This is a genomic window from Mesorhizobium sp. WSM4307, from assembly GCF_007003945.1.
GTDB lineage: Bacteria > Pseudomonadota > Alphaproteobacteria > Rhizobiales > Rhizobiaceae > Mesorhizobium.
In genome coordinates this window covers 173014-229836 of the sequence record NZ_VFTB01000007.1, presented here as the reverse complement: position 1 = coordinate 229836, position 56823 = coordinate 173014, and the positions used below count along the sequence as shown (strand labels likewise).

At 61.9% G+C, this 56823-nt stretch carries 55 protein-coding genes and 1 pseudogene (1 of these 56 only partly in view); 28 read left to right on the top strand and 28 right to left on the bottom strand.

Annotated elements, in window-relative coordinates:
- The first annotated feature begins 193 nt into the window (after positions 1-193).
- Both iolD and iolE read left to right on the top strand, forming a co-directional pair.
- Positions 194-2035 (top strand): 3D-(3,5/4)-trihydroxycyclohexane-1,2-dione acylhydrolase (decyclizing), encoded by a 1842-nt coding sequence (iolD, locus tag FJV83_RS18625; RefSeq protein WP_095774264.1) that lies wholly within the window; start codon positions 194-196, stop codon positions 2033-2035.
- 102 nt (positions 2036-2137) lie between these two features.
- Entirely contained in the window at positions 2138-3037 is a 900-nt protein-coding gene (iolE, locus tag FJV83_RS18620; RefSeq protein ID WP_095774123.1) for a myo-inosose-2 dehydratase, read from the top strand.
- A gap of 190 nt (positions 3038-3227) precedes the next feature.
- On the opposite strand, the gene FJV83_RS18615 is transcribed toward iolE, so the two are convergent.
- The 12 genes from FJV83_RS18615 to FJV83_RS18560 form a co-directional block, all read right to left on the bottom strand.
- Complete coding sequence (locus tag FJV83_RS18615; protein WP_095774122.1) at positions 3228-3734, bottom strand: flavin reductase family protein; 507 nt, start codon at positions 3732-3734, stop codon at positions 3228-3230.
- Between the two features lie 27 nt (positions 3735-3761).
- Positions 3762-5192 carry an FAD/NAD(P)-binding protein gene (locus FJV83_RS18610; RefSeq protein WP_142886615.1) on the bottom strand — a complete coding sequence of 477 codons (1431 nt, stop codon included), beginning with the start codon at positions 5190-5192 and terminating at the stop codon, positions 3762-3764.
- Positions 5189-6364, bottom strand: coding sequence for an FMNH2-dependent alkanesulfonate monooxygenase (ssuD, locus tag FJV83_RS18605; protein ID WP_095774120.1), 1176 nt, complete (start codon positions 6362-6364; stop codon positions 5189-5191). The genes FJV83_RS18610 and ssuD overlap by 4 nt, the downstream gene beginning before the upstream one ends.
- Positions 6365-6397: 33 nt before the next feature.
- Positions 6398-7645 (bottom strand): SfnB family sulfur acquisition oxidoreductase, encoded by a 1248-nt coding sequence (locus tag FJV83_RS18600; protein ID WP_095774119.1) that lies wholly within the window; start codon positions 7643-7645, stop codon positions 6398-6400.
- On the bottom strand, positions 7642-8433 hold the full coding sequence (locus FJV83_RS18595; RefSeq protein ID WP_095774118.1) for an ABC transporter ATP-binding protein: 792 nt from the start codon (positions 8431-8433) through the stop codon (positions 7642-7644). Before FJV83_RS18595 ends, FJV83_RS18600 begins: the two co-directional genes overlap by 4 nt.
- Before the next feature lie 93 nt (positions 8434-8526).
- A complete protein-coding gene (locus FJV83_RS18590) occupies positions 8527-9858 on the bottom strand; it encodes an ABC transporter substrate-binding protein (protein ID WP_095774117.1) in 1332 nt (443 codons plus the stop codon).
- A 51-nt stretch (positions 9859-9909) separates the two neighbouring features.
- Positions 9910-10959, bottom strand: coding sequence for a branched-chain amino acid ABC transporter permease (locus FJV83_RS18585; protein WP_142887135.1), 1050 nt, complete (start codon positions 10957-10959; stop codon positions 9910-9912).
- Positions 10960-10962: 3 nt separating this feature from the next.
- On the bottom strand, positions 10963-11859 hold the full coding sequence (locus tag FJV83_RS18580) for a branched-chain amino acid ABC transporter permease (protein ID WP_095774115.1): 897 nt from the start codon (positions 11857-11859) through the stop codon (positions 10963-10965).
- Positions 11859-12761, bottom strand: coding sequence for an ABC transporter ATP-binding protein (locus FJV83_RS18575; RefSeq protein ID WP_095774114.1), 903 nt, complete (start codon positions 12759-12761; stop codon positions 11859-11861). The genes FJV83_RS18580 and FJV83_RS18575 overlap by 1 nt, the downstream gene beginning before the upstream one ends.
- A gap of 54 nt (positions 12762-12815) precedes the next feature.
- Positions 12816-13916 carry a dimethylsulfone monooxygenase SfnG gene (sfnG, locus tag FJV83_RS18570; protein WP_095774263.1) on the bottom strand — a complete coding sequence of 367 codons (1101 nt, stop codon included), beginning with the start codon at positions 13914-13916 and terminating at the stop codon, positions 12816-12818.
- A 25-nt stretch (positions 13917-13941) separates the two neighbouring features.
- Positions 13942-14511 (bottom strand): FMN reductase, encoded by a 570-nt coding sequence (msuE, locus tag FJV83_RS18565; protein ID WP_095774113.1) that lies wholly within the window; start codon positions 14509-14511, stop codon positions 13942-13944.
- 227 nt (positions 14512-14738) lie between these two features.
- On the bottom strand, positions 14739-15614 hold the full coding sequence (locus FJV83_RS18560; RefSeq protein ID WP_245318185.1) for a MurR/RpiR family transcriptional regulator: 876 nt from the start codon (positions 15612-15614) through the stop codon (positions 14739-14741).
- A 275-nt stretch (positions 15615-15889) separates the two neighbouring features.
- On the opposite strand from FJV83_RS18560, the gene FJV83_RS18555 reads away from it, so the two are divergent.
- Positions 15890-16474 (top strand): helix-turn-helix transcriptional regulator, encoded by a 585-nt coding sequence (locus FJV83_RS18555; protein WP_095774111.1) that lies wholly within the window; start codon positions 15890-15892, stop codon positions 16472-16474.
- Positions 16467-17699 carry a HipA domain-containing protein gene (locus FJV83_RS18550; protein ID WP_095774110.1) on the top strand — a complete coding sequence of 411 codons (1233 nt, stop codon included), beginning with the start codon at positions 16467-16469 and terminating at the stop codon, positions 17697-17699. Before FJV83_RS18555 ends, FJV83_RS18550 begins: the two co-directional genes overlap by 8 nt.
- A 535-nt stretch (positions 17700-18234) precedes the next feature.
- On the opposite strand, the gene FJV83_RS18545 is transcribed toward FJV83_RS18550, so the two are convergent.
- Genes FJV83_RS18545 through madL form a run of 3 tightly spaced genes read right to left on the bottom strand, consistent with a single transcriptional unit; the run spans position 18235 to position 20141 of the window.
- Positions 18235-18918 carry a GntR family transcriptional regulator gene (locus FJV83_RS18545; protein ID WP_095774109.1) on the bottom strand — a complete coding sequence of 228 codons (684 nt, stop codon included), beginning with the start codon at positions 18916-18918 and terminating at the stop codon, positions 18235-18237.
- A gap of 9 nt (positions 18919-18927) precedes the next feature.
- The gene (gene madM / locus FJV83_RS18540) at positions 18928-19692 is read right to left on the bottom strand and encodes a malonate transporter subunit MadM (protein WP_095774108.1); all 765 of its coding nucleotides are present in this window, start codon (positions 19690-19692) and stop codon (positions 18928-18930) included.
- Positions 19693-19706: 14 nt separating this feature from the next.
- Positions 19707-20141, bottom strand: coding sequence for a malonate transporter subunit MadL (gene madL, locus FJV83_RS18535; protein ID WP_095774107.1), 435 nt, complete (start codon positions 20139-20141; stop codon positions 19707-19709).
- 182 nt (positions 20142-20323) lie between these two features.
- On the opposite strand from madL, the gene mdcA reads away from it, so the two are divergent.
- The 16 genes from mdcA (at position 20324) to FJV83_RS18455 (ending at position 36750) form a co-directional block, all read left to right on the top strand.
- The gene (gene mdcA / locus FJV83_RS18530; RefSeq protein WP_095774262.1) at positions 20324-21970 is read left to right on the top strand and encodes a malonate decarboxylase subunit alpha; all 1647 of its coding nucleotides are present in this window, start codon (positions 20324-20326) and stop codon (positions 21968-21970) included.
- 12 nt (positions 21971-21982) lie between these two features.
- On the top strand, positions 21983-22300 hold the full coding sequence (gene mdcC, locus FJV83_RS18525) for a malonate decarboxylase acyl carrier protein (RefSeq protein ID WP_095774106.1): 318 nt from the start codon (positions 21983-21985) through the stop codon (positions 22298-22300).
- Positions 22297-23244 (top strand): biotin-independent malonate decarboxylase subunit beta, encoded by a 948-nt coding sequence (locus FJV83_RS18520; protein WP_095774105.1) that lies wholly within the window; start codon positions 22297-22299, stop codon positions 23242-23244. The genes mdcC and FJV83_RS18520 overlap by 4 nt, the downstream gene beginning before the upstream one ends.
- Positions 23231-23959, top strand: a complete 729-nt coding sequence (gene mdcE, locus FJV83_RS18515) for a biotin-independent malonate decarboxylase subunit gamma (protein ID WP_095774104.1) — start codon at positions 23231-23233, stop codon at positions 23957-23959. Before FJV83_RS18520 ends, mdcE begins: the two co-directional genes overlap by 14 nt.
- Positions 23934-24614, top strand: coding sequence for a malonate decarboxylase holo-[acyl-carrier-protein] synthase (gene mdcG / locus FJV83_RS18510; RefSeq protein ID WP_095774103.1), 681 nt, complete (start codon positions 23934-23936; stop codon positions 24612-24614). The genes mdcE and mdcG overlap by 26 nt, the downstream gene beginning before the upstream one ends.
- Positions 24615-24634: 20 nt before the next feature.
- On the top strand, positions 24635-25579 hold the full coding sequence (gene mdcB / locus FJV83_RS18505) for a triphosphoribosyl-dephospho-CoA synthase MdcB (RefSeq protein WP_095774261.1): 945 nt from the start codon (positions 24635-24637) through the stop codon (positions 25577-25579).
- Entirely contained in the window at positions 25580-26512 is a 933-nt protein-coding gene (locus FJV83_RS18500; RefSeq protein ID WP_095774102.1) for a malonate decarboxylase subunit epsilon, read from the top strand.
- Between the two features lie 377 nt (positions 26513-26889).
- Positions 26890-27258: a DUF3088 domain-containing protein gene (locus FJV83_RS18495; protein WP_142887136.1), complete on the top strand. Its 369-nt coding sequence runs from the start codon at positions 26890-26892 to the stop codon at positions 27256-27258.
- Between the two features lie 185 nt (positions 27259-27443).
- Positions 27444-28430 carry an MsnO8 family LLM class oxidoreductase gene (locus FJV83_RS18490; protein ID WP_095774101.1) on the top strand — a complete coding sequence of 329 codons (987 nt, stop codon included), beginning with the start codon at positions 27444-27446 and terminating at the stop codon, positions 28428-28430.
- A 26-nt stretch (positions 28431-28456) separates the two neighbouring features.
- Entirely contained in the window at positions 28457-29803 is a 1347-nt protein-coding gene (locus FJV83_RS18485) for an LLM class flavin-dependent oxidoreductase (protein ID WP_095774100.1), read from the top strand.
- A complete protein-coding gene (locus tag FJV83_RS18480; RefSeq protein WP_095774099.1) occupies positions 29803-31032 on the top strand; it encodes a M20 aminoacylase family protein in 1230 nt (409 codons plus the stop codon). The genes FJV83_RS18485 and FJV83_RS18480 overlap by 1 nt, the downstream gene beginning before the upstream one ends.
- On the top strand, positions 31029-31553 hold the full coding sequence (locus FJV83_RS18475; protein ID WP_095774098.1) for a GNAT family N-acetyltransferase: 525 nt from the start codon (positions 31029-31031) through the stop codon (positions 31551-31553). The genes FJV83_RS18480 and FJV83_RS18475 overlap by 4 nt, the downstream gene beginning before the upstream one ends.
- Positions 31554-31738: 185 nt before the next feature.
- Positions 31739-33541 carry an amino acid ABC transporter permease/ATP-binding protein gene (locus FJV83_RS37560; RefSeq protein ID WP_095774097.1) on the top strand — a complete coding sequence of 601 codons (1803 nt, stop codon included), beginning with the start codon at positions 31739-31741 and terminating at the stop codon, positions 33539-33541.
- Positions 33542-33652: 111 nt separating this feature from the next.
- Entirely contained in the window at positions 33653-34594 is a 942-nt protein-coding gene (locus FJV83_RS18465; protein WP_095774096.1) for an ABC transporter substrate-binding protein, read from the top strand.
- 103 nt (positions 34595-34697) lie between these two features.
- The gene (locus FJV83_RS18460; RefSeq protein ID WP_095774095.1) at positions 34698-35636 is read left to right on the top strand and encodes an ABC transporter substrate-binding protein; all 939 of its coding nucleotides are present in this window, start codon (positions 34698-34700) and stop codon (positions 35634-35636) included.
- Positions 35637-35676: 40 nt separating this feature from the next.
- Complete coding sequence (locus tag FJV83_RS18455; RefSeq protein ID WP_095774094.1) at positions 35677-36750, top strand: LLM class flavin-dependent oxidoreductase; 1074 nt, start codon at positions 35677-35679, stop codon at positions 36748-36750.
- A gap of 310 nt (positions 36751-37060) precedes the next feature.
- On the opposite strand, the gene FJV83_RS18450 is transcribed toward FJV83_RS18455, so the two are convergent.
- The 10 genes and pseudogenes from FJV83_RS18450 to FJV83_RS18405 all read right to left on the bottom strand — a co-directional run bounded on the left by FJV83_RS18450 (position 37061) and on the right by FJV83_RS18405 (position 46175).
- The gene (locus tag FJV83_RS18450) at positions 37061-37999 is read right to left on the bottom strand and encodes a homocysteine S-methyltransferase family protein (RefSeq protein ID WP_095774093.1); all 939 of its coding nucleotides are present in this window, start codon (positions 37997-37999) and stop codon (positions 37061-37063) included.
- A 35-nt stretch (positions 38000-38034) separates the two neighbouring features.
- Positions 38035-38883: an amino acid ABC transporter permease gene (locus tag FJV83_RS18445; protein ID WP_095774092.1), complete on the bottom strand. Its 849-nt coding sequence runs from the start codon at positions 38881-38883 to the stop codon at positions 38035-38037.
- Positions 38873-39700: a transporter substrate-binding domain-containing protein gene (locus FJV83_RS18440; protein ID WP_142887134.1), complete on the bottom strand. Its 828-nt coding sequence runs from the start codon at positions 39698-39700 to the stop codon at positions 38873-38875. Before FJV83_RS18440 ends, FJV83_RS18445 begins: the two co-directional genes overlap by 11 nt.
- A 440-nt stretch (positions 39701-40140) precedes the next feature.
- Positions 40141-40347: a LacI family DNA-binding transcriptional regulator gene (locus FJV83_RS18435; protein ID WP_095774090.1), complete on the bottom strand. Its 207-nt coding sequence runs from the start codon at positions 40345-40347 to the stop codon at positions 40141-40143.
- Positions 40348-40416: 69 nt separating this feature from the next.
- Complete coding sequence (locus FJV83_RS18430; protein ID WP_095774089.1) at positions 40417-41445, bottom strand: ABC transporter permease; 1029 nt, start codon at positions 41443-41445, stop codon at positions 40417-40419.
- Between the two features lie 29 nt (positions 41446-41474).
- Positions 41475-43013, bottom strand: a complete 1539-nt coding sequence (locus FJV83_RS18425; protein ID WP_095774088.1) for a sugar ABC transporter ATP-binding protein — start codon at positions 43011-43013, stop codon at positions 41475-41477.
- A gap of 76 nt (positions 43014-43089) precedes the next feature.
- Complete coding sequence (locus tag FJV83_RS18420) at positions 43090-44031, bottom strand: sugar ABC transporter substrate-binding protein (protein ID WP_095774087.1); 942 nt, start codon at positions 44029-44031, stop codon at positions 43090-43092.
- A 158-nt stretch (positions 44032-44189) separates the two neighbouring features.
- Positions 44190-44649: pseudogene (locus FJV83_RS18415) on the bottom strand (hypothetical protein).
- 30 nt (positions 44650-44679) lie between these two features.
- Positions 44680-45480 (bottom strand): 3-methyl-2-oxobutanoate hydroxymethyltransferase, encoded by an 801-nt coding sequence (locus FJV83_RS18410; RefSeq protein ID WP_095774086.1) that lies wholly within the window; start codon positions 45478-45480, stop codon positions 44680-44682.
- A 227-nt stretch (positions 45481-45707) separates the two neighbouring features.
- Positions 45708-46175, bottom strand: coding sequence for a hypothetical protein (locus FJV83_RS18405; protein ID WP_142887133.1), 468 nt, complete (start codon positions 46173-46175; stop codon positions 45708-45710).
- Positions 46176-46214: 39 nt separating this feature from the next.
- Here FJV83_RS18405 and FJV83_RS18400 point away from each other — a divergent pair, with 39 nt between their 5' ends.
- Entirely contained in the window at positions 46215-47246 is a 1032-nt protein-coding gene (locus FJV83_RS18400) for a LacI family DNA-binding transcriptional regulator (protein ID WP_095774085.1), read from the top strand.
- 134 nt (positions 47247-47380) lie between these two features.
- Positions 47381-48202: a TIM barrel protein gene (locus FJV83_RS18395; RefSeq protein ID WP_095774084.1), complete on the top strand. Its 822-nt coding sequence runs from the start codon at positions 47381-47383 to the stop codon at positions 48200-48202.
- A gap of 207 nt (positions 48203-48409) precedes the next feature.
- Here the strand turns inward: FJV83_RS18395 and FJV83_RS18390 are convergent, their stop codons facing one another.
- From FJV83_RS18390 to FJV83_RS18380, 3 genes are all read right to left on the bottom strand, one after another.
- Positions 48410-48919 carry an RES domain-containing protein gene (locus tag FJV83_RS18390; RefSeq protein WP_095774083.1) on the bottom strand — a complete coding sequence of 170 codons (510 nt, stop codon included), beginning with the start codon at positions 48917-48919 and terminating at the stop codon, positions 48410-48412.
- Positions 48916-49401 (bottom strand): antitoxin Xre/MbcA/ParS toxin-binding domain-containing protein, encoded by a 486-nt coding sequence (locus FJV83_RS18385; protein ID WP_095774260.1) that lies wholly within the window; start codon positions 49399-49401, stop codon positions 48916-48918. Before FJV83_RS18385 ends, FJV83_RS18390 begins: the two co-directional genes overlap by 4 nt.
- Before the next feature lie 260 nt (positions 49402-49661).
- Entirely contained in the window at positions 49662-50828 is a 1167-nt protein-coding gene (locus FJV83_RS18380; protein WP_095774082.1) for an ROK family transcriptional regulator, read from the bottom strand.
- Between the two features lie 134 nt (positions 50829-50962).
- Between FJV83_RS18380 and FJV83_RS18375 the strand changes: the two genes are divergently transcribed.
- The 6 genes from FJV83_RS18375 to FJV83_RS18350 all read left to right on the top strand — a co-directional run.
- Positions 50963-51967 (top strand): extracellular solute-binding protein, encoded by a 1005-nt coding sequence (locus tag FJV83_RS18375; RefSeq protein WP_095774259.1) that lies wholly within the window; start codon positions 50963-50965, stop codon positions 51965-51967.
- Between the two features lie 50 nt (positions 51968-52017).
- Positions 52018-53022: an ABC transporter ATP-binding protein gene (locus FJV83_RS18370; RefSeq protein ID WP_095774081.1), complete on the top strand. Its 1005-nt coding sequence runs from the start codon at positions 52018-52020 to the stop codon at positions 53020-53022.
- 74 nt (positions 53023-53096) lie between these two features.
- Complete coding sequence (locus tag FJV83_RS18365; RefSeq protein WP_245318183.1) at positions 53097-54728, top strand: iron ABC transporter permease; 1632 nt, start codon at positions 53097-53099, stop codon at positions 54726-54728.
- A 17-nt stretch (positions 54729-54745) separates the two neighbouring features.
- A complete protein-coding gene (locus tag FJV83_RS18360) occupies positions 54746-55669 on the top strand; it encodes a TIM barrel protein (RefSeq protein ID WP_095774079.1) in 924 nt (307 codons plus the stop codon).
- Positions 55666-56397 carry an inositol monophosphatase family protein gene (locus FJV83_RS18355; RefSeq protein ID WP_095774078.1) on the top strand — a complete coding sequence of 244 codons (732 nt, stop codon included), beginning with the start codon at positions 55666-55668 and terminating at the stop codon, positions 56395-56397. Before FJV83_RS18360 ends, FJV83_RS18355 begins: the two co-directional genes overlap by 4 nt.
- 74 nt (positions 56398-56471) lie before the next feature.
- Positions 56472-56823, top strand: the 5' end (the start) of a protein-coding gene (locus FJV83_RS18350) for a LysR family transcriptional regulator (RefSeq protein WP_179296487.1). Its footprint extends 641 nt past the window's final position; the window shows 352 of its 993 coding nt (coding positions 1-352); the start codon lies at positions 56472-56474; the stop codon falls past the right edge of the window.

Sequence of the window (56823 nt, the reverse complement as noted above, 5' to 3'; positions counted from 1 at the left end):
CATTGGCGGAGAGCACCCCTCCGTCTACCCTCATCGCCTCCACCAGGATCAGCAGCGGCGATCGTCATCGGCAAAACCAAAGACAGCAAAAACTGCTATCTCCCTCAGCCCCGCAATAACCATTGCAGAACGGTTGATTTGTCAATATTCATTCTGTAGAAATGAAAAAGTCATACGAGGGAGGAGTGAGATGATGGCAACAGTCCGTCTGACCGTGGCACAGGCGCTGGTGCGCTACCTGTGCAACCAGTTCGTCGTCATTGACGGCGAGCAGCTGCCGCTCTTTCCGGGCGTATTCGCCATTTTCGGACATGGCAACGTCACCTGCCTTTCCGAGGCGCTCGAAGCGGTGAAGGATGTACTTCCGACCTGGCGGGGGCAAAACGAGCAATCGATGGCGCTCGCCGCGATTGGCTTTGCCAAAGCAAGGCGCCGCAGACAAATCATGGTGGCGGCAACCTCGATCGGCCCAGGGGCGCTGAACATGGTTACGGCTGCTGGCGTGGCCCATTCGAACCGGCTGCCCGTGCTTCTCCTGTCGGGCGACACCTTCGTCAATCGCAGACCCGACCCGGTCATGCAGCAGGTCGAGCATTTCGGGGACCCCACCATCAACGTCAACGATGCCTTCAAGGCGGTGACCCGCTACTGGGACCGCATTGTCCATCCCGAGCAGATCCTGTCTTCCCTGCCACAGGCCCTCGCCGTGCTGCTCGATCCGGCCGATTGCGGTCCGGCCTTCATTGCCTTGCCTCAGGACGTCCAGGAAATCGCCTGGGACTATCCCGCGGCCTTTTTCGAGCGGACCGTCCATTCAATTCCCCGCGCACGCCCCGACCGGGACCGGTTGGCGGAGGCCATTCGCATTCTGCGGAATGCGAAGCGGCTCCTCATTATTTCGGGTGGCGGCGTGCGCTATTCCGACGCCGGCAAGGTGCTCGCTCATATGGCCGAAAAACGCGGGATCCCGCTGGCCGAGACGATCGCCGGAAAGGGCACCGTCTCGCACGACCATCCCGCACATGTGGGCCCGATCGGGATTGTGGGCTCGACCTCGGCAAACGCGTTGGCTGCTCAGGCAGATGTCGTGCTGGCGGTCGGAACCAGGCTGATGGATTTCACCACCGGCTCATGGAGCGCATTCGCACCCGATGCCAAGTTCGTATCGATCAATGCCGCGCGCTGGGACGCGACCAAGCATCGGGCCCTGCCGGTGGTCGGCGATGCGCTGGAAACACTGCGCGAACTCGACGACACGCTTGGCGCCTGGCAGGCAGACCCGGAGTGGACCAGCAAGGGGCGCGCCGAATTCGCCAAGTGGAACGCCATGCTCGATACCTTCCAGAAGCCAACCAACGACCCTGTGCCGACCTACGCGCAAGTCGTCGGGGTGGTGAATGCCAAGGCTGGCGAGCGCGACCTGCTCATTACGGCCGCAGGCGGGCTGCCCGGCGAAGTGATGAAGAACTGGCGCGTCAAGGAGCCCAACACCTTCGATTGCGAATTCGGCTTCTCGTGCATGGGCTACGAGATCGCAGCCGGATGGGGTGCAGCGATGGCCGATCCGACCCGAACCCCGATCGTCATGATCGGCGATGGCACGTATATGATGATGAACTCCGACATCTACTCTTCGGTTCTTGCCGGGCACAAGATGATCATCATCGTCTGCGACAATGGCGGCTATGCCGTCATCAACCGCCTGCAGAACGGCAAGGGCGGCGCCTCGTTCAACAATCTGATCAGGGATTGCCGGGTGAAGGAGCCCTTCGGCGTCGACTTTGCCAAGCACGCCGAAGCGATGGGCGCCTTGACGCGCCATGTCGACAGCCTCGCCGATTTCGGCCAGGCGCTGGAGTGGGCCAAGACCACCGACCGCACCACCGTCATAACCATCGTCACGGACGCCTTCACCTGGACGCCAGGCGACGCGTGGTGGGATGTCGGTGTGCCTGAAATCAGTGAGCGGCAGGAAGTCTTAGAAGCCCGCGCCTCCCAAACGGAAGGCCGCAAAAGGCAACGCGTTGGCACCTGATCACGTTCGGCGCCCCCATTGCGCCCCCAGCCGGAACGATTCGGACCTCCCTTCGAATTGTTCCGGCTTTTTTCCACGGCGAAGCTTCCATGGAGATGAACAATGAAAGCCAAACTCGGCATCGCGCCGATCGCATGGTGGAACGACGACCTTCCCGAACTGAGCGACGACGTATCGTTGGAGGAGTGCCTGCGGCAAGCGCGCGAAGCCGGTTTCACTGGCATGGAGACCGGCCGCCGGTTCCCCATGGAGGCAAAGGTACTCGACCCGATCCTCAAGCAACAAGGCATGAGCGTTTGCGGAGGGTGGTTTTCGGGCCTGCTGCTCGATGGCGACATCGAGACCGAGAAGGATCGTATCGGCAAGCAGATGGCACTTTTCAAGGCGGTGGATGCTCCCTGCATCGTGTACGGCGAAACCGCTGGCTCAATCCAGGGCGACCGCACCGCGCCACTTGCCACAAAGCGTCGCCTGTCCCAGGAGGAGACTAAGACCTACGGCCGGAAGCTGACAGCGTTCGCTGAGTGGTGCGCCGGCGAAGGCATGCCGATTGCCTATCACCATCATATGGGGGCGGCGATCGAGACCGAAGCAGAGGTGGATCAGTTGATGAACCAGTCCGGAAAGGCTCTGCCGCTGCTTTACGATGCCGGGCATATGGCATTCGCCGGCGGCGATGTGCTGCGCGTCATCGACAAGCACCATGGCCGGATTTCGCACGTCCACACCAAGGACGTGCGCCGGCATGTCATCGAGGGCCTCGATCGCACGCGCGAAAGCTTTCTCGACGCTGTGGTCAAGGGCGCCTTCACCGTGCCGGGTGACGGATCTCTGGATTTTGAGGCCATCGTGAAGCGCCTCGCCTTCCACGGCTATGAAGGCTGGTTTGTGGTTGAGGCCGAACAGGATCCCGTGAAGAGCCCACCCCTGAGGATGGCCAGGATCGGCCATCAGGAGTTGCGGCGTGTCATGGCAGCGTCCGGCTACTCAGTAGAGGATTGAACTCAAACTATGTTAATAAAATCAATCATTTACGGCAACATTTGTAACGTTATGGCGGTCGATTAACCTCTAGTATGCGGGACTTTGGGTTGGGCCGAGATCTGCCTGGCCTTTTCTCTTTCTCTTCAAGGCACCAACGCCCTTGTGGCGTCGAACGCTTCGATCACTGCGCCGCCCATCAAACAGGTGTCTACGACGATCCGTATGCGCCGTGGTGATAGATCAATGCCGGGCCAGGCTCTCCACTCACCACATGCCGGACGCTGCCGAGGATCAGCGCATGGCTGTGGCGAACAATCGTATCCTCGACAGTGCAGTCGACCGCGGCAAGCGCACCTTCGAGCGCCAGTGCGCCGGTTGCGAGGCTGGACCAGCGAGCGCCCTCGTAACGCGCCGATCCCTTGAGGCCGCCGCGTCCGGCGAAGCGGTCGGCAATCTCGATCTGGTCGGCGCGCAGCACATTCACGCAGAAGTGGCGATGCCGGCTGATGGCAGCCCATGTCGAGGAACTCAGGTTGATGCTGACGACCATTACCTCCGGTTCGACCGACAAGGAGTGGGCGGTGGTAACCGTTGCGCCCGTGCGTTCGTCGCCGATACCTGCGGTGACCACGGACACGGCGCCGGGCAGGTGTCGCATCGCAAATTTCAGGGGGATCCGGGTTTCATCCAGGAGAATGCGTTCGGTCAGTGTCATCTGGATAGCCTCATCGTGTTTGCAGCGTCACGACGCCTTGCGACGCAACGCCGTTTGATATCCCAACCATTGGTGAATTTCGGCAGCAATGCCCTCGGCATGCTCGGTGACCTCGGGAAGTCCCATCAGCTCGCCGACGCTGCCGCGTGCCAGCGGTCCGCTGATGAAAATATTGTCGACCGGGTGACCTGACGCACCGACCGCGCGACCCTGTCCGTCGGTCTCCAGACCGAGGCCGGTTGGGTCAAGACGGACCAGGCCCAGATGTCCCAGGCTGGCAATCGCGGTGTTGGTGCGAAGAATATCGGCATGCGCCGGCCCGGTCGTCACGATCACGCTGTCGAACGCTTCGACGATGAGGTTGTGGCGGCGCCTTGGCCGCTGCGTGACGCGGATACGCCCGTTGGCCTCTTCGGCCCCGACAATCGATGCGGCGCGAAAAGCGAGCGTGCCCCCGACAAGGCGGCGATCCAGCACGACTGCTACCTGCGGCGCGATGCGGAAGCGATGCACGTCCCAGAGCGCGCGAAGATGGCGCACCACGCGGCGCTGCTCGGCGAGCGGCAAGGCCTGCCAGATCAACTGCCCCTGACGCCGGACAGCGTCGAGAACGGGGTACCAGTCTTCGCCCTGTCGCGTCGCTGCCGCGATCGTGGCTCGGATGCGCCTGAGCAGCGCCGTGGCGCTGCGTAAAGGCGGGCTGGTGAAGTCGCCGATCGGGTCGCCCTGCATCGCGGCCTGCACATGCGAGCGATAGCCATGGCGCGACAGTGCCGTGATGCGGCCGCGATGGCCCTTGCGGTCGAGCGTTGCAATGACATCCGCCGAGGTCAAACCGGTGCCAACGATGAGAACATGGTCATCGCGGCCGATCGCCTGCAGCCGTTCGAGATCGTAGGGATTGGCCACCAACCCGGCGACAGCTGCCACGCCGCGCAGCGGCGCCGGCAGTGCGGGCAATGGATGCGTTGCCGCGATCACCACGGCATCGGCGGCAAGCGTAGCGCCATCGGACAGGACGAGCCGGTAGCCCTCGCCACTGCGCTCGACCGAAACAACCTCGGCCCTGACATGGCGGATCGCTTTGCTTTGCAGGAAAGGCTGCAGGTGGGATGCGACATAGCGGCCGAAGACCCGGCGCTGCGGATAGATCGCACCGCTGGCGGCGACTGCCTCCACGTCGTTCAAAATAGCGCAGGTCTGCTCCAGCCAGTTGGAAAAATGGCCGTCCTCACCTGAGATCAGCGTCATTCTGGATGCGCGCACATTGATGCGGTGCGAGGGATCGTCCGTCGAATAGGCCAGACCATAGCCGAGCGCCTCGCGCGGTTCGACCACGACGATATCGGCCGTGCCGGTCGGCAAGAGCCGCGCCAGGTGAAAGGCGGTTGCGGCACCGGAAAAGCCGCCGCCGATGATGACGACCGCCGGTTTGCCGGCCATGTGGGAAGCGCTCAAGATTGGCTCGCGCGCAGCGCCGATGGTCGGTGATCGCCGGCTACGGTCTCGCCGAACGGCCCCATGTTCACGGCTGTCGGTCGCGTCGAGATTTCGTGATCGAGCGGCAGCAGCGGCAGCACCAGCTCGCCGAAGCGATAGGCTTCCTCCAGATGCGGATAGCCGGACAGGATGAAGGTATCGATGCCGATGCGCCGGTATTCGTCGATCCGTTCCGCCACGGTCGCCGCATCGCCAACCAGTGCGGTGCCGGCGCCGCCGCGCACCAGGCCAACGCCGGCCCACAGGTTCGGGCTGATTTCGAGCTTGTCACGGCTGCCGCCATGCAACCGGCTCATGCGCGACTGGCCGACCGAATCCATGCGCGCGAAAACCTTTTGCGCCTCGGCGATCGTCTTGTCGTCCAGGCGGCTGATCAGGCGGTCTGCGTCCGCCCAGGCCTCGTCATTGGTCTCGCGGACGATGACATGCAATCGGATGCCAAAGCTCACTTCGCGGCCGGCCCTTTCGGCAAGGCCGCGCACATGCTCGACCTTGACGGCGACGTCCGCCGGCGGCTCGCCCCAGGTCAGGTATTTGTCGATCTGCTCGGCGGCAACCGCATTGGCCGCGTCCGACGAGCCGCCGAAATAGAGCGGCGGGTGCGGCGTCTGCACCGGCGGGAACAGCAGCCTTCCGTCCTCGATGCGGAAATGCTTACCCTCGAAGGCGACGGTTTCGCCGCGCAGCACCGCCTTGTAGATGTCGAGGAATTCCCGCGTCACCTCATAACGCTCGTCATGGCTGAGGAAGATGCCGTCGCCCTTGTTCTCGACCGGATCGCCGCCGGTGACGACGTTGATCAGCAAGCGCCCGCCCGAAATGCGGTCGAGCGTCGAGGTCATCCGTGCGGCAAGCGTCGGCGACTGCAGCCCAGGACGAACCGCAACGAGAAAACGCAATCGCTGCGTCAGCGGCGCCAGCGCCGACGCCACCACCCAGCTGTCCTCGCAACTGCGTCCGGTCGGCAGCAGCGCGCCATAGTAGCCGATGGCGTCGGCCGCCTTGGCGACCTGTGTGAGATAGGGCAGATCGACCGCCCTGCCGCCCTCGGAGGTGCCGAGATAGCGGCTGTCGCCATGGGTGGGAAGAAACCACAGGACCTTGATCCTGTCGGGGGTGGCAGTGCTCATGAATAGTCCTTTATGACTTTACGGCGTTCCCGCTCAGCTCCAGGCATGGAGCGGCGGGTTGACCTCGTTCAGGTAATAGTTGCCGAGGATCGCGTATTTCCACCGCACCGGATCGTGCAGCGTATGGGTACGGGCATTGCGCCAGTGGCGGTCGAGGTTGTGCTCGGCCAGCGTCGATCGCGTGCCAGCCAGCTCGAACAGTTTGTTGGTAGCGTTGAGAGCAATCTCGGTGGTGAGGATCTTGGATTCGGCGACCGCGATCTGGGCTTCCGCGACGGTTTTCTCGTTCGGGTCGGCTACGGCGCGATCGACTGCAAGGCCGGCCTTTTCCAGAACCGCCTCGGCCGCATTGGCCCGCAGGCGAAGGTCGCCGATCGCCTGGATCGTATAGGGATCCTGCCAGGCATGATCGACGCCGCTGTCGATCCACGCGCGCGATTTTGTCCGCACGAAGCTGACGGTTTCGTCGATCGCTGCCTTGGCGATGCCGAGGTCGACCGCGGCCTGGATGATCTGGAAGATGGGGCCGTCGGCCGTCGGCTTGTCGTAGCCCTTGTAACCGGGGACGAGATGCGTCTTCGGCACTTTCACATTGTCGAGCAGGACCGTGCCGGAGAGCGTCGTCTTCTGGCCGAAGCTCGACCAGTCGTCGATGACCGTCAGTCCGGGCGCGCCGCGATCGGCGATCGCATACCAGGCGCGGCCCTCGTCATCGAGCGCCACGATCGGCACCAGATGGGCAAGCAGCGCGCCGCTCGAATAGAATTTCTGGCCGTTGACGATCACATGGTCGCCGGCATCGACGAACTTGGTCTCGAAGTCGGCGGCACGCTTGGAGCCGAATTCGGAAAACGCATTGCCGAAGCGCGTGCCCGACAGCACCTCGGCGAAGAGCAGCCGCTTCTGCGCTTCGTCGGAGACGGTGCGAATGGCGGCGACGACGCCGAGATGGTTCTGCGGAATCTGGCCGAGCGACGGATCGGCCGCCGAGATGATGGTGATGACCTTCGACAGCGTCACATAGGAGACCTCCGGCCCGCCATAAGCCTTCGGCACGTTGATCGACCACAGGCCGCTTTGCGAAAACGCATCGAGCTCTTCCTTCGGCCAGATGCGCTCGCGGTCCCGCTTCGAGGCTTCCCTGGCGAAGTCGGCTGCCAGTTTTTCGGCAACAGTGATCGCCTCGGCATCGGTCTTGATGACATGCGCCTTGGCCGACGGGCGCTCGACCGGAGGCACGGCGACGCACGCGTCGGACGGCTGCTTGGATTGGATGGTCATGCTGCTGTCTCCTGGGGAAAGTGTTGCGATGGAAGCGGCGCGCCGCCGAGATAATAGGTCTTGATGTCGTCGCGCTGGCGCAGGTCGGCAGCCGGCCCGGCCAAGACGCTGACGCCGTTTTCGAGCACGGTGGCGCGGTCGGCATATTTCAGCGCCACTGCTGAATTCTGTTCGGCGACAAGGATCGAAAGACCTTCGTCCCGATTGAGCCGCTTCAAGGCGCTGAAGATCTCGTCGACGATCAGCGGCGCCAGCCCCATCGAAGGCTCGTCGAGCACGAAGAGTTTCGGCCGAGACATCAGGCCCCTGCCGATCGCCGTCATCTGCTGCTCGCCGCCGGAGGTGAGACCGGACCGGCTTCGCCGTTTCTCGAGAAGCCTGGGGAAGAGTGCGTAGACGCGCTCAAGGTCGGCCTTGACGCCAGCGTGCGAGGACGAGCGCCCGAGCGCCCCGGTCAGAAGATTCTCCTCGACCGTCAGCGAGCGGAAACAGTGCCGGCCCTCGAGAACCTGGACCAGGCCTTTGCGGACGAGGTGCGAGGGGCTTGCCCTGGAAACATCCTCGCCATCGAAAATGATCCGCCCGGCGGTAACGGTGCCCCGCTCGGCCGGGAGCAGATTGGATGCGGCGCGCAGCAGTGTCGTCTTGCCCGCGCCGTTGGAGCCGAGAAGCGCGACGATCTCCCCCTTGCCGACCGTCAGGTCGACGCCATGCAGGGCAGCGATGGCGCCGTTGTAGACGGCCTCCACGCGGCTGACCGACAGGATCGGATTTTCCGGGCTGGACATCGATAACTCCGCTGGGAAGATGGATGGCGCGGGCGCCCCGATCGTCGGCCGCCCCCCCCCCCCCCCCCCCCCCCCCCCCGCCCCGGGCTAAACTCAGTTGCTGACCACCGCATCGGCGTCTTCGGCGGTGCGGATCTTGAGGCCCTTTTCCTTGGCATAGGCCTCGGACGACTTCTCGATGATCGGGCGCAGCAGCTTCCAGTCGGGCGCGATCCAGTCGGAAACGACGTTCCACTTCTTGCCGTCCCACTGCTGGAAGGTCACGTAGCCGTCACCCTCGTGATTGTCCCAGGAGACGTTGATCGAGTGGAAGAGGTCCTTGGCGCCGAGTGCTTCGACGCGCGCCGGGTCGAGCTTGAGGTGTTCGAAGCCCCAGCGGACCTCATCCCCGGTCAGCGTACGATTGCCGAATTTGGCCTGCGCAATGCGGATGGCTTCGACATTGAGGATACCGTTGACGATGCCGAGATTGTGGTAGACCGAGCCGATGCGGCTCTTGTCCTCAAGATTGCCCTTGCCAGCGTCGTAGACCGTCTTGACGATCTCCTTGACGACCGGATAGTCGGCGCCCGAGGCCTGGGTGGTGATGGCGGTGTAGCCCTTGGCGGCGTCGCCGGCGGGGATCACATCCTCTTCGGAGTTGGACCAGACATTGCCGACGATATGGTCGGCCGGGAAGCCGGTCTTCTGGGCGGTCTTGAGGGCGACCGGGTTCATCACGCCCCAGCCGCGCAACACGACATAGTCGGGGTGCTCGCGACGAATGGTCAGCCACTGCGCCTGCTGTTCGTTGCCCGGATGCGGAACTTCGATCTGCGACAGTTCGAAGCCGTATTTCTGCGACAGCAGCTCATAGATCGGGATCGTCTCCTTGCCGTAGGGCGAGCCGTGATAGAGCACGACGATCTTCTTGCCCTTGAGCTTGTCCAGGCCGCCTGCCTTGGAGGCGATGTAGTTCACGATGCCGGAGGTCTCGCTGTAGGGATTGAGCAGCAGCGGGAAGACGTAAGGAAACACGCGCCCGTCGGTGGTGTCGGTGCGGCCGTGATTGATGGTGATCAGCGGCACCTTGTCGTCGGTGATGCGGTCGATCATGGCGTAGGCGATGCCGACCGAAAGCGGGTTCCAGGCGGCGATGCCGGGATTGCTCTTCAACCGCTCATAGACCTCGACGCCCTTCTCGACCTCATACTGGGTCTCGCCCTCGCTCCAGGTCAGCTTGACGCCGTTGACGCCGCCATCGCGGATGTTGATCAGGTTGAGATAGTCGATGAAGCCGCCGAAGAAGCCGGTGCCGCCGGCGGCATAAGGGCCGACGCGGTAGCTCTGCAGGGGAAAATGCTGTTCGTCGGCGTGCACGGCCGTCGCGCCGAGGACGAAGGCGGTGGCGATCGCCGCTTTCTTGAGGTGACTGAAGAAGGTCATGGGTTGCGTCTCCTGAGATTGTGGGTCCGTGAGAGAAATGTCGAGCGGCGCTCAGCTGGACCTTGAGCCGATCCGTCGTTTCAGGCGGTCGAAAAGGGCCGACAGCCCGTTCGGTTCCGCGATGAGGAAGATGATGATGAGCGCGCCGAGCGCGATGCGCTGGCTCATGTCGAGCACGCCTGAATCGAACAGGCCACCGAACACGAAGGCGCCGAGCCGGGACAGAAAGAGCGGAAAGACGACGATGAACGCCGCCCCCAGAAAGGCGCCGCGGATCGATGCCAGCCCGCCGATGATGATGATGAACAGGATCTGGAACGAGCGGTCGAGATTGAAACCGGCCGGCTCGACGGTGCGCAGATAGGTGAAGGCCCACAGCACGCCGGCGACGCCGATGATGAAGGACGAAATGGCGAACGCCAGCAGCTTGGTCCGCAGCACCGGGACGCCAATCACTCGCGCGGCGGTTTCGTTGTCACGCACGGCGATAAAGTTGCGGCCGGTGGCGCTGTTGACCAGCCGCCACACCAGCGCCGTTAGCACGAAGACCGTGGTGACCGACAGCAGGTAGCGGCCGGTCGCGCCGTCGAGCGAGATCCCGGCCACGGAAAGGCGTGGCGCGGAAATCACCCCGGACGGGTTGTCGTTGGAAAACCAGCCGAAATTGGTCAACGCCCATTGCACGAAAAACTGGGCGGCGAGCGTCGAGACCGCGAGATAGAAACCGCGCAGGCGCAGGCTCGGCAATCCGAACACGACGCCGATGCCGGCGGCCGAAATCCCGGCCAGGATCATGGTCGCGGCCAGCGGCAGTCCTTCGACCCGCAGGTTGAAATTGTAGGCAGCGAAGGCGCCCACCGCCATGAAGGCGGATGAACCCAGCGAAAGCTGGCCGCAATAGCCGGTGAGCAGATTGAGGCCAACCGCCGCCAGGCTGAGCGCCAGGAACGGCAGCAGGATCGCCTCGACCAGATAGCTCGAGGCATAGGCCGGGATCAGGCCGTAGGCGACGACGATCAGCACGGCTGGCAAAGCGAATTTCCGGATAATTTTCAGCCAGTCGATTGGAAACCTTGCGGCATCGAGCGCTTGCACGGCCATCGGTCAGACCCTTTCGACGGTTTTCTGGCCAAACAGGCCGGAGGGGCGCACCAGCAGCACCACCAGCGCCAGCGCATAGGCGAACCAGCCTTCGATGCCGCCGCCGACGAAGGGGCCGAGATAGACCTCGGCGAGTTTTTCGCTGGCGCCGATGATGAGGCCGCCGACGATGGCGCCAAGAATGGAATCGAAGCCGCCAAGCACCAGCACCGGCAGCGCCTTCAACACGATCAGCGACAGCGAGAACTGGACACCGAGGCGTGCACCCCACAGCAGTCCCGCGACCAACGCCACGAAACCGGCGGCCGACCACACGGTGCCCCAGATGCGGGGTAGCCGCAGCCCGACGGCAAGTGCGGCAAACTGGTCGTCGGCGACGGCGCGAAACGCCAGCCCGATGCGGGTCCAGTAGAAGAATGCGCTCAAGCCGGCGACCATCGCCGCGGCAATGCCGGCTGCCAGCAGATCGAACGACGAGATCAGGATGCCGCCGACCTCAAAGGGCGTGTCGTCGATACCGAGATCGAGCCCATGCACCTGCGTGCCCCAGATAAGCTGCGCGGCACCCTCGATGATGTAGGACAGGCCGAGCGTCGCCATGAACAGCGTCATCGGCGAGCGATTGACCAGCGGCCGCAATACGGTTCGCTCGATGGTGAAGCCGAGCGCGACCATAACCGCGAAGGTGATCAGCAGCGAAAGCGCGAAGGGCACGCCGCGCTCGACCAGGCTGACGAAGGTGAGTGCTGCAAACAGCACCATCGAGCCTTGCGCGAAGTTCAGCACCCCCGACGTCTTGTAGATCAGCACGAAGCCGATGGCGACGAGCGAGTACATGACGCCAGAGAGCAAGCCGCCAACCAGCACCTCGATGGTGAAGAGGAAATCATAGTAGCTCATCAGATGCCCTCGCCATCTTCGCCTTCGGCGGTGCCGAGATAGGCCCTGATCACCGCCGGATCGGCGCGCACCTCGGCCGGCGTGCCGTCGGCGATCTTGCGGCCGTAGTCGAGCACGGCGACGCGATCGGAGAGACCCATGACGACGCCGATGTCGTGCTCTATCAGGATGATGGTGACGCCGTGCCGGTCGCGCGCGGCGCGCACGAACCCGGCCATTTCGGCTTTTTCCGTCGCCGTCATGCCGGCCATCGGCTCGTCGAGCAGCAGCAGCTTCGGCTCGGCGACCAGGGCGCGCGCCAGCTCGACCCGCTTCTGCAGGCCGTAGGGCAAGGTGGCGACGAGGCGGTCGGCGACACCATCGAGGTGCAGGAAGGCGATTGTCTGGTCGACCTTTTCGGCGATCCCCGCATCTTCGCGCCGAGCGCGCGGCAGGCCCGCAATATGCTCGACGAAGCTGGCGCGCCTGGTGTGGACGCGGCCCGACGCAATGTTGTCGCGCACCGAAAGTCCGGGAAACAGCGCCAGGTTCTGGAAGGTGCGCGCGACCCCCAGCCGTGCCAGACGGCTCGCAGGCACTCTGGAGAATAACTGGCCGGCTATCGCGATCTTGCCGTGGTTGGCGTGATAGAGGCCGCTGATGATGTTGATCAGCGAGGATTTGCCAGCGCCGTTGGGACCGATTACGGCGCGGATTTCGCCGCTTTTGACCTCGAGGTCGACATCGCTCAGCGCCGTGACGCCGCCAAAGGAAATGCCAATCCCGCTCAGCGCCAGGATCGCATCCGGCCGTGACGAGAGGCATGCCGGGCGCGTGTCCCCGACGGGGTTAGATACCGCGAGGATGGCGGAAATTTCGGGCGCGCGCTCGTATGCGGCGGCTCCCAGCGAAGCAGCAAACATGAAACGTTCCTGATTTGAATGAGCACTGGCAGCGGCCCGAAGGCCGCGCCTGTCTTATTCCGCGGCGACAAGCTCCCTGTCGCGAGCCGCTTCCAGTTCGCGCACCAACGGGATGACGCGCTTGCCGAAGAACTCGACCTCTTCCTGGAAATGCAGGAAGCCAAGCAGGATCAGATTCGCGCCGGCATCCTTCAGCTTGAGGATGCGCTCGGCGATCTGTTCTGGCGTGCCGATGAGATTGCTGCGGAAGCCGTCATTGTATTGCACAAGATCCTCAAGCGACGACTTCGCCCAGTTGCCCTCGCCTTCGGGCGAGGCCTTGCCGGCGTTCTTGACCTGGTCGGCAAAGCCCTGCACCGCTTCGGGATTGGCCTTGGCGATGATCTCGTCCAGCACGGCGCGCGCTTCCGCCTCGGTTTCGCGAGCGATGGCAAAGGCGTTGACGCCGATCTTGACCTTGTGGCCATTGGCCTCCGCCTTGGCCTGGATGTCGTCGACCTGCTTCCTGATCTCTTCCGGCGTGTTGCCGTTGGTGAAATACCAGTCGGACACGCGTGATGCCATGTTGCGCGCGGCGCGTGACGAGCCACCCTGGAAGATCTCAGGCTGGGGATCGATCGGCTTCGGCTTCATCGAGTAGTTGGTGAAGCGATAGAAGTCGCCCTTCAGCGTGAAATTGTCCTCGGTCCAGATGCCGCGCAGCGCCCGGATGAATTCCTCCGAGCGGCGATAACGCTCGTCATGGTCGAGCCAGAGTTCGCCGATGGCGGCGAACTCGCCGCGGAACCAGCCGCTGACGACATTGACGGCGACGCGGCCATTGGTCAGGTGGTTGATGGTGGCGATCTGCTTGGCCGCCAGCGCCGGGTTCCACGGGCCAGGCAGGATCGCGGCGATGACCTTCAGCGTCGTGGTGGCGGCCAGCAGAGCGTGGCTGAACGACACGGATTCATGCTGGTTGTCGGCGCCGTAGCCGGCCGTGAAGCGAATCTGGCTCAGCGCATAGTCGAAGCCGTTGGCCTCGGCGATCTGGGCAAGTTTGCGGTTGTAGTCGATGTCCCAACCGGTCCGCTGCTCGATGTTGGAGATGACCAGTCCGCCGGAGACGTTCGGAACCCAGTATGCGAATTTGAGACTGTCGGAATGCGAGCTCATGTCGTGGCTTCCCCTTTTGATTGGCTCAGCCGGCGCGCGCGGCGACGGCAGTTTTTGCATGACTGGAGTTGAGCAAGGAGACCGCTTCGGTAGCGGCCCTTGAAATGCGTTCGCGTATCGCCTCGCCGACGATTTCGGCGCGGACAAAATCGTCGGGCGCGCCATAGATGCCTGTCGGTACGGTGACGGCGCCAAAGAAGCTGAACAGCGGCCTGAGCTGATGCTCGAGCACCAGGCCATGGTATGGACTTCCGCCGGTCGCCGCGAGAAGCACGGTCTTGCCGGCCAGCGCACGATAATCGACGAGGTCGAACAGATGTTTGAGGGCGCCGGTATAAGAAGCCCTGTAGACGGGCGTCCCGACCACGAGCAGGTCGGCCTTCTCGACGCGCTGGACGATCGCTTCGCCCGACGCGCCAAGCGCGCTGCGGGAAAGCCCGGCGAAAAGCGAAGGTGCCGCCTCGGTAATTTCGATCAGCCCGCTGTCTGAGGGCATACGCGATGCGATCGCCTTAATCAGCGCATTCACCACCGCCGTGGTGCGTGATGGCGTGCTGACGCCGCCGGATATTCCGAGAACCGATAGCGGTGCCAACTCGTCAATCTCCCAAGCCCTGCCTGCGCACTAGGCCACTTTCAAACCGGGGCAGACGATATTCGACAAAATCTATAGAGATAAGGAATTAGGTTTCGATTTTTCGGCTTAGAGGAGAAAAATGAGGTCCTGCCAATGATCGGTAGCAACATACACTGATGATGGCCGAGAGGGATCAAACGACTCGCATCATCCGTCGACGACAGGCAGCACTGCGTCCCACCGCCCTACTCCGCGGTAACCGTTGGGATACGGGGACTGACTGTATTGTTCTGAAGTCTGGCGGCCAATGCCACGGTGAGAGCCTGAGCAAGGCACATTGGAGCCGCCAGGGACCTGGAGAAGGTGTATTCGTGCTCAGGCACGGCGAAGAGAACACTTGCACTTTTGGCCAGCGGCGACAAAGTGCTGTCAGAGATCGCCACGATGGGTATGCCGCGCCTCGCCGCGTCTTCCACTATGTTCACCACCTCATTTGCATAGAAGCGGAACGACACGGCGAACAGGACATCGCTTTTTCGTATTGCACGCGCCATATGCGTCGCAAGCCCGCCGCCGGGATCGAGCAGAACGCAGCGCTTCCCCAGCATGGTCAATATATAGCGAAGAAGTTCAACGACTGGCGCAGAGCGCAACTGCCCCAGCAGATAGATGACGTCGGCTTTCTCGAGCAGCTTCACCGCTTCGGCCAATTTCTCGGCCGGAATATCCGTGAGCATCTCTCTTAGAGAGGCGATGTCCCGCACGACAAGGTCATGCAAAAATCCGGCTTCGCTGCAATCCTTGCGTCCCCCCAGTTCCGTCTCGAGCGCCTTGATGCGTGCTTCGAAGCCGGGGGCAGCGGTCGATAAGCGCTTCTGGAACAGGGTTTGAAGATCCTTGAACCCCTCATAGCCAAGCGCTTGGGCGAAACGCACAAAACTTGAGGCGTGTACGCCTGAGGTCTCACCGATCGAGTTTACGGATCGGACCGCAACATCATTGGGGTTTTGCGTAAGATAGACCGCTATCTTCTGGTATGACTTGCTCATTTCGTCGTACCGGTCGTGGATCACGCGAATGAGTTCCTCGTAGTCCCTGGGAGCTCTGATTTTCTCTTCCAAAATTCGCATCCTCGCAATTTTTGTTGCATGATGACGCCTTTGCGGTCCCTTTGCCAGCGGAGAATTGCCCGCCTGCGGCGAGCAGCACTGCCCCTCCATGCACCCTTGGGCTGTCCAATTCTCGCCTGCTAACTTTGCTGGACGAACTCGATCTATAATAGCATATCATGGTGGGGTACTGATATGTCTTTACATATCGCATTTGCAGATATCGGCTGTCAGTGATATAGTTATGCATATCATATTTGGACAATGATATATAGAGGCATATCAAAATGCTCTATTCGACGGACGAAATCCTTCAAACGCTGCGCAACGCCCGCGAGCAGAGTGGGCTGAGCCAACGCGACCTCAGCGCTCGCATTGGCGTTCCGCAAAGCCATATCTCGAAGATCGAAAGTGGGGGCACCGACCTCAGGCTATCGAGTCTGGTTGAGCTCGCACGAGCGCTCGACTACGAACTGGTCGTCGTTCCGCGCAAGGCTTTGGCAGTGGTCGAAGCCATCGTCAGCAACGCTTACGCAACACTCGACGGCGAAGACCGCCAGCGCTCCGTGGTTTTCCATCGCGCGCAGGCTGCCCTTGCAAGGCTGAACCGCGACCATCCCGACGCTGCCGAATTCGGGGGGCTCGATCAGACACTGCGCGAGCTTGCGAACTTTAGGCTAAGCAAAACCGATCTCGAGGCGATACGCGCAATCGCCGAAAGGCTGATGAAACTACCGGTCGGCCCCAGGGCAATCTCAGCCATCGATCTCGCCTCGCGGCAACTCAAATCACTGCGCAACAGGATCGCCCACGCGCTCCCCGATGTGCCCCGCCAAGCATACGGACTCGACGATGAGAACGAAGATGCCTGACGTTTCCATGCTCGATGTTCGCCTCTATGGCGAGAAGATCGCAACGCTCACGCTTATTCCGGGCGATCGTACGCTGTTTGCCTTCGACAAGGCCTACGTCGACAAACCCGAGCGGTCGACGCTTAGCCTGTCGTTTAAGGACCAGTTCGGGCAACTCCTGACCGAATTCCGACCCGTCAATGTCAGGGTTCCTCCGTTCTTTGCGAACCTCCTGCCGGAAGGGCCGCTGCGGACCTACCTTGCCGAACGGGCTGGCGTGAGCGAGAAGCGCGAATTCTTCCTGCTCTGGGTCCTCGGCCGCGACCTTCCAGGTGCGCTGACCATCTTGCCGGCGGACGCCGAAGCTTGGCCAGACCTGAGTGAGGAGGGCGACGCGGAATCACGCCGCGCGCGTCGGACCAATGCCCTGCGATTTTCGCTTGCGGGCGTGCAGTTGAAGTTCTCGGCGGTGAAGAACGTTGGAAAGGGCGGCGGGCTTACGATCCCGGCTGACGGCGTCGGCGGTTCGTGGATCGTCAAACTTCCCTCACAGCTTTACGACGGCGTCCCCGAAAACGAATTCTCGATGATGAGCCTCGCGGCCAGGCTCGGCATGGACGTGCCAGAGGTGCGACTCCTCGACATCGATGCGATCGACGGCCTTCCCGAGGGGATGCGTCGCATGAAGGGCCAGGCACTGGCCATCCGGCGTTTCGACCGCTCCGGCCACGGTCCGGTGCATATCGAGGATTTCGCCCAGGTGTTCGGCGTATGGCCCGATGACAAATACAAGCGCGCAAGCGCACGCAACATTGCGACCGTGCTTGGCATTGAAGCCGGAGACGATGGTGTCTCCGAGTTCATCCGCCGGCTCGTCTTCAACACGCTGATCGGCAATGCCGACATGCATCTCAAGAACTGGTCGGTGATCTATCCCGATCGGCGCACGGCGGCACTCGCTCCCGCCTATGATTTCGTGTCGACCATCGCCTACATCTCCGACGAGTTCGCAGCCATCAAATATGCCCGCACCAAGCGGATGCGCGAGTTCTCCCTCGACGAACTCCGCTACCTCGCGGCGAAGGCGCACCTGCCCCAGAAACTGGTTGTCGATACCGCGCTGGAGACGGTCACCCGATTCCGCGACGAATGGCCCGAGGCGAAGAAGACACTTCCCATCGCCCGCAACGTCGCCGAAGCGATTGACGCTCACCTGCAAAAACTCGCGCTGATCTCCGAGGCCTGAGCAATGGCCTTGCCGGGTCAGGTCCGCCGGAAGCAATATTACGGCCTTCGCTCGCTGAGCGCGGCTTCATTCTGGCGCCCAGCTCGGCGATTGACGGAACTGTTGAGCGCCCGCGCAGCCGTCGCAACACTTCGCGCGTCACCGCGACTTGCAGCCGGTCCGCCCAAGATCGATGTCGCTCATGAGAATTTCTCCCGAAAGGTGTTGTTGGCGCCAGCCCTCCCCGCACGGGAGTAAGCTGTCGGACACGGACAGAGGGCCAGCCCGCATTCACAAGTGGCAGCCCTCCCACGGGGGCACCGCTTGTCGGGACGGGTTTCTCATCCGCATCTCCGGCCGTCTTGCCCGTCGTGAGACAATCCGGCCGCTCCAGCCATAAACAAGACGCTCATTGTCTGGTTGTCTGGCGCTAACCGAGAGCAGTTGGCGCACAGGCTCGCGGGGGCACGTGTGCCTCTGTTCCGGGTCCACGTGGGGAGCGGCCCCGTCCCGCGACGTTGGCATCCGAGTTCGAACCTCTTCCCGCGTAGGTCGGTCAACCCTCCATGTGTGCCGCGATGTATCGGTCAAGCGCGCTGGCCGCGTTCAGCATATGCGCTCGCATGCGACGTGCAGCCTCCTCGCCATCACCACGCGATATGGCCTCTATTATCCCGTCATGCTCGTGGCGGGAACGGACGATACGATCGTCTTGCCGCAGCTGCGTCCTGCGGAAAGCGGTCAACCTGGTGCGAACAGCGATCGCTTGTTCGACCAGGAAGCCGTTATGTGTGGCGCGGTAGATGCTTTCGTGGAACTCAAGATTGAAAGCGTCATAGGCGTCATAGTCTCCGGCCTCGACCATGGCTTTTGAAGCATCATGCAGTCTGAGAAGGTGACTGCGCTCCAGCGGCGTCATGCGATAGGTCGCGAGACGCACGCACATCGCCTCGATCTCGGCCGACGTTTCGAACATATCCATGATACGCTCAGCCGTTACTCGTGTGACGACGGCTCCGCGGCGAGGGCGCATCTCCACAAGCCCACTCACGGCGAGTTGACGCAGAGCCTCGCGCACCGGGGTCCGCGAGGCTCCGAAGCGTTCAGCAAGTTGCTGTTCGTCGAGCGCTGTACCGGCTGCCAGCACACCGGCTGCGATTTCATCGGTTAGCGCATTGCGGATACGATCGGACAGCAGCGACCGTTCTTCACTCCCTTTTTCTTCAGTTGCCGGCAACATTGATATGTCTCAGCCTCCCGCAATTGCTCGGACGATCAGATAGAGGATGGAAGGGGCGACCAAACAACCCAAGCCCGTATGGAAGGTGGCCGTCAGTGCCCCGTACGGCACCAAGCGACGGTCGGTTGCGGCAAGCCCACCTGAAACGCCGCTGACGGTGCCCATCAGCCCGCCAAACACCATCGCAGAGCGGGGATTGTCAAGGCCGATCATCCTGGCGACCAAGGGCGTGCCGATCATCACCAAGACTGCCTTTAACACACCGGTCGCGATCGAAAGGGCTATGACCGTCGAGTTGGCGCCGAGTGCTGCGCCCGTGACCGGGCCCACGATATAGGTGACCGCCCCTGCCCCGATCGTTGTCAGTGAAACGGCGTCCTTGTAACCAAACGCGGCGGCCAGGACCACGCCGAGGGCGAACGGCAGGATTGTCCCCAATCCCAGTGCTATGGCACCGATCAGGCCCGCCTTGCGCGCCTGGACCACGTCAACTTCGAAGGCGGTCGCAACAATTGCAAAATCACGCAGCATGGCGCCTCCCATCAATCCGATGCCCGCCAGCATTGGCAGGTCGGCCAGCCCCTTTTCGCCGCCGGTGACGAGCCCGCCAGCAAAGGCTAGCAGAAGGCCGATGACGATCGCAATTGCCGAGCCGTGGATGCGCCCAAATGTGAGGTGCTTTGAGGCCGCGTGCGAGGCCCACATGATGAGGCCCACCGCAGCAAAGGCGACGAGCAGGCCGTTGGCGATGAAGATATGCGAGAGCTTGTCCATGGTGACCTCCCAACCTAACGGACATCGCCGGCGGCAACGCGCGCGGCTTCCTGCGCGATCGCTTCGCGCGCTTCGATTTCGTCCATCGTTTCGGCCGTTCCACCAAGCCGGCTGATGAGTGCAACTGCAGCAAAGCAGATCGCGACAGCTCCGCCACCGGCGAGCAGCACGAGGGGCCCGCCTTTAACCGCGGCGACAACATTCTGCTGGGCGGCCATTGCGACGACGATCGGAATGTAAATCGAACCCCAAAACTCGACGCCGAGCCTAAGCCCATGGCTGAAGTACCCATGGCGAACCAGCCAAAGACGCGCGGCAATCAATAAGAGCATGGCAATGCCAACGCCGCCAACATTGGCTTTGACACCGAGCACGGCTCCGAGGAGGTCGCCCAGATACCCGCCGAGCAAGGTGCAGATCGCAAGGAGCGCAACGCCGGAAATCGTCATTTCTGCCTCCCATATCGGCAATGGCAGGGACACGTTTTCCTGCACAAACAAAAATACATCATACCAAAAATCCTCCCAGTTGTATTTCTATAGCCACGGAATTGCTTGCCATGTATGCACAACTGCGATATTACGTCAATACCGCATACAATCGAGACCTGTCATCCCGCGGAGAGATCAAGATGAAAAACTGGGAAGGGCAGAAAGAAGCCCGGCAAGCCCGCATTGAGGCTGGATCACGCCACGCGCGCGGCAAGGCAGTTGCGGCCACGGATCTGTCCGATTTCCTGGAAGCAATCCTTCGTCCGGGCGACCGGGTCTGTCTGGAGGGTGACAATCAGAAGCAGGCCGACATTCTCGCTGGGGCTCTTGCTCATGCTGATCCCACGAAGATCTACGATCTCCACATGGTGCAATCGGGCGTGGTCCTTCCCGAGCACCTGGATGTGTTCGAGCGCGGCGTGGCGAAGCGATTGGACTACGCTTACTCGGGGCCCCAGTCGGCGCGGATCGCGCGAATGCTTTTTGGCGGAAAGATCGAGCTTGGGGCGGTCCACACCTATCTGGAGCTCTTTGCCCGCTATTTCATCGACCTCACCCCCAACGTCGCGCTGATCGCAGCCGTGAGCGCAGATGCCCAGGGCAATCTTTATACCGGCCCCAACACCGAAGACACGCCGACGGTCGTGGAGGCGACAAGTTTCAAGGGAGGCCTGGTCGTCGCGCAGGTGAAGGAGATTGTCGACAAGGTGCCGCGTGTCGATATTCCAGGCGACCAGGTCCATTTCGTCGTTCCGGTGGGCAAGCCTTTTTACGTCGAACCACTTTTCACCCGCGATCCGGCGGCCATCACCGAGACTCAGATCCTCACGGCGATGCTCGCGATCAAGGGCCTCTATGCCCCTTATGGCGTCCGCCGGCTCAATCACGGTATCGGTTTCAACACCGCCGCAATCGAGCTCCTGCTACCCACTTACGGCGAGAAGCTCGGCCTCAAGAGCAAAATTTGCACCCATTGGGCGCTCAACCCTCATCCGACCCTGATCCCGGCGATCGAAACCGGCTGGGTCGAACAGGTGCACTGTTTCGGGTCGGAGGTGGGAATGGAGGAGTACATCAGCGCGCGCTCCGACATTTTCTTTACCGGCTCCGACGGCTCGCTTCGCTCGAACCGCGCCTACTGCCAGACGGCGGGGCTTTATGCGTGCGACATGTTCATTGGCTCGACCCTGCAGATCGACCTTGAAGGACACAGCTCCACGGTGACGGCAAGCCGCATTGCGGGTTTCGGGGGCGCGCCAAACATGGGATCTGATCCGCGCGGGCGCCGACATCCGAGCGAGCCCTGGCTAAAGGCCGGCGCCGAGGCGGATCCCAACACGCCGGCCCATTTGCGACGCGGTCGCAAGCTCGTTGTTCAGATCGGCGAGACCTTCGGTGACAAGAACGTACCGCTCTTCGTCGAACGGCTGGAGGCGCTGACACTGGCCGAGAAACTGGATCTCGAACTCGCCCCGGTGATGGTCTACGGCGACGACGTGAGCCACATCGTCACCGAGGAGGGAATCGCCAATCTTCTGCTGTGCCGCGACAAGGACGAGCGTGAGCAGGCGATCCGTGGGGTAGCGGGCTATACCGAGGTGGGCCGCGGCCGGGATGCGAAGATGGTCCAGCGCCTGCGAGAGCGAGGCGTTATCCGTCGACCGGAAGATCTCGACATCGATCCGCTGGATGCGGACAGGAACCTGCTGGCAGCGCGGTCGATCAAGGATCTGGTTCGATGGTCCGGTGGCCTCTACGCGCCACCCTCCCAATTCCGCAACTGGTGAAAGGAAGCCGCGATGGAAACCTTGAGCTATCGTCTTACCACGCAGCAGCGGGCTGGCGGTTCGAAGTCGGTTGCCCTGCTTGGCGTGGTTGCCTCCGGCAATCTGGAGGTCCTGGTGGAGCGGGTGTTGCCAGATACGGAATGCCAGGTGGAGGTCAACACCGCGGCCGAAGGGTTCGGAGCGGTGTGGATGGCGGTTGTTGCCGATTTTGTCGAACGACGCTCCCCTGGTGGCCTGAAGCTCTCCATCAACGATGGGGGTGCGCGCCCCGATACCGTCGCCCTGCGACTTGCCCAAGCCGTCCGGCTGATCGAGGAAGATGATCGATGAACACTCCAAATCTACCGGTACGGCAGGTATCCCAAGTCGCAATCCGTGAGACGACGAGCTGGTATGAAGCTTCCGCGCGAGAGCGGATTCGATTGCTGGTCGATGCCGGCAGCTTTGAGGAGTTCATCGGACCGGAACAGCGCGAGACCAGCCCGCACCTGCGGGTATTCGATCTTCCCGAGCAGTTCGATGACGGCATCATCGTGGGGCGGGGCAAGATTGCAGGTGCATCCGTGTTCCTTGCCGCGCAGGAAGGTCGATTCATGGGCGGAGCGTTCGGCGAGGTTCACGGAGCCAAGTTCACCGGGCTTCTGCGTGCTGCGCGCGACATGAAGTCGATCCCTGTTCTCATTCTCTTCGACACAGGCGGTGTGCGCCTGCAGGAGGCCAATGCCGGCGAACTGGCCATTGCCGAAATCATGCGCGCGCTGATTGAGGCGCGGGCCGCGGGTGTGAAGGTTGTTGGTCTGATTGGCGGGCGGGCAGGTTGCTATGGTGGTGGTGGATTGATTGCCGGCTGTTGTTCGGCGCTAGCCATATCAGAGCAAGGCCGCATCAGCGTCTCTGGACCCGAGGTGATCGAGACCAACCGTGGGGTGGAGGAGTTCGACTCCAGGGATCGTGCGCTGGTGTGGCGCACGATGGGCGGCAAGCACCGGCGGTTGCTTGGCAGTGCCAGTGCCTTTGTCGACGACACGATAGCGAGCTTCCGCAATGTCGCACTCCATCTGATCACGTCAGCGCCGGGTTTCGATGTGAGCAGGCTGGAGGCCGAGCAGGCTGGCCTGGAGGAGCGCCTGGAACGCTTCGGCGCTTGCAGCGATGCCATGGATATCTGGAGGGCGATGGGGATTTCCCAGGCTGCAGCTGTCCCTGCAATGGATGCCCAGGACTTTATCGCCCTGATGAACAGCGATCGGGAGCAGCAACATGACGATCAATGAGATTCTCGCCTCGCTGTTTCCGCAGGGCTGTTCCGTCACGCATGATGGCGGTTTGCTGTGGGGATCCGGGTCGCTAGCGGGCGGTGGCCAAGTCGCAATGATCGGCATTACCGATCGAACGGCAATTGGCGTGGACGAGGCGATCCAGCTGTCGCGCTACGTCCTCAATGCCATCCTGGAAGACGGCGAAGGACCCATTCTGGTCCTGGTGGACAGTGACAGCCAACGGATGAGCAAGCGTGACGAGCTTCTGGGGTTGAACGAATTCTTGGCCCACCTCGCGAAATGCCTGATCTATGCTGACATGCGGGGCCGCCACACCATCGGCCTGCTTTACGGTCACACCGCAGCCGGCGCATTCATCGCGAGCGCACTGGCAACCCGGACCCTCGTGGCGCTGCCCGGCGCGGAGCCCGAGGTGATGGATCTGCCCTCCATGTCGAAGGTGACCAAACTCTCCCTCGACGTTCTCAAGGAAAAGGCCAAATCCACGCCGGTTTTCGCTCCAGGGTTGGAAAACCTGGCTCAGACGGGCGCGGTACATGCGACGTGGGACGACAAGACATCGCTGGCCGACCAGTTGCAGACCTTGCTCGATCACATGCAAAACAACAACGGCGATCAACGTGACCATCTCGGAAAAATGCGAAACGGACGCCCCAAGGCGGCCGACATCGCGGAGCTCGTGCATGACCACGCTCTCCGGTCACATTGATCTGAAGGTGCGCCGCCACGATCTTGTTTTCGTGTCACCGGTGGCGTGGCGTTCCCTGATGCATCGGCGTGATGATCTGGCGCAAGAACCGCTGCTGCCTGGATGGGTGGATCGCGGCTGGCCGCTTGTCGCGCGTCGCGCGATGCCCGCCGAAGAGGAGGGAGTGGCGCTGGGTTTGCCTTTGCCGCCATTTGCCGGCAAACGCCGGGTATCCGTTCTCATGCAACCCGAGGATATCGTTTCAACGGCACCTCCGCTTGAGCTGGGCGCCGCCCTTGGCGCCGCACCTGAACCATGGCGGCAGACACTCACGAACGTCGCGAGCCTGGCTTTCCGGCAAGGCATGGAGGCACGGATTTTCGGCAGTCTGTCTTGGCAAATGCTCACTGAATTGGATTATCTGACTGCGGACTCCGATCTCGACCTGCTCCTGCCGTTTTCTGGACAATGCAATCTCGCGCAGTTGACTGCCGACATCGCCCTTGTCGAGGCTGCGGCACCTATGCGCCTCGACGGCGAATTGGTGCGCGGGGATGGCGCGGCCGTGAATTGGCGCGAACTCCACACAGGCGCGCGCGAGGTGCTGGTCAAGACCATCCGAGGGGTCGTCTTGCTGGACGCGAACCACTTCATCAACGGTGGGCGTTTGCAATGACGATCATTGCGTCTGCGAGCATGCGTCAAAACTGCCTGACCGCTGTCAGACCGGGGGGCGTCCATGATGCGGAAGCCATCGCCGCCATCGCTACCCGCTGCCTGCTCGACGAATTGGAAACCTGGCCCAAGCCCGGCCTTGTCAGTCATCTCGACGCCGGCAGCCATTCGGACATGGACGCCGCTACGTTCCGCCGCAGCGCCACCGCAATCCAACCCTACTTCCACGCTCTGGCACAAGCGGGCTCCCTAGGCTGGGGCATGCCACGTCTCAAGATCATCGGTCTAGAAGCCGAAGCTGCCATGTTCGCCGCCACGGCAGGCATAAACACGCACCGAGGCGCCATCTTCGGATTGGGTTTGCTCTGCGCCGCTGCCGGCGCTGCGGCGAGCGGGCGAATCGATTGCGCAACGCCACTGGGAGTGGCCGTCGCACAGCTGTGGGGCCGCGACATTTTGGACGGGCCAGCGTTGCATGACAGCCATGGCGGCGGGGCGTTCAGGCGGTATGGAGCCGGCGGCGCCCGATCGGAGGCGGCGCAAGGGTTCCCGAGTGTCTACAGGGTCGGCTTGCCGGCGCTTCAGCGCGGCACCCTGCTCGCGCCTGGCGATGCGGAAGCGGCGCGCGTACAAGCCTGTTTTGCGCTGATTGCCATTTTGCAGGACACCAATCTGCTGCACCGCGGTGGCCTGTCCGGCCTCTCTTATGCCCAGCACGCTGCCCGCGGATTTCTTGATGACGGCGGCGTGGGGACGCCCGACTGGCGCCAGCGGGCCAATGTCGTACATCAGTCTTTCGTCACACGTCGACTAAGTCCGGGGGGGTCGGCGGATCTTCTCGCCATGAGCCTCTTCGCCCAGGCTTGCGAGGCGAAGGCCGCTTCATCGCGTATGCGAGATGACTGGAGCGCAATTCCTTCTTCGCGCACGCGGCTGCTTCGTTCTCTAACTGGTGAGGCACCCTGAATGACCTTGGCTGTTCTATGCTCCGGCCAGGGTCCGCAGCATCGGGAAATGTTCGCTTTGACCGGGAATACACCGGGAGCAGCAAACCTTTTCGCTCACGCTGCGGCACTGTGTGGCGGAAATGACCCGCGCACGATGGTCCAGACCGATACAGACGACGGCCTGCACCGCAACCGCGTCGGGCAGGTGCTGTGCACTCTTCAGTCACTGGCCGCAGCGTCGATCCTGCGCGATGTGTGGCCCCGCAGGCTCGTCATCGCAGGCTACAGCGTTGGCGAAGTGGCCGCCTGGGGTGTCGCGGGCTTGCTGGATGCTCTGGTCACCCTCGACCTTGCGGCGCAACGCGCGGACCTAATGGATGCGGCCAGCATGCCTGGGGATGGCTTGCTGTTTGTTCGCGGCTTGTCTCGCAGTGCTGTTGATCGCTTGTGCAGGCAACACGACATGGCGGTTGCCATCGTCAATCCAGGCGACGCCTATGTCCTCGGCGGTGCCGGCAACGCGTTGGATTCCCTGGCAGGTGAAGCAAACGCGATGGGCGCTGCGCGCGTTGTTCGCGTTGCGGTGAATATAGCCTCTCACACGCCGCGCTTGGCGGTCGCCTCGGCCGGATTCCGCAAGGCGTTGGAACACGCTCCTGTCAGCTCTGCGCCCGAAATCGGTGTGCGTCTGCTCAGCGGGATCGATGGCTCTTCTGTCGTTGACGTCGCGGTCGGCATGGACAAGTTGGCTCTGCAGATTTCCCACACCGTCCAATGGGCAGCGTGCCTGCAGGCTTGCGTGGAAGCCGGAGCAAGCACATTTCTTGAACTCGGGCCGGGCCGGGCGCTCAGCGAAATGGCTCGGAGCGCCTACCCCCACATACCCGCCCGGAGCCTAGACGACTTCAGGACGGTGGCGGGCGTCCGCACCTGGCTGGCGCACCTCTCCTGACGAATTGCAACTCCCGGTGCGGGACGGACCCTGAAGCCTTGGTCGATCGCTCGAAGCTCGGAATAGTCTCAACTGCCCCGCTGCAGCAAAGCCTCCAAGACGAGATCGATATCGACGAATACTTCCCCGTTGATCGGATTCTTGCCTGGTCTGCGAAATCAGCTTCCAGAGACCGAGGTCAATAGCCGCACGAACCACCCACATCCGGGAACATCCACTGGTCGACCGCATCGACCTCGGCAGCAACTGGGTTCGGAGCAAAAGCCGTTCAAGAGACAATTATTGCTTCACAAGGCACGCGCTTTGAAATGCCTGCCTTCGGCTGGGTCCCGCCGATGCAAGTAAGCTTCGGCGTCCGAAACCTCCTCGAAGTGGAAATGCCGTTGCCATCCGCCAATTCAGAAAAACCCGCCCTGTTCCTGCTCTCCCCGGATTTCGAAGACGCCAAATTTCCGGGGCAGCGATTCTTCTGCCGCCACTCCGCCCTGGTGGAAGGCGTGTTGACCTCGTTTCCCAGGCTTGGCGATGCGATCGACATCAGACGGATCGCCTTCCCCCGGCCGCGCGCCGACGTGGTGGAGCTTATCGGCGAAGCCAATCAGGCGCTTCCCGTGCTGGTGCTGCCGACCGGTGAAACCTCGCCTCACGCATCCGGCGAGGCCAACGGCCGTCAGTTCGTTTCCGGCGCCGAGCGGATCATCGATGCACTGGTCGGACGCGACCTCATCCCGCCGCCCCACCCATGAACCGGAACCATGATGCGAAACCCGCTCACAGGCCGGACATTCCAAAGCCGGCGCCCGATGAGAAAGGGTTTTTCCCTCAACGGCTGAAACTCGGCATATAGTCTATAAAATCTATAGACTATATGCATTACGATCTGCACCCAAGACGTTCATGGCCCACACGGGCCGCCGAAGGTGGAGATCCCATGGCCTATGCGCTCAGCCTCCTCGACAAGAGCCCGCTCGCCCATGGAGAAAGCGCGACGGATGCGCTGAAACGAACCGTGGCGCTGGCACAGCTTGCCGAACGGCTCGGCTACCGCAGGTTCTGGGTGGCCGAGCACCACAATGTGCCGGATCTCGCGAGTTCCTCGCCGGAAGTGCTGATCGCCTACCTGCTCGCCCACACCAGCCGGATCCGCATCGGCTCCGGCGGCGTCATGCTCCAGCACTACAGCCCCTACAAGGTCGCCGAGAATTTTCATCTGCTTGGGGCGCTGGCGCCGGGCCGCGTCGATCTCGGCATCGGCAAGGCGCCCGGTGGGCTGCCATTGTCGACACGCGCCCTGCAAGGCAGAAGTGACCCGTCGCACAGCCGGGATTTCGGCGAGCAGATCGCCGAGCTTGGCGCCTATCTCGACGGCGCTGGCCCGGTCGAAGGGCTGAGCGCCACGCCGCGTCCGCCGGTCGCCCCGCAGCGCTTCCTGCTCGGCGCCAGCGTCGAGAGCGCGCTGCTCGCTGCTGCGCATCAATGGGAGTTCGTGTTCGCCCGCCATCTCAATGGCGACGATGCCCTGCTCGATGACACCGTCGCGGCCTATCGGGCGCAGACCGGCCGCGCGCCGATCATAGCTGTCTCGGTCATCGTCTCCGAATATGCCGGCGAGGCCGAGGCGCAGGCCGACAAGATCAAGCTGTTCAAGGTGCATGTCCCCGGCGCCCAGAGCGTCACCGTTGGCAGCGAGGAACAAGCAAAGGACTATGCGCGCCAACTGGGCTCGGCCGAATACCGCATCGCGCCCAAGCAGCAGAGCGTGATCGCCGGAACGCCGGACCAGGTCCGCTCCGAACTCGACCGCCTGCATGCGCGCTCCGGCACCAGCGAATTCATCGTCGAGCCGGCCGTCGGCGGCCTATGGCGCCTTGCCACCGCCGAGATGCTGGTGCGTGAGCGGCCGGCGGCCGCGGCCTGAGCAAACAGATCAAGGAGCTTGCCGTCATGAGCAATCAGCAAATTCCCTTCGGCATCATGCTGCAAGGCCCGGGCGGGCACATGAACGCCTGGAAGCATCCGAGCGTGCCTTCTGATGCCAGCACCAATTTCGACTACTACGTGCGCATCGCTCAGCAGGCGGAAGCGGCAGGCATTGCCTTCGCCTTCGTCGCCGACGGGCTCTACATCAACGAACAGTCTATCCCGCATTTCCTCAACCGCTTCGAGCCGATCGTGCTTTTGTCGGCACTGGCGGTGGCGACAAAGAGCATCGGCCTCGTCGGCACGTTATCGACCTCCTACAGCGATCCGTTCACCGTGGCGCGGCAGTTCGGATCGATCGACGCTGTCAGCGGCGGCCGCGCCGGCTGGAATGCGGTGACCTCGCCGCTCGAAGGTTCGGCGAAGAATTACGGCCGCGACAAGCATCCCGAACACGCGTTGCGCTACGAGATCGCCGCCGAGCATATCGAGATCGTCAAGGGCCTGTGGGATTCCTGGGACGACGACGCTTTCGTGCGCGACCGGCAGGTCGGCCGCTATGCCGATTTCTCCAGGATGCACCGGCTGAATTTCAAGGGTCGGTTCCATTCGGCCGAAGGGCCGCTCAATCTCGGCCGCTCCGCGCAGGGGCAACCTGTGCTGTTCCAGGCCGGTGGCTCCGATGACGGCATCTCGCTCGGCGGCCAGCATGCCGATGCCGTCTTCGCCAACGCCGCCGCCTTCGAGGAAAACCGCGAGCTGTCGCGCCGGCTCAAGGAAAGCGCGGTCGCGCACGGCCGCTCGGCCGACCACATCAAGATCTTCCCCGGTATCGCTCCGATCGTCGGCTCGACGCAAGAGGAGGCCGAGCGCAAGTACCGCGAGATACGCGACCTCGTCAGTGTTCATGAGGCGCTGCTCTATCTCGGCCGTTTCTTCGACCACCACGATTTCACTGCCTATCCGGTCGACGATCCGTTCCCCGAGTTGGGCGACATCGGCAAAAACAATTTCCGCTCCACAACCGATCGCATCAAGCGCGTCGCCAGGGAAAAGAAGCTCACGCTGCGCGAGGTCGCACTAGACGCGGCAACGTCGCGCAGCGAATTCATCGGCACGCCCGAAAAAATCGCCGACCGGCTGATCCGCTGGGTGGACGGTGGAGCCGCCGACGGTTTCGTGTTGGGCTTCCAGGTCATCCCGTCCGGTCTCGACGATTTCGAAGCCCATGTGCTGCCCATCCTGGAGAAGCGCGGCCGCCACGCGTGCAGCCAGATCGGCACGACGCTGCGAGACCATCTTGGCCTGCCCTTCAAGGATAGCCGCTATGCCCAGGCTCCCGCGACGCCAGCCACCGAGGAAGCCGCCTGATGACTTTTCAGGCACCTCCGCTCTCGATCACAACCGAAGCGGCAATCCTCGACCACGCACACGAATTCGTCGCGCTGCGCCGCAAGCTGCACAGCGAGCCGGAGCTGGCCTACAAGGAGAAGAAGACCAGCGCGCTGGTCGCGGCGCGCCTGCGGTCCTGGGGCTACGAGGTCACTGAGAACATCGGCGGCACCGGCGTGGTCGGCACGCTGCGCAACGGGCTTGGTGAAAAGAGCATCGGCATCCGCGCCGACATGGACGCCTTGCCGATCGTCGAGGCGACCGGCCTGCCCTATGCCAGCACCAATCCGGGCGTGATGCATGCCTGCGGGCATGATGGGCACACGGCGATCCTGCTGGCCGCCGCGCGCCATCTTGCCGAGACGCGGGATTTTTCGGGCACGCTGCGCCTGATCTTCCAGCCCGCCGAAGAAGGCGGCGCCGGCGCCAAGGCGATGATCGCCGACGGGCTGTTCGAGCGCTTCCCAGTCGACGCCGTCTTCGGCCTGCACAATTGGCCAGGCGTGCCGGCGGGCCAATTTGCCTTCCTCAGCGGCCCGGCCATGGCTTCCGTCGATCTCGCCATCATTCGCATCGTCGGCAAGGGCGGCCATGGCGCCAGGCCCAGCCACGCCGTCGACCCCATTGTGGCCGCCGCCTCGCTGGTGATGGCGCTGCAGACGATCGTGTCGCGCAATGTCAACCCGCTGGAGACGGCGGTGGTCACCGTCGGCACGATCAATGGCGGCATCGCCGCCAACGTCATCCCCGACAGCGTCGAGCTCAAAATCACCATCCGGACCTTCAGCAAGACGGTGCGCGAGCAGATCCGGACGCGCATCATCGCGCTCGCAGAGGCACAGGCGCAAAGCTACGGCGCAACCGCCGAGGTCACCTATCCGCGCGGCTATCCGGCGCTCGTCAACCACCCGGAAGAGACCGAGTTTGCCCGCCAGGTGGCGCTCCGGCATTTCGGCACCGAGCGGATCGAAACAAACTTCTCGCTGATCACCGCCAGCGAGGATTTCGCCTTCATGCTCGAGGCGCGGCCGGGCAGCTATCTCTTCGTCGGCAATGGCGACAGCGCCGACCTGCACAGCCCCGACTACGACTTCAACGACGACATCCTGCCTGACGCCGCGCGCTACTGGGTGGCATTGGTCCAGGACTATCTCGCCGCGAACGCGGCTCCGCGGACAAGCGAGCCGGCAACAGGGCCCACGCCATGACAGACAGCTTTCTCTACACGACACCGCTCGATCCGCGCGCAGCCCCACTTATCGAAGCGCTGACCTGGGAATACACGACGCGCTACGGCGACCATTTCGGCGAACCGGGCGAAGAGATGCGCCGCTATCCCGCCGAGCTGTTCGCACCCCCCAATGGAAATTTCCTGCTGTTGACACGCAACGGCGCGGCGATCGCCGGTGGCGCCTTCAAGCGCTATGACGAGCGCACCGCCGAGCTCAAGCGCGTCTGGACCCATATCGATCTGCGACGCCAGGGCCTTGCGCGCAAGGTGCTCGCCGAACTGGAGCTGCAGGCGGCGCGCCAAGGCTATACGAGGCTCTATCTGACCACGGGCTTCCGCCAGCCGGAGGCCGCCGGCCTATATCTCAACGATGGCTACACCGCCCTGTTCGACACCGCCGTCGACCCGGAAATCCACGGCACCCTACCCTTCGAAAAGGACATCAGCGCCCTGACCCTGGAATTCGGGCCGAGCGCGCTCGAACGCAAGGCAAGCTGATCCATCGATCAGGCACGTACACACGCCCACGAACCCTGAATAAGATAGATGATTTAACTCCTGAATTCTAAAAATATAAAAAGCAATGTCGTGTAATTCATCTTGATATCAATAGGGTCATCTAAGTTTACTTATACACATAAATTACCTGCTCGAAATACTACCCCGTTGGAGCGAGAGTGACCATGACAATGACGGCCGACATAGGCGAGGTAGCCTCCCCCAGAAATGTACCATTCACCTCCGACCGTCAGGGGTACAGGGTAGTGCCGGCGAAGCACCCCTGGCGCGTGGTCGGCACCGTCGTCGCCGTCGTGGTCATCTTCTTCACGCTGCAGTCGATCATGACCAATCCGAGATGGGGCTGGGATGTCTTTGCCCGTTTCTTCCTCTCCGAACCCGTGCTGGTCGGCCTTGGCCGAACGCTGCTCTTGACCGTGCTCGCCTCCGGGCTTGGCTTTTTCCTCGGGACATTGCTCGCTTTCGCCCGCGTGTCCGCCTCGCCGCTGCTGTCGGGCGTGTCGTGGGCCTATATCTGGCTCTTGCGCTCCATCCCGCTGATCGTGCTTTTGCTCGTCCTCAACAATCTCGGCTATCTCTATCCGACCATCAATGTCGGCGTACCATTCACCGGCCTTTTGTTTGCGCAATACAACACCGTCGAGGTGTTCAGTCCGTTCTGGGTGGCAGTGGTCGGGTTGAGCCTCAACCAGGCCGCCTTCTCGGCCGAGATCATCCGCGGCGGCATTCTCTCGGTCGACCAGGGCCAGCACGAGGCGGCGGCCGCACTCGGTCTGTCGCGGCGCCGGCAGGCACTGGGCATCGTGCTGCCGCAAGCCATGCGCGCCATCCTGCCCAGTGGCTTCAACGAGATCATCGGCTTGGCCAAATCGACCTCGATGGTCTACGTGCTCGCTCTGCCCGAGCTCTTCTACACCGTCCAGGTCATCTACAAGCGCAACCTGGAAGTGATCCCACTCCTGATGGTGGCGACCATCTGGTACCTGATCATCATGAGCGTGCTGTCGATCATCCAGCTCGGCATCGAGCGGCGGTTTTCGCGCGGCGCCGTGCGCACGCCGTCCGGCCCTCTCCTGCCCAGCCTCTTTGCCTTCTTGTCCGGCCGCCGCTCGGTACGGGTGGCCACTCCGGCGCCCTTTGTCCCACCGCCTTCGACCGCCGTTCGCAAGCCACTGGTAACCGCTGGCGAGAAACTGGCGCGGCAAGGTGTCGGGCGCATCGCAATTCGCGACGTCTCCAAGAGCTTCGGCGCACTGACGGTCCTCGACGGCGTCGATCTCGACCTGGCGCCCGGCTCGGTGACGGCGATCATCGGCCCGTCCGGCGCCGGCAAGTCGACGCTGCTGCGCACCATCAACCATCTTGAGCGCACCGACACCGGGTTCGTGACCATCGACGACGAGCTGGTCGGCTACCATCGCGACGGGCATACGCTCTACGAACTCAAGGAAGCGGCCATCCGCCAGCGTCGCGCCGCAATCGGCATGGTGTTCCAGAACTTCAACCTGTTCCCGCATCTGACCGTGATTGAAAACATCATCGAAGCGCCGGTCTCGGTGCAGGGTGTTGCACGCGCCGAGGCGATAGCGCTGGCAAAGGATCTGCTCACCCGCATCGGCCTGCCGGAGAAGGCCGACGCCTATCCGCGGCATCTGTCCGGCGGCCAGCAGCAGCGCGTCGCGATCGCCAGGGCGCTGGCGCTGAAGCCGAAGGTGCTGCTCTTCGACGAGCCGACTTCGGCGCTCGATCCCGAGCTCGTTGGCGAAGTGCTCGATGTCATCAAGGAGCTGGCGACCTCCGGTACGACAATGGTGATCGTCACCCACGAGATCGGCTTTGCCCGCGAGGTCGCCGACACCATCGTCTTCATGGAAGGCGGCAAGATCCTCGAGGTCGGGACGCCGTCCAGCGTCTTCACCACGCCCGCCCACCAACGCACGCGCGAGTTCCTCGCCAAGGTTCTCTAGCGACCGGAATTTCAGGGAAAACGCGCCGGCGCCATGTGCGAACCGCCGGCTTTCCAGGCTCCCCGTTCGGGGAGCGTCAACCCCGCACGTCCATCATGCAAGGAGAGACCCATGACTTTGTACAGGAAGCCGTTATCCCTCGCCTTCGGCGCGGTCCTATCGGCCATTACCTTTGCCTCCGTCGCCCAGACGGCGGAATTCGATCTCACCCCCGAACAGCCGGGCCGAATTCACACCGAAAGGAGCCAGAAGGCAGCCGCGGCAATCGCACCGAGTTTCAAATTCGCCAAGCAAGGCTATCTGACGGTCGCCACCAGCCCTTGGGATCCGCCGGTCGGCACCTACGCGACCGATGCCAAGACCGTGGTCGGTACCGATCCTGACATCACGGTGCTGATCGCCGAAACGCTGGGGCTGAAACTTGATCTCGTTCCGGTCGCCTGGGCCGACTGGCCGCTCGGCCTTGCCTCAGGGAAATATGACGCCGTCGTCAGCAACGTGACGGTGACGGAAGAGCGCAAGGAGAAGTTCGACTTCTCGACCTATCGGCAGGACGTTCTCGGCTTCTATGTGAAGGCCGACAGCAAGATCACCTCGATCAAGGAACCGAAAGACGTCGCTGGCTTGAGGGTGATCACCGGTGCCGGCACCAATCAGGAAAAGGTCCTGCTCGAATGGGACCGCGAGAATGTCGCGGCCGGGCTGAGGCCTGTCGAGGTCCAGTACTATGACGATTCGGCGGCAAGCCAGCTCGCCATCCAGTCGGGCCGCGCCGATGCCGAGTTCAATCCGAACGCCACGCTTGCTTACTCTGCCGCCGTCAGCGGCAAAACCAAGCTGGTCGGCATCGTCAGCGGCGGCTGGCCTCTGACCGCCGAGATCGCAGTGGCGACGCGCAAGGGCGGCGGTCTCGCCGATGCCATTACGCTGGCCATCAACGAGCTGATCGCCAGTGGCAAATATGGTGAGGTGCTGAAGAAATGGAGCCTGACCGCCGAGGCCATCGACCAATCGCACACCAACCCGCCCGGCCTGCCGAAGCCCAACAGCTGAGCCAAAACGCATTGAAGGCGGACGCAATCGGGGTCCGCCTCTTCCGTCATGCATGCGTGCGCACGACGTGCACAGGCAACACCGCGAGAAATTGGGAAATTCAATGTTCTTGAGAACCAAAGCGATACCGGCCTTCATCGGCATTTCGGCGTTCCTGGCAGCCTCTCTGGTGTCGCTCGCATCGGAGCCGTTTGACCTCAGCCCCCAACAGTCGGCGCGCCCGCGCGCCGAGAAAGATCCTGCTTTGATTGCGTTGATCCCGGCGCGTTTCAAATTCGTCGAGGACGGCGTTTTGACGGTTGGCATCGCTCCCGGTGGGACACCGCCGGTTGCCACCTACGCGACCGATGCGGCAACCGTCGTCGGGGCCGATCCTGATATCGCCCAACTTATTGCCGACAAGCTCGGCAGGAAACTCAACCTCGTTGCGGTGGCCTGGGAAGACTGGCCGCTCGGCCTGACGTCGGGAAAATACGATGCCGTCATCAGCAATGTCGGCGTCACTGAAGAGCGCAAGCTGAAGTTCGATTTTTCGAGCTACCGGCAAGGCCTGCACGGTTTCTATGTCAGGAATGACAGCCCGATCACCGCGATCAAGGAGCCGAAGGACATTGCCGGGCTGCGCGTCATCACCGATGCCGGCACGATCCAGGAAAAGATCATTCTGGAATGGAGCACGCTGGATGTCGAAGCCGGACTGAAGCCGGTCGAGATCATCTATCTCGACGACACCGCCGCATCGAGCCTGGCAATCCGCTCCGGCCGCGCCGACACGATTTTCTCGATGAATTCGGCCCAAGCCTATCAGGCAGCGCTGACCGGCGAAACCCGGTTGGTCGGAACCATCAACGCCGGCTGGCCGCTGACGACCGATGTCGGGGTCACCACGAAGAAGGATAGCGGCATCGCCGATAGCATCACCGCAGCGCTCAACGAGACCATCAAGGATGGGAGCTATGCGAAGGCGCTCGCAAGATGGAGCCTTTCCGCCGAACAGATCGCGCAGTCGCGGACCAATCCGCCGGGGCTGAAGAAGTACTAGGGGCTGGCATGGGACAGACCGCAAAAGGGAGGCAGCGGCCTTGACGTCAATCTCGTGCAGCATCCGCAAGCTCGCTTTCCTCACACCCGGCAACTATCCTGACAGTGATCCGCATTCAGGGCTTGAGAAAACACTCCAGCTGTTCGAGCTTGGCGAGCGGCTCGGCTATGATGGCGCCTGGGTGCGGCAGCGTCATCTCGAGCCCGGCATTTCGTCGGCGGCCGCCTTTCTGGCCGCCGCCACGCAACGCACAAGCCGCATTGAACTGGGCACCGCCGTGATCCCGATCGGCTACGAAAGCCCCTACCGCCTGGCCGAGGATCTTTCGACGGTCGACGTGCTGTCACGCGGCCGATTGAATGTTGGCCTGAGCGCCGGCTTCCCGCCGCATGCCGAGATCCTCGGGCCGCTTGTCTTCGACAGCGACTGGCGGAGTTTCGATTTCTCGCATGAGCGCGTGCTGCGCTTCGTCAACAATTTGCGTGGCGGTCCGATCGGCGAACCCGGCGCGATCATCGAATTTCCCGGCGGCCGCGTGCGCCCTCGCCTGCAGCCGCATGCACCCGGTCTCCTCGAAAGGATCTGGTATGGTGGCGGCTCGCTCAGATCGGTTGAATGGACCGGTCGCAATGGTCTCAACCTGTTGATCGGCAATGTCACATCCGGCGAGGGAACCGACAATTTCTTTGAAGCGCAATTGCACCAGTTGGAGACTTTCTTTGCCCAGCAAAGCGAGAGGCGAGCTCGCGTGGCGTTGGGCAGGGTGATCGTGCCGTTCGACCGCGCCGATGCAAGCACGAGGAAACGCTATGCCGACTATGCGGCCGGACGCCACGAGCGCACCTTGAAGGCGCATGGCGAGCGGCGGACGCTTTTTGCCCGGGACATCGTTGGCACATCCGAACAGATTCTGGAGCAACTTGCCAGCGACCCGATCCTGGACAAGGTAGACGAATTGCGGCTCGAATTGCCCTACGAATTCGAGCAGCATGAATACGAGCAGATCATCACAGATTTCATCGAGACCATCGCGCCGGCACTCGGCTGGCGGCGTTTGGGCCTGACGGCTTCGGCAGCAGAGACCCCGCTGCAGCTCCCGACTGCGGTCTTATGAGACTTCGACGCGACAGAACTGAATCCCCTGCCGATAGTTCCAGACGCTTGAAGTGGGCGGAAAGATTCTGGTCCGGACGGTGTTTCCGGCATGGCCTGATTCTTCCACAAGGGGGTGCGAAAGCGACAGGCGAAGTTTGGCTACACTCCATGCCCGTCAATCGCCGAGCAGTTCAAGATTCTCACTGCCTAAAAGGCCGTACGAGATAGCTGCTCATCTGGGCGCAGTGTTGCTGTGGTGCCGGTCTGCCCTGTTGTGACCTTCACGCCGCTCATTCAAAATTGTCCTTTGCGGTTCCGGAAGCAGTCGACTAGACGACGTCTTGGCCGGATGGCACCAGATCGCGGCTTGCCTTGATTGCCGCGATATGTTCGGGGCCTATGCCGCAGCAACCACCGATGATCGTCGCTCCCTGCTCCACCCACAGCTTCACCCATTTGAGATAGTTCTCGGGGTCCAGATCCTTCCTGATCTCCGAAATACCTGCATACGGCGTGTCGGAAGGCGGTTCGGGCAGAAAGGCATTGGCGTAGACGCCAAGTTCTATCTTGCGACTGCCCAATGCGACGATCGCCTTGCGGGACGCCACGACCGCCTCGCCCATGACCTCGGGCTGACTGCAATTGAACAAGATCCCCGATGCTCCGGCCTCGATCGTCGCCGCGACCGCATCGGCAACCGGCTCGCCGGATCGCAGCTCCGGCGGGCCGGCTCGCCCGTCCTCATCCTTCAGCGTGTAGGAGACAAAAATCGGCAAACGTGAGTTCTTGACCGCCGCGAGCGCCGTCAATGCCTCGGCGGTGGAGCTTTGCGTCTCGATGAGCCAAAGATCGATGTGGGGAGCAAGCCCCTCAACCAGGCTTTCGAGGATGCGCGGCGCCTCGTCGGGCTTGAAATTGCCCGGCCTGTAGCTTTCAAACAGCGGCGGCAACGACCCCGCGACCCTGATGTCGCCAGGCAGGCGGTCGGCGACTTCGCGGGCGATACGACCGGCGCGATCCGCAAGCGCGCGCCCCTCTTTCTCGAAACGCTCCCTGCCGATCATATGCGGCACCAGGCCGTAGGAATTGGTGGTGATGATATCCGCACCGCTACCGGCAAATGCCGTGTGCGCCTTGGTCACGAAATGCGGCGCCTCGATCAGCGACAGCGCCGACCACTCAGGCAACCGAAACGGAGCGCCCAGGCGTTCCAGAAGACGACCCATGCCGCCGTCCAGAATGGTGAAGTCGTTAAGGTGATCAGTCATGATTTAAGGTCCGTTGGATGTCAGCGAATGAGAAGCTAGACGGCCCGGTAGCCGCGGCCGAATTTCACTTCAAGCCTATGCTGGACGAGTTCGAGCCCGATCGAGAGCGCCCAATAAAGCACAGCCGCGGTCAGCAGCATTTCCATGTAGTGGAAAGTTGCGCGGCCGTAAGACTGGGCGAGAAAATTCAGCTCCCATAGGCCCATGATCGACACCAGCGAGGAATCCTTCAGCATCGAAATGAAATGGGCTCCGCCAGGCGGGATGATGACGCGCATGGCTTGCGGAGCGATGATCTTCCAGGCGATCACTTGTCGGGATAGCCCGAGCGACAAGGCCGCCTCGCGCTGTCCACGATCCACCGAGGAGATGCCTGCCCGGATCGTCTCGGCAAGATAGGCCGCATAGTTCAGCGAGAGTGCCAGAATACCGGAGGTAAACGCCGACAGAATGATGCCGAACTGCGGCAGCGCCAGATAGATCAGCAAGACCTGCACCAGCAACGGCGTGCCGCGAAAGAAAGACGCGTAGAATGTCGCCACGCCAAAGGCGACCGGATTGGTCGACAGGCGCCCGAGCGCGGTGAGTATTCCCGCGCTCACGGCAAAAATCATCGACAAGGCCGTCACCAGCAGCGTGAGCGCGACGCCCTGGACGAAGCCGTCTGGAGACAAACGCAAGCCGAGCATGAACGGCAGCTTTTGGCGGATGAGGCCGAAGTCGAGACCGAGGCTGCCGAGCCCAACGCATAGCACCAGAAACAGTGTCGCCCAGGTCAGCCAGACCTTGAACCGGAAACTCCATTTCTGCGTGATCGGCTGAACACCCCGCGTGACCGCGACGAGGTCTGCAGCGAGACCCGCCGAGCCGGGTTCAATCGACATTTTTTGTGATGTCCACGCCGAACCATTTGTTCGAAATGGCGGCGAGCTTTCCTCCCGTCTTCAGTTCCACGATGACGCGTTTGACCTCCGCGTCCCATTCCGGATCGCCCTTGTCGGTGACGATGGCGTTCGGCTCGGCAAACAACGGATCGCCCAGCACCTTGAGCTTGCCCGTTGCGTCTATCTGACCCTTGGCGGTGCCGGCAGAAGCGACGATGGCGTCAAGGCGCACGCCCGGTCCGAGGGCCAGATTCTGGAAATTCACGGTCTCGTCGCCCGGCACGACCTGCACGTCATGGAAGGGAAACTCGATCGCCGGTTGGCCGGGAATGGTGAAGTTGCGATTGACGTAGGCTTCGTATGACGAGCCCGATCCGACGCCGACGCGCTTGCCGGAAATGTCCGCCACGGACTTGATGGTCTGCTCCTGGGAATTGACCACAAGCACGGCCGGAACGCTGTAGTAGATCACCGGAAAGTTCAGCACCTTGGCCCGGTCTTCGGTGGGCGTCGTCGATGTGATGCCAACATCCCAGCGACCGGCCCACTTGCCGCCGACAATGGTTTCCCACCCGGGCGATTCCAGCTTCAGCTTGGCGCCGAGCTTTTCGGCGAACGCCTTCGCCACGTCGACATCGAAACCGTCCAGTTCGTTCTTGTCGTTGATGAAGGCAAAGGGCGGATAGTCATTGACCAGGGCATCGACCACGACACCGGTCTTGTGAACCCGGTCGAGTGTCTCACCGGCCTGGGCTGCCGACGCCGCCAGGGACAGCGTCAACGCATAAGCAGCAATCTTCGAAACCGATATTTGCATGATTGGCCAAATCTCCTTGTTGAAGCAGAGATTTGCAGCAGTTCATCCGCGCCCTAAAGGTTGGATTTTTCAATTAATTTCGGCAATGACGAAAAACCATCCACCTTCTTTCAGCACCTCGCCATCGCGCCGACCGGATACAAGATCGACGAACTGACCGTCGACATCAAACGGGCAAAATCCTTTGACGTCGCCGGGTAACGGAGGGCTTGCGTTCTTGGCGCGGCTGAAGGCCGCGCCAATTGGCTTGTCGGCCCTTTCTCTCGCTTGCCTGTGCCAAAGACGGCTAGATCGAGAGCAGCAGCAATGACTCCGATCGTCTCATAGGAACCTTCTTTTTTCAAAAGCACTTGGGAGGCGATCAGTGATACTATCTGATCCGATCGCCTCATAACTTTTCGTCACGCCTGCGAACGCGCGTTCCCCTGCCGAAATTCCTGTCAGCTGCGATCGTCCATCCGCGCGAGGCTTATTTTCCGCTCATTGATCCTGCGGACCGCATCCATGACTGTCCGCGAAGCAGATGACGAGACGTTTGATTGCCCCTTCAGTACGCGGTGCACAGTGCCGACGCCAACGCTCGCCGCCGCGGCAATTTCCTTGATGGTTCCCAGCCGTTCGATCCCGATCGCCGGTTCGTATGTCATGTTTAACTCTCCTCGCCACAATGAGAAACGGGTGGCGGGTGCGCAGCCGCGGCTGCGCAGCCTCCTGCATCACGTCTTGCGGCTCTTCTGGCGATAGACGTCGGCAATCACGGCGGCGATAATGATCAGGCCCTTGATGATCTCCTGATAGAAAGCATCGACGCGCAGGAAGGTGAAGCCCGACATCATCGTGCCGAGAATGATCGTGCCGATCACCGTGCCCGTGATGCGGCCGACGCCGCCGGTCAGCGAGGTGCCGCCGATCACCGCCGCGGCAATTGCGTCAAGTTCGTACATCACACCCATTCCGGCCTGCGCAGTTTGCGCGCGCGATGCGGTGACGATGCCGGCGACGCCCGCGAGCAGACCAGCGACGGCATAGACCTTTATCAGGTGGCGCTCGACGTCGATGCCGGAGACACGTGCGGCCTGCACATTGGCGCCGATGGCGTAGGTGAACTTGCCATAGCGCGTATAGCGCAGCGCCACGTGGAAGATCACGGCGACTACCAGAAAAACCACCACCGGCCAGATGCCCGAGCCGATGAAGTTGAACTGGTCGGTCAGCCCCGACACCGGTTGACCCTTGGTGTACCACTTGCACAAGCCCCGCGCGGACACCATCGTGCCCAGCGTCGCGATGAAGGGCGGGATCTTGGTGTAGGCGATCAGCGCTCCGTTGAACACGCCAGCGAGCAGGCCGACTGCCAGTCCGACCAGGATCGGGATGACAAACGGCAAGTCGGTGAGCGAGGGATAGAGTGCTTTGGTCCAGGCCGACGATTGCGCCAGGCTGGCCGCGATCATGGCAGTCAGGCCAACCATGGAACCCGACGACAGGTCAATGCCGCCGGTGATGATGACCTGGGTGACGCCCACCGCAATGATGCCGATGACCGAGACCTGCAGGATCATGATCTTCAGGCGTTGCGCATTCATCAGGAAGCTCTGGCCGACGAAAATCCAGCCGAGCAGTTCGAACACCAGTGCAATTCCAAGCAAGATGAGAAGGATGTTCGCTTCGACCGGCAGTCGGCGCCTGTTGGCCCCGATCCCAGTGAAAACGGCGGGTCCCGGCAATGTGCTGTTCGTTGACATGTTGTATCCTCCCTAGTTGTGTTTGGGTCCTATTTCGAAGCCAGTTCCATGATCTTGACCTGTGTCGCCTCCGCCCGATCGAGAATCCCCGTGACGTGTCCTTCGTGCATGACCAGGATGCGGTCGCTCATGCCAAGCACCTCGGGCATTTCCGACGAGATCATCATCACCGCCACGCCATCGCGCGCGAGTTCCGTGACCAAGCGATGAATCTCGGCCTTGGCGCCGACGTCGATGCCGCGTGTCGGCTCGTCGAGGATGAGAATCCTCGGCTTGGTCAGGAGCCAGCGCCCAATCAACACCTTCTGCTGGTTGCCGCCGGACAGGTTTTCGATGCGTTGCGCGAGATTTGGCGTTTTGACGCGCAGCGTTTCGCTCATCAGCGTGCAGGCGCTGGTGATGCCCTTTTCGGCCACGAAGCCGCGTGACACGTAGTCTTGCTGCAGGACGGCGATCTGCATGTTCTCGAGGATGTCGAGGATGAGCAGGCAACCGGTTTCCTTGCGGTCCTCGGTCAGCAGCGCCATGCGGTGACGAATTGCGACGTTCGGCGACGAGATGGTCACCGGCTTGCCGTGGATCTCTATGGAACCCGAACTCGCCGGCGTCACACCGAAGATCGCTTCGGCGACGTTGGAGCGGCCCGAACCCACCAGTCCGGCGACGCCCAGGATTTCGCCGGCGCGGATATCGAAGGAGACGTCGGTGAAGACCCCGGCGAGCGTCAGGTTCTTCACAGACAGCACGACCTCGCCGATCGGGACTTCCTCCTTCGGAAACATCTGTGTGATCTCGCGCCCGACCATCATGCGGATGATGTCGTCACGGGTCACATCACTCGAAAGGTGCGTGCCGATGTAGCGGCCGTCGCGGAACACCGAGAACTCGTCGGCGATCTCGAACAGCTCGTTCATCTTGTGGGTGATGTAGATAATGCCTTTGCCTTGCGCTTTCAGGTCGCGGATGATGGTGAACAGGTGGGAGACCTCGCGCTCGGTCAGCGCCGATGTCGGTTCGTCCATAATCAGCACGTCAGATTCGTAGGAGACGGCCTTGGCGATCTCGACCATCTGCCGGTTGGCGACGGTGAGATCGCGCACCTGCACCTGCGGATGGATGTTGATGTTGAGCCGCCGGAACAGATCCGCCGTCATCCTGTTCATTGTGGTATGGTCGACGAGGCCGAAGCGATTCAGTGGCTCGCGCCTGATCCAGATGTTCTCCGCCACCGTCATGTAGGGCATCAGGTTCAGTTCCTGATGGATCATGGCGATGCCGTTCTCGAGTGCGTCCAGCGGCGACTTCAGCTGGATAGGCTTGCCGCGCAGATGCAATTCACCGCGGTCGGGATGATAGATGCCGGCGATGATCTTCATCAGCGTTGACTTGCCCGCGCCGTTCTCGCCCATCAGTGCATGAACCGTTCCGGGCCGCAGCCTGAACGACACGTCGTCCAGTGCAACGACGCCGGGAAATTCCTTGCGCGCGTTCTCGATGGTCAAAAGATATTCGGAACCTGCGGCCGAAGCCCTGTCGCGGGCGGCGGCCGGTGTCGATGCACTGCTCATGGCGTGCTCCTCCTCCTGGGGGTGATTTTCGGCTGGGCGCGCGGATGCGCGCCCAGAGAGTTTTGGCCAAGCAGGATCAGTTCTTGCTCTGGTAGGTCGCCAGATTGGCCGGCGTTACCAGCTCGAACGGCACGAAGACCTTCTGGTCGACCTTCTCGCCCTTGGCGAGCTTCAGCGCCGCGTCGACCGAACCAAGGCCCTGGCCGGCGGCGTTCTGGAACACGGTGACGTCGAGGTCGCCGGCAGCCATCACGGCAAGCGCATCCCCGGTTGCGTCGACCCCGCCGACTAGCATCGTCTTCATGTCGATTCCGGCGGCCTTCATCGCCTGGATGGCGCCGATCGCCATCTCGTCATTGTTGGCGACGACGGCGTCGAACTGGATGCCGGCCGACAGCCAGTTGCTGACAAGGTCGGTGCCCTGGGTGCGCGACCAGTTGGCGGTCTGCTCCTCGACGATCTTCATGAACGAGCATTCGGGCGTCGCGATCACGTCGTGGATGTCCTGTGTGCGCTGGCGTGCCGCCTGATTAGACAGTTCACCCATCATCACCACGATGTTCGCTTCGGTCTTGCCGGCTTCCTTGAGCAGCCGGCAGATTTCCTTCGTTTCCAAAGTGCCCGACTCGACCTCGTTCGACGCGACGAACGCCTGCTTCTCCGGCAGTTTGTCGACGTTGACCGGTTGGCGGTTGACATAGACCAGAGGAATGCCAGCATCGGCCGCGATCTTCGACATCGCCGTTGTCGCGTCCGTGTCGACCGGGTTGACAATGATCGCGCTCACGCCCGAAGCGATGAAGTTCTGGATCTGGCTCTGCTGCTTGGCGACGTCGTTCTGTGCGTCCTCCACCTGTAGCGTCACGCCGTTAAGCGTCTTGGCATAATCGATCATGCCGTTGCGCAGAACGGTCAGGAAGTTGTCGTCGAACTGCGCCATCGATACGCCGATGTTCTCGGCCGGCGCCGAGGTTGTCATCAGCGCCGAGATTGCGGCGCCCAGAATCAGTTTCTTCATGTCAGTTCCTCCATTTTAAGGCGTCCGGTGCGCCCGATCCTCCCGGAACTCCCCCGGTTCGGGGGTCGTATCGAAACGGCAAGTGCCTCAGCGCCAAGGCCTCGGTGGCAGTTTTGCCGTGACGAAATCCATGTTCACCCGCGTCCGCGCCTGAAAGGTTAGAAGACGATCGTCTTGTGGCCGTTGAGCATGACGCCGGTCTCCAGATGCAGCTTGACCGCACGCGCCAGCACCCTGCTTTCGATGTCGCGGCCGATCACGCGTTCGGTCTCCTGGTCGGTGCCACAACCTCGGCGTTCAGCCATCCGACCTTGATCTGGCAGAGGATGTGCGGGAGTGCCTGGTCGAACTTTGAGACCATGACGACGATCGACGAGCGCGGCGCCTTCATGCCGAAGCGCTCGATAGGCGATTTCAGCGCCCCTTCGATATCGTCCTTTACCGCACCGGTCGGTGCCGCGACCGCGATCCGCATGAAGAAACGGCTTGTCTGGCGCTCCAGAACTGGTTGCGCTTGGCAATGTTGGCGCCCATCGCCGCAAGGTCGGTGGTGACGCCGGCCACGATGCGGGGGTGGTCGTCGCACGAAAGGCTCAGTACATGGATCTTGTCCGCCACGGTGTGATCGCTTTGGTGCGCAACGAGCGTTCATGAGACAGGCAGGCCATCGAAAAAGCGGCGCAGTTCGCCCGCTTCGATACCGACGACGTGGCGCTGCTCGGGGTAGATGCCGCTGCGCACGTCGGCGGCGAACTCGGAGAACGCCGCGATGCGCTCGCGCTGCAGGCGGTCCAACTCGGCTGCGAAGTTGCGATAGGCCTTGGCGTGCCTGGGCACGTGGCCGCGGTTTTGGCCCAACAGGTCGTCGCCGAAAAGATATTGGCAATCGCAGCCGGTTCCAGCACCCATGGAAACCATGAACAGTGACGTGCGCTCGCTGATGGCGGCCGCGACCTCGGCCGGCACCACCTCGATTTCCGCGCCGAAGGCGCCGGCCGCTTCGTACGCCTTGACCGCGTCGAATATTTTGAGGGCACTTTCGGCCGACTTGCCGACTGCCTTGAAGCCGCCTGTCCAGGTGGCCCGCGACGGGATCAGCCCGACATGGCCGATTACAGGAATGGCTTCGTCAGCGAGCCGCTTCACGGTGGCCAGGCTGGCGCTGCAATAGACGGCGTCGGCGCTCGCCTTGTAGAGCGCGAAAGCCCAGCGTACAAAATCGTCCGCCGTGCCGACTTCGAAGAAATTGACGCCCGGCACCGCAAACAGGCTTGGCGCAACCTCGCGGAACTGCGGAAGAACCATCATCTCCGGCGGCACCGAGACCATGTCGACGCCGGCTTTCTCGGCAGCCTCCAACTCTTCCAGCGTCTCCACGCGGATCATCGTGAACTGGTACTTGCCTTTCATGGCGCGGATATCCGCTACTGTCGGTCTCTTCCTGCTCATCGGCTGCCCCTCCCATTTTGCGTAATCATGCCGCCAGCAACGCCTTCGTTTTCACCAGAGCGACGTCAGTTTCGAGGGCCCGGCCGCCTGCCTGATGCCAGGCGAATGTCGCGGGCCAGGGCGTGGCCGGGGCCGATGCCGCTCGCCGAAAGCAGATGTCCGTCCCCCGCCTGCGCCGCAGGCCTCAATCCAATCGGTCACCTTCATCTGCGCGGATCTTGTCTGGGTCAAAGTTCGGAGGCGGCGGCGGACCGCCGCCTCCGTAGCCTTGGGAGGCTGGTGGTCTGAGGCAACCTTGGTTTCGGCGTGGAACTGTTCGCGACACCGCCGCGCCATCGGCGGCAGATCGCGCTTGATGACAAGGGCAGTCTTCGTCGCGCCACTGGCGCAGGAAGGCCTATTTCGCGGCAGCCGGTCGGAGCGGACGGCGACGGCAGGTCGCGTTTGATCAGACAGTTCAGCTTCGGCAGCGCATGGCACGATCCCATCGGGATCGTGTGGTGCTCACCGGCGCGCTGCGCTTCGCGCCCTATCAGAACCCAGTCTCGTTTCGTCGGACTATAGTCTTCGGCTGTGGCGGCTGCGCTGATCATGACCTTCCTTTTCAGGCTGGAACCAAGACTGATAAGCTTTCCTGAAAGAGAGCTACCAAATTCAATCATTTCCATCAACGCCACTTGCAATTTTTCTATCATCTACTATCATTCTTTCGAAATCCTCAAAAGGAGACTGCCTTGGCCAAGCGCCCAACGGTTTCGGATTTGGCCCGGGCATCAGGGGTCAGCGTGGCGACGGTCGACCGGGTTTTGAACAACCGCCTGCCGGTGCGCGAGGAGACAGCGCAGCGGGTCTATGAGGCGGCGACCGTTATCGGCTACCACGCCGTGACCCTGATCAAGCAGCGGATCCGCCAAGATCTCCCGGAATACCGGCTGGGCTTTCTTCTGCAGAAGCCCGAGCAGCATTTCTACCAGGAGTTTGCGCGCGAGTTGGAGGCCGCGACGATCCATGCGCCGCGGTTCCGCGGAATTCCGGTTATCGATTTCTGGTCGAGCCAGGCTCCCGAGGACATCGTTGTTCATCTGGAAAAACTGGCAGCAAAAACGAATGCCATTGCATTGGTTAGCCCTGATCATCCGACGATCACGGTCGCCGTGGAAAGCTTGAAGGCCCGCGGGATTCCGGTGTTTTCACTTCTGTCCGATTTCGCTCCAGGCGTTCGCGAAGGCTATGTGGGCCTCAACAACCGCAAGGTAGGACGCACCGCCGCGTGGATGATCGCGCAATGCGCCAGGCGGCCGGGCAAGGTCGCCGTGTTTGTCGGCAGTCATCGCTTTCACGGCCAAGAGTTGCGCGAGATCGGCGTGCGCGCCTATTTTCGGGAGCATGCGCCGGATTTCACTGTGCTTGAGACCTTGGTCAATCTTGAAACGGCCGGTCTTACCCATCAGGCGATGCTCGACCTGCTCGAGAGGCATCCCGATCTCGTCGGATGCTACATAGCCGGTGGTGGCATGGAGGGCGCTATCACGGCAGTGAGAACGGCCATGCCCGCCCAGCCCCCGGTCTTGATCTGCAACGAGATAACGCCCGAGTCACGCGCCGCACTCGCCAACAACATCATCACCATGGTGCTCGCAACGCCGCTGGCCCGGCTGAGCAGCGATCTCGTCAATCTCATGGCGCATGCCATCCAGGACGGCGCCGCCAACGCGCCGGGACAGACTTTCCTGCCCTTCGACATCCATGTGCCGGAAAATATCTAGGCGTCCCTGCAATAGAATCTATCATGGATGATAGAAAATAATCACGGCGAGTTGACTGTATCTTGCCGCCGGATGATGGGATCGGCAGCCGCGCCGGTGAAAATGACCGGCATCAAAACGGGAGGGAATATCGGATGCCAACTGCTCGATTGCCGTCGTTCGCACTCAACCATATGGCAGCGCCCTCGCTGCGTATGGACGCGTTCTTCGCGCTCTGCCGCAAGGTGGGTGCGGCGCAGGCGGAAATCCGCAACGATCTTGCAGGCAACGCCATCATGGACGGCACGCCCGCGGCCGAAATCGGCGGCCAGGCCCGCAATGCGGGAGTGTCCCTGATCAGCATCAACGCGCTGCAGCGCTTCAACGAATGGACGCCGGCCCGCGAGGCCGAGGCGATCGAACTCGCCGACTATGCGCAGGCCGCAGGCGCGGCAGCGCTGGTCCTCGTTCCGGTCAACGATGGCTCGGGACGGGCGGACGGGGAACGTCAGAAGAACGCAAGGACTGCCCTTCGAGGCCTGAAGCCGATCCTGAGCGACCGCGGCGTGGTCGGCCTGGTCGAGCCGCTGGGCTTCGCCATCTGCTCCCTGCGCTCAAAACGAGAGGCGGCGGACGCCATCGCGGACATCGACGGCGTGGGCGCCTTGGGGCTGGTGCACGACACATTTCATCATTTCCTCGCTGGCGAGCCGGCGCTGTTTGCGGAGATGACCGGCCTCGTCCACATTTCGGGTGTCGCCGATGAGGAGGTGGGGGTCGACGACATGCGCGATCCGCATCGCGTGCTCGTGGATGAGAAAGACCGCCTCGACAATATCGGCCAGATCCGTGCATTGCAAAGCGCGGGCTACGCCGGCCCCCTCTCCTTCGAGCCATTCTCGCCGGCTGTCCATGAACTCGATGACCCCGCACGCGCGCTCGCCGACAGCATCGCTTTCATTCGAGCCCGGCTGTAAGCGATGTGTTGCAACGTTTTGATTACCGGCGCTATGGCGACATTTTCGAAGGATTAGATGGTCAAGGGCCGCCAGTTCGACCAGTCAGTGATCCTGCTATGCGCGCAGCCGCGATCATCCTAAACGGCATCGAAATGGTAATGGCCCGTACCGAGCTTCACCAACTGGTCGGGCGGGAGGCCTGTGAAGATCGCACCCACCCCCATGTTATTTGCTGACCGGGGGATGCAGCCTTGTGTCGAGGGCAAATGCTTCCTGGAACTTGAGCGTGTAGGAAGTTGCCGCCTCGCTGGCCACGAAGATGAGGTTCCAGCTATATGAAGAGACCGCGCTTGGCATAGCCACGATGGGATGTTTCATCAAGAGGTCATCCCCGAATGCCTGCTGACCCGCGCTTGGTATGCCGGGGCGCAGCCAGTTCGGATTGGGCACGCTTGCAGGATCGACGACATGGATAGTCGATGCATCGCTGAGGACAGCGGCGGTTAATGTGTGGGCAACTGTGTCGAGGGCGCGAAAACCCTTATGCACGGCGACTTCGAGGATAGCCGTGGCGGGATCGATCGAGCAGTACACTGCTCTTACGCCCTTGCTGTTCCAGCGGCCGCCGACCCGATAGGCACCTTCGCCACTATTCCATGTCGCGGCATGGACGGCCTGGTCGAGCCGCCACGCAATGAGTTCCGTTCCTCCGAGCGCTATCGGCAGAGGCGTCATGCATAAACGCCGTATTCAAGCCGCTCCAGATAGTCTTCGACCAGTTCCACGCCGGCGGGAGTGCCCAGCAGATCGATCGGACGGCGCTGGTCGAGACCGACCGCCGGGCGCTCCAGCCATTGTTCAGCTTCCGCCTGCGTGCCGAGGACATCCGTCGCTTTCGCCAGGATCTCTGCGAATTTCCAAGTCCGTCCGCTCTGCTCCTGGCTAAGGGGCTTGGATGGAGCGTCTTTGCGGCGCTGCCAGGTTCGCAGGCTCATACCAACGGCCTTTTCGAGCGACGCCGTCTTGTTGATGAAGACCAGTTGTCCGACGAGGTGGTTTAGCGCTGAGGCCGGCAGACCGAGTAGAAGCAGCTCATGCGCGTCAAGGGCACTGGTCAATCGACGCGACAATATACGGGACCCGCCAAGCAGTGCTTCCACCCGTTGGAGACCGCCGCCTCTCGCTTCCGTAACGACTTTATCCGCCGTAGTCGCCATGTTCGCCTCCTGTGTCAACTGTCGCGTCAAATATGACAGTTGACGTCCGAGATTTCAAGTGCGTGCGAATTGATCTTTGAAGGGCCGAGCACCCGCCCCAAAAACCACCCAGGCAGACGAGGTTTGAAAGTTGTTCTGCGAAGTTCGAAGAATCTTGGGGCATGCGGCATGTCGCCGTCAGGCTCCTGCCGGCAGGAGCCGCCTCATAAGGAAGACATTCATCTGCAGGCTAGTGGAAACGCTAGGGTCTGCTTCCATTCCTAGGTGCGGGTCTTGGGCTTTCGACCGTTGAGGTAGGGACTGCCGTCATCTGCGACGGCGGCGGAGAAAAGCGCGGCAAAGAACGGAATGCAGGCTGCCCCAATTGCCCCGGCGCGAGGCCCCAATCGGGACGCCTCGACAGGCGCAGCCTGCAAGCCGCGCGATGGGCCAAGGATTGGCTGGCGCAAGATCGCGCTCACCAGCTTGTTTGTCACCGGTTCCGGAAGCCGTCCCCCAAGGACGATCAGAGCCGGGTCGAACATGGCCGTTACCACACGCACGGCCTCGCGAAGCTGCTCGCCGGCCCGTTCAACCCACACTTCCAACGTCGCTTCGGCCTTGTCCGGCAAATGCTCAAGATCGGGAAAATCGCCGACGACGAAGCCGGCCTCATTGAGGATGGCCAAGAGGTCCTGGCCTGACGGGCGGGGATGGTCGTAGGGATAGAGAACTCCCGGTAGACAGGCGTTTCCATTGACGCCGCGGTAAGGTCGTCCGTCAATGACGACCCCTCCTCCGACACCGTGGCCGATGTGAATGCAGAACATGGGATCGGGCTGCGGTATTCGGCCGCCGAAAACATACTCTCCGAGCGCCGCGGCTGTTCCATCGTTCTCGATGTAATATGGCGCCTCGAAAGTCGCCTTAAAGGCTTTGTCTGCCTCGCCGTCATCAAAAGCGGGAAAGAAGCTGTGCGCCTTGAGGATATTCGACATCGTGCCAAAATTGCCGGGGACCGAGCAGCCGATTCCGAGAAAACGATCCTTGAACACGCCGAGGTCCGCGAGCATGACCGCGATTGTCACCTGCGCCGCCCTGGCCACAGACAAGGCCGTGCTGGTCTCTATGTCGACCGACCGAGAGGCAAGAATCTTACCTGCCAAATCGACGATAGCCACCTCCATGTGGGAGACTGAGAATGTTATCCCGGCCGATAGAAGCCTGTCAGCACGCAAGCTCAGCCGACGACGGGGCTGGCCCTGCGCGCCGGTACGCTCGGCCACCTCGATCAGAAGACCCATCTCGATCAGATCGGCAATCAGCCGTGTTATCGAGGCGCCGGTCATGCCGGAACGCTCGGCCAGCTCGACGCGCGCGACCTCCTTGCCTACGAAGATCAGTTCGACCAGCCGTCGTTGGTTCCGTGAAAGGTCGAGCCGTTTCAAGAGGGTTCCTCAATCGCAGTTCACAAACAGCTATTGCCATATATATTAAATTACGCAATGTAATTAAACTGTCATGGGCTCCCTATAAAAAGAGCTCAACCGGGATGGCCGGAAACACCGAATCGGAGAACACCATGCATCAGATCAAACGCGTGTTTGCGGCCACCGCCATGCTGGTGGCGATGGCTTTTCCGGCTGTGGCCGACAACCTTGTCGTCTATTCGCCGCAGGGGGAAGAGAACGTCCAGTGGATTACCGACCAAGCCAAAGCCGCCGGTCACGACGTGCAGTTTCTGCGCGCCCCCGGAGGAGAACTCTTCGACCGGCTGATCGCCGAGAAGAACAACCCCCAGGCCGATGTCGTGCTCGGCATGGTCGATACGTCCATGGCTCTGCTCAAGAAGAACGGTCTGTTTCAGGCGTACTCACCTGCCTGGGCGGCGGACCTCCCGGCGCAATACAAGGACGCAGAAGGCATCGTCCACAAATTCTGGAGTACACCTGTCATCATCGCCTATGACCCCGACAAGCTTCCCGAGGCGCAGGCCCCGAAAAGCTGGCTCGACCTGACGAGGGAGGAATACAAGGGTAAGTACGTGATCGGCAACACAGCCTGGCAGACGACGCGGATCTATTTGGCAGGCATCTTGGCACGGTTCCTCGACGACAAGGGCGAAGTCACTCAGGCCGGATGGGATTTTCTCAACGCATTTTATGCGAACGCGATCGTCGTCGGTGACGCGGATGCTCAAAAGGAGGCGTTCAAGTCCGGTGGGGCGACCATCAATCTGAACTGGCTCGGCGGCGCTATGAAAATGGCAAACGAGCTCGGCACCCAAGTCAGGGTCATTGACACGGAAGGCGGTACCCCGGTCATCTCCGAAGGCGTGGCGATCATGGCGGGAACCGATCAGCTGGAGCAGGCAAAGGGCTTTGTCGACTGGTTCGGCTCGGCCGATGTCATGGCCGCCTATGCCAAGCAGTTCGGCCAGGTTCCGGTGCTGCCTGCCGCACTCGCGAAATCGCCGGCCGCAGTGCAGGCAAACGCGAAATTGGTCAAGGCGCAGCCGATCGACTGGGACGCGATCGCGCCCAAACTTGATGGCTGGTTGCAGAAGGTCGAGCTGGAGATCCGGTGACGATCTCGTTTGGGCAGCCCTGACCGCCCGGCTTCACGAGGAGCACGACCATGGCCAACCCAATCCTGAACATCGACAAGCTGCATATTGGTTATGGCGACAACATTGTCGTTCGCAACCTGTCGATCGATATTCACGAAGGCGAGTTCGTCTCGCTGCTCGGGCCTTCCGGCAGCGGCAAATCCAGCGTCCTGCGGGCCATCGTCGGCTTTCATTCAGTCATGAGTGGGCGGATCGTCCTGGATGGGAAAGACATCACCAATGCGCCGCCGGAGCGCCGCAATGTCGGCATTGTCTTTCAAAATTACGCGCTGTTTCCCACGATGACAGCGTTCGAGAACATCGCGTTCGCGCTGCGCGTGGCGAAGCTGCCGGAGAGCGAGATTGGCCGGCGCGTCGGCCAGATCGCCGAAACGTCGGGCATCACCGAGCAGTTGCAGAAGAACCCGGCCAACATGTCGGGCGGGCAGCAACAGCGCGTCGCCATCGCGCGCGCGCTCGTCACCGGCTCGAAGGTGCTTTTGTTCGATGAGCCGCTGTCCAATCTCGACGCCAAGGTGCGGGTGACGATGCGCCACGAGATCAAGCGGCTGCAGCGGGATTTCGGCTTCACGGCAGTCTTCGTCACGCATGACCAGGAAGATGCGCTCACCATGTCGGACAAGATCGTCGTGTTAGCAAACGGCAGCGTCGAACAGATCGGTGATGGGCGCACGCTTTACCGAAACCCCGCGACGCCGTTCATCTGCGAGTTCATCGGCGCGGCCAACGAACTGTCCGCGCCGCTTGCCGCTCGGATACTGGGCCGCGCTATCGAGGGGCGCTGCTTTGTCCGCCACGAAGACGTGGTCGTGGGCCGAGCGATATCAGGCGGGTTTCCGGCGAGCGTCCGCCATGTGGAGTTCCTAGGCGCCCACAGCCGCATCGACCTCGATGCCGACGGGCATTCAATCTCGGCGGCTAGGATGGGCAACGAGTTGCCCGAAATCGGCGAGACCGTGTCCTGGGCCATCCGGCCCGGCTCGGCCCATATTTTCGAAGGAGCAGCCCTTTGAACCGCGCGGCTGGCGTCGAGCGCGTTGCCTATTGGGTCGCGTTGGCGACCCTGATCTGGGCCGTTGTCACCTTCATGATCGTGCCGCTGTTCGCCTCGCTTCAAGCGGCATTCTTCAAGGAAGGCAGCCTGGCTGTCGGTCAGATCATAAGCGAACTTTCAGCATCCCGCAGGGTACGCATCGCATTTTGGAACACCGTTTGGATGACGGCGGCAACAATGATCACGGTCACCGTTGTCGGGGTTTTCCAGGTGGCGGTGCTTGAGTATTTTCACGTGCGAGGTCGTGCGCTCCTGAAAATCGCCTATGCGACACCGCTGGTCTTCGGCGGCGTCGTTGCGGCGGCTGGCTATAATTTCACCTATGGTCCGGGCGGCGCGCTGACACTTATGGTCAAGGCAGTCTTCCCCAGCCTGCCGCGAGACTGGTTCATCGGCTGGTTTGGCGTGCTCTTCACACATACCTTCCTGATGACCAGCTTCTACTTTCTCTTTTTGCGCGCCGCGATGCGCCGCGTCGATTATGCAACCATCGAAGTCGCGCGCAGCATGGGAGCCTCGGAAGCAACGATCCTGTGGCGCGTGGTTCTGCCCGTGATCATGCCGACGCTGCTCGCCGTAACCCTGCTCACCCTTTACACCGCGATCAGTTCCTTCGCCGCGCCGCAAGTGCTGGGCGGCCGCGACTTTTACATGCTCAGCCAGGTGGTGCTGACGCTGAACAGCCTGCGTCGCCCCGACATGGCAGCCCTGCTGGCGCTCATCATGGGTGTGTGCCTCATGAGTGTTATCCTCTTGTCGCAATATTACGAAGCACGCGGCTCCTATATCGGCGGCGCGAAGGCGACCGCACCAATTCAACTGCGCAAGATTCGCAATCCGATCGGCAACGCGGTCCTGCAAGTCTTGGCCCATCTGCTTGTGGCCATCTATGTGGTCCCGGTCGCCCTGGTGGTGCTCTTCTCCTTCGCCCCGGCCGCCAGCATCGGCGTGGAGGTTATCCCGTCCAGCCTGACGTTGAAGAACTATGCACGCGTCTTCACCGAAGGCTCTGCCTTTTTGCCGTTCTTCAACTCGATGCTGATGGGCCTTGTCGCCGTTCTGGCGGCGCTTGGCGTTGCCCTGTTTGCCGTGCCCGTCATTGTGGGTCGGCGCAATTGGCTGACGCGTGTTCTCGACCTTAGTTTCTTCCTGCCCTGGGTGGTGCCCAGCATTCTGCTCGCGGTCGGGCTGATCCTCACCTTCGACACACCAAACCCGCTCGTCGGAAACGCGGTGCTTCTCGGCGGCTACTGGCTACTGCCGATCGGCTACGCCATCGTCGCCTTGCCGCTGATGGTGCGATTCCTGCGGGCGGCCTTCAGTGGGATCGATCCGGCCTATAGCGAGGCAGCCCGCTCGATGGGCGCCACAGGCTTATACCGCTATCGCCGCATCATCCTGCCGCTGGTGGCGCCGACGGCGATCCTCGTCGCCGGCATGGCCTTCAACGAGCTCCTATCGGAATACCCTCTGTCGGCCTTCCTCTACAACGTCAACAACAAGCCGCTGCCGATCGCGATCGTCGACAGCGCGCTGTCTGTCGATCCTGAGCAGGGCGCGCTCAACCTCGTCTACGTCACGCTGATCATGGCGTTTTCACTGGCGATCATCCTGCTGGCCGAGCGTATCGGTCTGGGCAAAGGCCCCGAAACCAACACACTGTAGAAAAGGACATCAATCCATTGGATACCTGCATCACCGTCTGGCATTGGCCGCACCAGGAACGTTGGTACGACGAGGGCATTCGCAATTCGCTGGCCCTGATCAAGGAAGCTGGCTTCACACATATCAACTGGAACCCCGACTCCGGCAGTTCGTACTGGCTGGCCGACGCCGAAATCGAGTTCACCAGCAACATGGTGGCCGCCGCCGGGCTGAAGGTGCACTCGGTTCATGCCAGCAATGGCCGCAATCCGGTCAGCGAAATCGGTCACAACAACCCTGGTCCGTTTGCGCTTGAGATGCGCAAGGACATCCTGTCGCTGCATGAATGGCAGCGCCTAAGCGGCGTCGAGCTGTTGCGCAACCGGATCGATCTGGCGGCCGCCTTTAAATCCCCGAATGTGGTTCTGCACATCGATATCACCGACGACGTCTTCCGCAACGAAGCCTCGGAACGAGAGTTCTTCAAACCCTTGTTCCGTTCTCTCGATGAGATTCAGCCCTACTGCTTGGAAAAGGGCGTGCAGATTGCGGTGGAAACGCTGCTTTGCGCCACCGCCCAGAACTTCCTCAATCTTTTTGATCGCCTGTTCGCCCGATACGGCAAGGAATTCATCGGCATCTGTTTCGATTGCGGCCACTGGGAACTGATCGAGCCTGGCAAGCTAACTGTCCTGGAGCGTTTCGGGGATCGTCTCATCGCGACCCACATTCACGACAATTTTGGCGCAATGGACAACCATCTCCTGCCGTTCGACGGCAGGCTGGATTGGCACGCTATAGCCGCTGCGATCGCGGCGACCGCTTACCAGACGCCGCTCAATTTCGAGACGCCGATGGATCGGTACGGGATTCCAGAGCCCGCCTATTATCGCCGCGCTCACGGCGTCGCGCTCAAGCTCGAGGAGATGGTTGTCCATGCGCGCGCGAGGAACACCGCATGACGAGCGCTGCGCTCAACGTTCGTCTCGCGACCCTTCACGATGTCGTTTCCAAGGTGGCGGCATTCAGCCTGGAGCGATTTCATAACCGGGATAAGTGGACCATCGAGACCAAAGGGTCTGCCGACTATGTCAGTGCCGTCGATCGCGATGCCGAAACGCTTGCTCGGCGACTGCTGACAGATGACGTCCCAGACGACCTCATCGTGGGCGAGGAGCAGGGCGGTGATGCGACGGGCGACTATTGGCTGATAGATCCAGTGGACGGTACAGCCAACTTTGTCAGTGGGATGCCAATTTGGGCGGTGTCGATCGCCTACGTTCTAGACGATGAGCCCGTGCTGGGCGCGGTCGCTCTGCCGGCGCTTGGAACCATCATGTGGGCCGCATCGGACGGCCCGCTCAATGTCACGGGACCGTTGCGGATGATAGAGGGGAGCGCGTCAGCCGCCTTCGGGATCGGCCGCAACCGGGTGTGGCCGACGGCGCATCGACTAGAGATAGAAACTGAAATCGAAGCTATCGGCCATCATGTGGTCAGCTTGGGCAGTTGCGCGGCTTCCCTGGCTTTGGTCGCATCGGGTCGTCTAGCCGGCTACATTGAGCACGGAACCAACCTTTGGGACTGTGCAGCTGGACATGTTCTTTGCCTTGCGGCGAAACGACCTTCCGCGATTATCCATGATCGGGCCGGGCACAAAGTTGCGATCTCGGCCGGCGCACAGAGGTAGCTCAATTTGGCGCAAATGTTGATCTGGACCAGTTCTGTTGGCTCCTGGTCGCGGTCGTTATGGGGATAAGACACTTGGACGTCCGCCGGCTTCGATACTTCATAAAGATCGTAGAGCAAGGGTCATTTTCAAAAGCGGCAGTTGCATTGCAGGTCGCGCAACCCGCGTTGAGTCTGCACGTGCGCAATATGGAACTTGATATCGGCAAACCGCTTCTCATCCGCAGCCAGCAGGGTGTCGTGCCAACCGAATGCGGGAGCGCATTACTCAATAAAGCCCGCACGATTGTCGAGCAAATTGATGCGCTGGCGGAAGAAATGAAGGGAACCGATGAACACCCGAGCGGCCAAGTGAGCCTTGGGCTATCGGGGACCATCAGCCAGGTGCTCGCGGTTCCGCTTATGCAGGAAGTCAACCGCATCTATC

Bases quoted from the DNA above. Each gene is read 5' to 3' on its own strand.
- FJV83_RS18590 (WP_095774117.1), bottom strand. From the start codon at position 9,858: ATGACCTTCTTCAGTCACCTCAAGAAAGCGGCGATCGCCACCGCCTTC.
- ssuD (WP_095774120.1), bottom strand. From the start codon at position 6,364: ATGAGCACTGCCACCCCCGACAGGATCAAGGTCCTGTGGTTTCTTCCC.
- mdcC (WP_095774106.1), top strand. From the start codon at position 21,983: ATGGAAACCTTGAGCTATCGTCTTACCACGCAGCAGCGGGCTGGCGGT.
- FJV83_RS18580 (WP_095774115.1), bottom strand. From the start codon at position 11,859: ATGAGCTACTATGATTTCCTCTTCACCATCGAGGTGCTGGTTGGCGGC.
- FJV83_RS18370 (WP_095774081.1), top strand. From the start codon at position 52,018: ATGGCCAACCCAATCCTGAACATCGACAAGCTGCATATTGGTTATGGC.
- FJV83_RS18420 (WP_095774087.1), bottom strand. From the start codon at position 44,031: ATGAAGAAACTGATTCTGGGCGCCGCAATCTCGGCGCTGATGACAACC.
- FJV83_RS18410 (WP_095774086.1), bottom strand. From the start codon at position 45,480: ATGAGCAGGAAGAGACCGACAGTAGCGGATATCCGCGCCATGAAAGGC.
- FJV83_RS18500 (WP_095774102.1), top strand. From the start codon at position 25,580: ATGACCTTGGCTGTTCTATGCTCCGGCCAGGGTCCGCAGCATCGGGAA.
- FJV83_RS37560 (WP_095774097.1), top strand. From the start codon at position 31,739: ATGACAATGACGGCCGACATAGGCGAGGTAGCCTCCCCCAGAAATGTA.
- FJV83_RS18385 (WP_095774260.1), bottom strand. From the start codon at position 49,401: ATGGCGACTACGGCGGATAAAGTCGTTACGGAAGCGAGAGGCGGCGGT.
- FJV83_RS18575 (WP_095774114.1), bottom strand. From the start codon at position 12,761: ATGTTTGCTGCTTCGCTGGGAGCCGCCGCATACGAGCGCGCGCCCGAA.
- FJV83_RS18555 (WP_095774111.1), top strand. From the start codon at position 15,890: ATGCTCTATTCGACGGACGAAATCCTTCAAACGCTGCGCAACGCCCGC.
- mdcB (WP_095774261.1), top strand. From the start codon at position 24,635: ATGCGTCAAAACTGCCTGACCGCTGTCAGACCGGGGGGCGTCCATGAT.
- FJV83_RS18550 (WP_095774110.1), top strand. From the start codon at position 16,467: ATGCCTGACGTTTCCATGCTCGATGTTCGCCTCTATGGCGAGAAGATC.
- FJV83_RS18465 (WP_095774096.1), top strand. From the start codon at position 33,653: ATGACTTTGTACAGGAAGCCGTTATCCCTCGCCTTCGGCGCGGTCCTA.
- FJV83_RS18490 (WP_095774101.1), top strand. From the start codon at position 27,444: ATGGCCTATGCGCTCAGCCTCCTCGACAAGAGCCCGCTCGCCCATGGA.
- FJV83_RS18440 (WP_142887134.1), bottom strand. From the start codon at position 39,700: ATGCAAATATCGGTTTCGAAGATTGCTGCTTATGCGTTGACGCTGTCC.
- FJV83_RS18375 (WP_095774259.1), top strand. From the start codon at position 50,963: ATGCATCAGATCAAACGCGTGTTTGCGGCCACCGCCATGCTGGTGGCG.
- FJV83_RS18405 (WP_142887133.1), bottom strand. From the start codon at position 46,175: ATGATAGAAAAATTGCAAGTGGCGTTGATGGAAATGATTGAATTTGGT.
- iolD (WP_095774264.1), top strand. From the start codon at position 194: ATGGCAACAGTCCGTCTGACCGTGGCACAGGCGCTGGTGCGCTACCTG.
- FJV83_RS18545 (WP_095774109.1), bottom strand. From the start codon at position 18,918: ATGTTGCCGGCAACTGAAGAAAAAGGGAGTGAAGAACGGTCGCTGCTG.
- mdcA (WP_095774262.1), top strand. From the start codon at position 20,324: ATGAAAAACTGGGAAGGGCAGAAAGAAGCCCGGCAAGCCCGCATTGAG.
- FJV83_RS18475 (WP_095774098.1), top strand. From the start codon at position 31,029: ATGACAGACAGCTTTCTCTACACGACACCGCTCGATCCGCGCGCAGCC.
- iolE (WP_095774123.1), top strand. From the start codon at position 2,138: ATGAAAGCCAAACTCGGCATCGCGCCGATCGCATGGTGGAACGACGAC.
- FJV83_RS18615 (WP_095774122.1), bottom strand. From the start codon at position 3,734: ATGACACTGACCGAACGCATTCTCCTGGATGAAACCCGGATCCCCCTG.
- FJV83_RS18390 (WP_095774083.1), bottom strand. From the start codon at position 48,919: ATGACGCCTCTGCCGATAGCGCTCGGAGGAACGGAACTCATTGCGTGG.
- mdcE (WP_095774104.1), top strand. From the start codon at position 23,231: ATGACGATCAATGAGATTCTCGCCTCGCTGTTTCCGCAGGGCTGTTCC.
- madM (WP_095774108.1), bottom strand. From the start codon at position 19,692: ATGGACAAGCTCTCGCATATCTTCATCGCCAACGGCCTGCTCGTCGCC.
- FJV83_RS18480 (WP_095774099.1), top strand. From the start codon at position 29,803: ATGACTTTTCAGGCACCTCCGCTCTCGATCACAACCGAAGCGGCAATC.
- FJV83_RS18595 (WP_095774118.1), bottom strand. From the start codon at position 8,433: ATGTCCAGCCCGGAAAATCCGATCCTGTCGGTCAGCCGCGTGGAGGCC.
- FJV83_RS18355 (WP_095774078.1), top strand. From the start codon at position 55,666: ATGACGAGCGCTGCGCTCAACGTTCGTCTCGCGACCCTTCACGATGTC.
- FJV83_RS18495 (WP_142887136.1), top strand. From the start codon at position 26,890: ATGCCGTTGCCATCCGCCAATTCAGAAAAACCCGCCCTGTTCCTGCTC.
- sfnG (WP_095774263.1), bottom strand. From the start codon at position 13,916: ATGAGCTCGCATTCCGACAGTCTCAAATTCGCATACTGGGTTCCGAAC.
- mdcG (WP_095774103.1), top strand. From the start codon at position 23,934: ATGACCACGCTCTCCGGTCACATTGATCTGAAGGTGCGCCGCCACGAT.
- FJV83_RS18520 (WP_095774105.1), top strand. From the start codon at position 22,297: ATGAACACTCCAAATCTACCGGTACGGCAGGTATCCCAAGTCGCAATC.
- FJV83_RS18445 (WP_095774092.1), bottom strand. From the start codon at position 38,883: ATGTCGATTGAACCCGGCTCGGCGGGTCTCGCTGCAGACCTCGTCGCG.
- FJV83_RS18430 (WP_095774089.1), bottom strand. From the start codon at position 41,445: ATGTCAACGAACAGCACATTGCCGGGACCCGCCGTTTTCACTGGGATC.
- madL (WP_095774107.1), bottom strand. From the start codon at position 20,141: ATGACGATTTCCGGCGTTGCGCTCCTTGCGATCTGCACCTTGCTCGGC.
- FJV83_RS18395 (WP_095774084.1), top strand. From the start codon at position 47,381: ATGCCAACTGCTCGATTGCCGTCGTTCGCACTCAACCATATGGCAGCG.
- FJV83_RS18460 (WP_095774095.1), top strand. From the start codon at position 34,698: ATGTTCTTGAGAACCAAAGCGATACCGGCCTTCATCGGCATTTCGGCG.
- FJV83_RS18450 (WP_095774093.1), bottom strand. From the start codon at position 37,999: ATGACTGATCACCTTAACGACTTCACCATTCTGGACGGCGGCATGGGT.
- FJV83_RS18435 (WP_095774090.1), bottom strand. From the start codon at position 40,347: ATGACATACGAACCGGCGATCGGGATCGAACGGCTGGGAACCATCAAG.
- FJV83_RS18425 (WP_095774088.1), bottom strand. From the start codon at position 43,013: ATGAGCAGTGCATCGACACCGGCCGCCGCCCGCGACAGGGCTTCGGCC.
- FJV83_RS18600 (WP_095774119.1), bottom strand. From the start codon at position 7,645: ATGACCATCCAATCCAAGCAGCCGTCCGACGCGTGCGTCGCCGTGCCT.
- FJV83_RS18485 (WP_095774100.1), top strand. From the start codon at position 28,457: ATGAGCAATCAGCAAATTCCCTTCGGCATCATGCTGCAAGGCCCGGGC.
- FJV83_RS18365 (WP_245318183.1), top strand. From the start codon at position 53,097: ATGATCGTGCCGCTGTTCGCCTCGCTTCAAGCGGCATTCTTCAAGGAA.
- FJV83_RS18585 (WP_142887135.1), bottom strand. From the start codon at position 10,959: ATGGCCGTGCAAGCGCTCGATGCCGCAAGGTTTCCAATCGACTGGCTG.